Below are 57,546 nucleotides of genomic sequence, written 5' to 3' on the forward strand. Positions count from 1 at the left end.
TCGATTCCAAGATCATGCGCCACTTCTATCGCTGCTCGTCCCGATAACACCAGCGATACGGCGTTGTCCTTGAATTCTTTCGTATACTTTCGTCTTTGACTCATTGTTCTCATTTTATGCATTGTTTAGCACAACATGTCTCCCATTTTTCGGGGCAGGCTCAGTTCGTGGGAAGATCCTGATCGTCCTCAATGCCCCTGAACCAATGCAGGCTTATTATACGGACGTAACGCCTGCGCTGAAAGGCCGGGCCATGTTCGTCAAAGCGGAGCCAGGTAGCCCCGAGGCTGCCGTGGTCGTTTCAAATGATCCGATGGCGGAAAAAACCCAAGACTGGATTCGAAGAGGATATTTGGTTCGCACCCGGGCAGACAACGCGACAAAGGAAGCGGCAGCCAATGACACAAGCAATCGGGATGCAGCTTTTGCTTCAGGCAGCCACATTATAACCACTGACTTCCCGTCACCGACTCCGCACCCTAAGACTGGTTACGTTGTTGCCTTACCCAATGGTAAATCGTGGCGCCCTAATCCGATAACATCCGAGGAAGGCACGAACTAAGACGCGGACTTATCCGAACTTCCAAAGAGATAGTCGACAACCATTGGGTGGATTATCAACCTTAGAAAGGTATTTCCAATTGTAACATTGAGTATTACCACTCATCGCATGAAAACTATTACAATCAAAGTATCGGAGGAGCTCGACGCACGTTTGACCCTACGCGCAAAGCGGAGAGGCGTTTCCAAATCGGAAATAGCCAGAGAGGCGATTCGCCGAGATCTTGAGACGAATGAGTCGGGAGAAGTGAAGGAAGAGCCCTCGGCCTACGATATAATGAAAGGCGGCTGTGGAATTATTGACAGTGGAGTTACTGACCTCGCCACAAACCCTAAGCACATGGAAGGATTTGGTCAGTGAATAAAACCATCATTTTAGACACGGGTCCGCTGGTAGCTTTTCTGGACCGTCGGGAGCAACATCACGCCCAAGTTAATCAATTTTTCAAAGAGCAAACACTCCCTTTTGCAACCTGCGAGCCGGTCATAAAAGAAGCCTGTTTTATCCTTGGGCACATGCCGCAAGCAATACAACAGATTGGCCGCTGGATCAGTGAAGGAGTTATAAAAATAGATTTCAGTTTATCGCATGATAACCAGCAGGTATTTGGCTTGATGAAGAAGTACAGAGACCTTCCCATGTCGCTAGCGGATGCCTGTCTTGTGACTATGTGCAAACTCCAATCAAATTGCAGAATATTTACGCTCGATAGTCATTTCCACATATACAGAACCTCCACTCGAAAGATCATCAAGACAATCGGTCTCGGTTAAAAAATCGTTGGGAATAAGTAAGTTAATAAAATGTGGGTAAATGATACTTGCCGATCCAAGATGATAGACAAAGGTAGCACCACCGAGAGTGTTCCCAAACTCACTCGCCTATCCAACCCATGTCCGACTCAAGCCAAGATTTTGCCCACCTGCATTTGCACACTGACTATAGTTTGCTCGACGGGGCATGCCGTATAGATCGCTTGGCCGCGCGCGCGAAAGAGTTGGGAATGTCTTCGGTGGCAATGACGGACCACGGCAATTTGTTTGGTGCGATCGATTTTTATCGAAAGATGAAGAAGGCCGAAGTGAAACCGATCATCGGTTGCGAGATTTACCTGGTACATGATCACAACATGTTCGAGAAGCCCCGGCGCGAGAGAAAACGAACCGATGATATTGGAGATTTGCCGGAGAATCATCAATTGCAGCCGGAGGATTTTCCGAAGCACCAAATCCACCACAAGACGATTCTGGCAAAAGATTATGAAGGGTATCAGAACCTGTCGAAATTGGTCTCAAAGGCGCATACGGAAGGTCAGTACTACCGACCGCGCATCGACATGGAGCACCTCGCCAAATACAGTAAGGGTCTGATTGGTTTGAGTGGCTGCATCAATGGAGTGGCCTCCCAGCATCTGCTTTATAACAACTACGAAATGGCCCAAAAGGTAACGGCCGACTTCATTGATATTTTCGGGAAGGAGAACTATTTCATAGAAGTCCAAGACCACGGACTCTCTTTCCAGAAGAAAATTATTCCCGGGCTGTTGAAACTGGCCAAAGAGTTTGATCTGAAGGTGGTGGCAGCGAATGACGTCCACTATGTCAATAAGGGCGATTGGGAACCGCATGATGCACTGTTGTGTATTCAGACGGGGAAAAAACTCTCGGACGAACAACGCATGAAGTACCCGTCGCAGGAATTTTTCCTGAAAAGCCGGGAGGAAATGCTAAAGGTCTTTCATGAAATTCCCGAGACTTTGGACAACACCCTGCACGTGGCCGAGATGTGCAATCTTGATATTCCATTTGGAGTAAATCACTACCCGGTATTTGAGAAGCCGCTTGAAGTCTCCTACCACAATGATCCGGACAACTTCGATCGCATCCTGGACATTTATGTCTCGGAAAAAGAGCGGGTTAATAAGCAAAATGGCATCGTTGAGTCAGCGGCCATTGATAAGAAAACGAGGCAGGAGTACCGTAAGAACGGTTTGTTTCTCTTTGATCTTTGCAAACAAGGCCTGAAAGAGCGTTACGCTGTTGATTATGATGAGATCCGGTCATCGGATGAAATAAGGCCATCAACGGCGGACGAAGGGAAAGGAATACCGCCCGAGCCTGGCTCGCCCGGATTCAGAAGATTTCTGTGCTCAAAACTCGAATACGAGCTGTCCATCATCATGGGCACAGGATTCATCGACTACTTTCTCATTGTGTGGGATTTTATCGACTGGGCGCGGAAACAAAAAATTCCCGTGGGGCCAGGGCGTGGCTCGGGAGCCGGAAGTCTGGTTTCCTATGTAATGAAAATCACGGATATAGAACCACTGCGCTTTGGTTTACTCTTCGAACGCATGTTGAATCTTGAGCGTGTTTCACCTCCGGACTTCGACGTGGACTTTTGCATGCGCAGGAGAGACGAAGTTGTCAGCTACGTCAGGGATAAATACGGCGCTGACGCGGTTGCGAATATCATCACTTTCGGAACATTTGGTGCGAAAATGGTAATACGGGATTTGGCGCGTGTGAATGACGTACCATACGCGGAAGCAGATCGAATCGCTAAAATGATTCCTGATGAGTTGAATATTTCACTCACAGACTCGATCGCCAAATCAGGCGAGCTCCAAGCGGAAATCCGGGGGAATCCGATCGCGGGCAAGATTGTTAATCACGGACAAGTGATTGAAGGAATGGTTCGTAATACAGGTAAACACGCTTGCGGAGTCATCATCGGCGATCGCCCGATAAGAGACCTGGTTCCCGTAACGTTACAGGAGGGAGATTTGACAACTCAATTCCCCAAAGGACCGGTGGAAGATCTGGGACTCTTGAAAATGGATTTCCTTGGGTTGAAAACACTGACAGTCATTGCGGATGCACAAGAAAATGTCCAAAAGACACGCAACCTTCCTGACTTCGACGTCGAAAAAGTAACGATTGAAGATGCCAAGACATTTGACCTTCTCAACAGCGGAAAAACAACCGGAGTCTTTCAGCTTGAATCTGGCGGGATGCAATCACTTTGCAGGCAAATTGGCCTAAGCTCGTTTGGGGAGATCATTGCGTTAATTGCGCTCTATCGACCAGGACCGATGCAGTTCATACCTCAATTTATTGAAGGGAAAAAAGACCCATCCACTGTTAAAGTGCCTCATAAGCTCCTGAAGGAGTTGGTGGGAGAAACCTACGGTGTGCTTGTGTATCAGGAGCAGGTGATGGAAGCGGCAAGAATCATTGCCGGCTATACGCTTGGTGACGCGGATATTTTACGCCGGGCCATGGGTAAGAAAATCAAGTCTGTCATGGATGCGCAGAAGGAAATTTTTGTCGAGGGTGCTCGTGTGCACAACGGGATAGTCAAGAAAACCGCGCTCGATATTTTCGGCATTCTGGAAAAATTTGCCCAATACGGATTCAACAAATCCCACTCAGCCGCTTACGCGATGCTGAGTTATCGCACCGCCTATTTGAAAGCCAACTACCCGGTGGAATTCATGGCGGCCATCCTCTCGAATGAATTGGGAAATTCAGACAAGGTGGCCCATTTCGTAAATGAATGCGGGGCCATGAAGATCTCGGTACTAGGGCCCGATGTTAACATTTCGCGCGAAAACTTTACTCCGGTCATTGATCCGGAAACCGGAGAGGCAATTATTCGTTTCGGCATGGCAGCTATCAAAGGCGTCGGTGATGCTGCTTCTCAAAAAATCCTGGAGGAACGAAAAGCCAATGGGCCGTTTATAGATTTTGAAGATTTTATTAGCCGGCTCGATGGGAAGACGGTAAATCGCCGTGTATTGGAGTGCTTAATAAAATCCGGCGGGTTCGACAGCACCGGCGAAAGCCGCCTAAAGCTGTTGGAAGGTCTGGATGCTGCAATCAGCTCGGCCGCTGAACAGCAACGCGATCGGGAACGTGGCCAGGAGTCATTCCTGGATATGCTGGCCGAGCCAGCTCAAAAAAAGAGGCGAACAAAAAACGACGGTGGAAAAAGAAAGCAGAAAGGAGCACAAATGCCGTTGGCGGAAAAGCTCCGGTATGAGAATGAGCTCCTCGGGTTTTATGTGTCGGGGCATCCGATGAATGAATTTAACGGCCTGGCTCAGGCGATAACCAATTTCGATCCGGATAAGGCGGATGAATTGAAGGATCGGAGCCCATTCCGATTTTGTGGCGTCGTCTCAAATGTAACGAAAAAGCTCTCACGCAAAGACAATCGCCCCTGGGCATTTTTCAATATTTCTACCAAAACCCACAGCTTTCAAATGAACATGTATTCGGAATGTTTCGAGGAGTGCGGGCATCAATTGGAAGACGGAAAGAGCTTGATGGTAACGGGAACCGTCATGAATCGTGAAGGCGATGATTTACGGTTCAGCGTGCGGGAGGTTTCACATTTACGAGCGTCTATTCCCGGGATGATAAAGGAGATTCATTGGGTGCTGGATCCCAATAATCAGGCCGAAGAATTCTTAACCCAGCTCCGTGAGGACCTTGATACCAGGCAGGGAGGCTCAACCAGAGTTCAATTAGGAATGATGGTTGAAAAGAATCGGGTGCTGTGGAGCGAGATCGCCCCTTCGCTAACCTGGGATGTCGATCCAGCCACATTTTCCCAGTTGAAAAACCATCCTTCGGTCCTTACGGTGTTTATCCAAACTTCACCCGTTCAGGAGTTTGAACAACTCAAACCCTGGATGAGAAAGAATGGAAATTGAGTATGTCCTTAATTGAAACGATCCGCCATGCATTGAAAACGCGGCGATGGGAATTTGTATTCGAACTGGTATTCATCGCCTGTGTCGGGTTTGCATTCTGGCCGCTCACCCAGTGGTTATTCGACAAAAGTTTTGGGCACGAACAATTCCTGCATTCGTTGTTAGTAATACTGGTAGCCGCTTACTTCATACTCTTTCGTGGCAAAGGCAGAACCAAATGGGTATTAAAAATAGACCTATCAACTATTACGCTTTTTGGAGGTTCGCTAGTACTCCTGTTAGTTGGAAGCGTGGTCCTGCCGCAAATCCTGGTGCCTTTGGCCCTTAGTCTGGCAATGACAGCAGGAGCCAGCTATCTGTTGGGCAAAGTAGCTTTGAAACGAGGCTACCCATTCTTTGTAGTGTTTTACCTCTACATGGTGTTGATCGTCTTTTATCCAGTTCTTGATTTCCCACTACGCGAATACGCAGCCCGTTATTCTGCATGGATATTGGATGTCCTCCATCTTGGTCCCGAAATATTACTTAGAACACAACCCGAGCCGTCATTGATCCTGTTAGTCCAAGGGAGAACCTTTGTGGTAGAACCAGAGTGCAATGGTTTTGGCCTGATAAGTGCGAGTTTGCTATTGAGCATTTTGTTAACGTTTAAATCGCGCGACTTCTGGTGGACAAAATCCCTGGGAATAATAAGCGCTCTTTTTCTCGGAAGCTTGGGAAATCTTTTAAGAATAGTTACGATCATAATATTGGCTCCTTTAGTACCCAACCACTACGATTTCATGCATGAGACAGTCGGTCTCCTGGCCTTTTTCTTTGTCTTGTTGTTGATTGGTTGGCTTCTTTGGAAAAGACCAGCGCTACCAGTTAATGCGTAAAAGCGTGGCAAAGCGCGACTCCGGCTGCATCCGCTTCATCAAAAGCCAACGCATCGCCCAATGCTAAAATTTGTTTCACCGTTTGGGCAACCTGATGCTTACTCGCACGGCCGTAACCAACCACCGCTTGTTTTACCCGAAGTGGTGGATATTCGAAAACGGGTCTTTCCAAAACGGCCGCCGCTGCAATGGCAGCCCCACGAGCGGCACCCAGGATTTGGGCGGTCTGGACATTTTGCACAAAAATGGTCTGCTCAAGAGCAACGAAATCGGCATTAAAGTCCTCAATCAAACTACTCACCGATTTATAAATCTCGGCCAGGCACTCAGCCAAGGTTGCCTTGGCTTTCATGGTGACAGTCAGGCTTTTCAATAAACGATAGTTCCCGGACCTGACTTCAAGAATCGCAAGACCCGTACCGCGTAAACTGGGATCAATCCCCAGAATAACACCTTCCACTTTTTTTCTCCCGACCTGAGCACGTTCAGCACCAGTCGATTGAGGCAGATTTCCTGCGAGCTTCATTGCCCATAATTTCCGGGAAGATGGTTTTGCCATGATAAGTTTTAGAGATGTTCCAACCAGGAAATGAAGAGCCTAGGCGAGCATCCACTGTTTGAATAGTTAAAAAATAAGCCTGAGACTTGCGAGCACGGTTACGACTAATGCGAATATCTCAAACGCTTTTTGAGGAATTCTCATAACAAGATTCCTCCCCACAAAGACGCCTAAAACCACAAATGGAGCTAGTTTTAAATCCAGAATTATTACCTCGTAATTAATCAATCCACTTGACCAAAGAAAGGGGATCTTAAAGAGATTTAAAAACAAGAAAAACCAAGCACCTGTCCCGAGCATTTGAAGTTTTTCTAACTCAACCGCCAGAAAGAATAGCAGCATTATTGGAGCCGCAGCATTGGCTACCGTTGAGGTAAATCCACCTAAAAAACCGACTACGCCTAGTATCGCCCAATGATTGGGGATCGGACTGGGCTGTTTCTCATTTCTTAAATAATATTTCCTCACCAGATGAACAACCATCAAACCAATGAGGCAGATTCCAATCATCCGTCCAACCTGGTCCTCATCTAGAATATCGAGGAGTTGCCATCCCACAAGCACACCGCCAATCGTCCAGGGAATGATGGGAATAAGGTATTTCCATACAGCATACCGACGATAAAGGTAAAACGCACCCCAATCCCCAACAACCAGAAGGAGAAGAATGATTCCAACACTTAACTTGGGTGGAAAGATGATTGCGAAAACCGCAATGGTGATGTTGTTGACACCCATAACCCCGCCTTTGGCAAGCCCCAGAATAATAGCACCCACAATCGCCCAAATAAATATATGCGTATCCAGGGATTCCATAGGTACGATTTAGATTCCTAAATGGTCAAAGGTTGACACGAGAGAACACATCAGGAATGCGGAAAGAATTCTCCATCTGAAACATCAAACAATTGCCAACTGCCCCGAGTATTCATCGAGGGAACTTCTGTTCCACTCCCAATTACCTGGACAAGATTTCCCACCGCTTTCCAAAAGTTTTCTTTCCGGTCCTTATCCAATTCCCCCAAAACATCATCCGCCAACAACACAGGAAGAATTCCACGTGCTTCATGCAAGTACTGGAGCTGGGCAATTTTCAAACTGATTATCATACTTCTTTGCTGACCCTCAGACGCGTAATCCCGGGCTTTTCTTGACTCCAGTCGAATCGTCAGTTCATCGCGATGAGGACCTTGTTGAGTTGATTTTAGAAGGCGATCACGCTGGCGGTTCTTTATAAAAAGATTCAAAAATTGGTCCTCAGTGGCAGCATCCGAATCCGGATGATATAACAGCTCCGGAAACTCTTCATCGGGTGAGACTATTTTGTAAACGCTTTTCAAATGTTGCTCAAGTTTAGGAACTTGGGAGGCACGCAAACCGCGAAGCAAGGTTGCTTTCTCGGCAAGCATCTTTTCAAAGACCTTCATTTCTGAGGGAGAGCCCGGCACCTTTAGTAACGAGTTTCGCTCCTGAAGTAATTTGTGATAGTTACCCAGGACATCGTAATACGCAGGATCGCCAGAAGACAGCACCAAGTCCAACCATTGTCTACGAGTGCCCGGCGAACCACGAAGTAGCTGGATATCTTGAGAACTGAGAACCACGATGGGAAATCTCCCTATAAAGTCACGGAAACGAGTCACTTTTTCTCCATCGACAATTACTTCTTTGCCTTTTCGTTTCAGGGTCACCGAGACCTCCGTTTTTCCAAAACGCTCATCTTCAAGATCGAAAATCAACCTGGACTCGGTATGGCCCTGGAAAAGCAAAGTGCTTAATTCATGGGTACGAAATGATCGAAGCGCTGAAAGAAGCCCGGTTGCCTCGAGAAGATTCGTTTTCCCTTGAGCATTTTTCCCGACAAAAAACTGGGTAAGCCCGGAGAGCGAAATATCAACAAAGGCGATGTTGCGATAGTTTTGTAGCCTAATGCGAGTGATTTGCATAGGAGCTAAATCGAAATAACATCGCTACTACCGGAATTAGCCGGATTCTGCAAAAATCCCCAAACAGCGACAAATGCGTGGGCCAACGCAGTCCAATCAGACTCAGTTGAATTCGTCCAGGAACTTACACGAATCGACCGATGGCCTGAATCGGCCGGGTAACCCAGGGCATTTAACACATCAGACGAATCGGCTTTACCGGTGGCACATGCTGAGCCTGTCGATACCTGAAACCCCAGAACATCGAGCTTCCGAACCCAACGAAGATTCTCATGCATAGGCACAATCAGGAAAGAGGTATTAGGGGCGCGAATCGCATTCTTCCCGATAAAGGAGATGCCAGGAATCTCAACACTCAGTGTTTTTTCAAATTGATCCCTATAGGTTTGTTGAAGCTGCATCATCGGCAACTCGCTTTCTGAAGATTCCAAGGCAGTAACCATGGCCAAAATCGAGGACACATTTTCAGTTCCTCCCCGTTTGCCGGACTCCTGCCCACCTCCAAGTTGAGATGAAAAACCGTGGCACTTATTTGAAAGAGCAAGAAACCCTACTCCTTTGGGGCCACCGAACTTATGAGCACATCCCACAAGGAAATCGCATTGATCAAAGGCCTTGACAGGAAATTTCCCAAACCATTGTGAGGCGTCGCAGTGAAAATAAATACCCTCCCTTTGACAACGCTGCGCAATTTCCTCAATCGGCTGTACTACCCCGGTTTCATTATTTACCGCCATAATGGAAACGGCACCAATATTACACGACTCCAAGAGCTCATCAAAATGTTCGAGGTCAACAACGCCATCCGGATTTGATCGAATAAGGTGAAGGCGATTTCCAAAATGATATCGTGCGGATTGAGCAACCGAAGGGTGCTCGAAAGGTGATAGTAGCATTTGTTGGTCATCCGCCAATGTCTGAAACATGAATTGGATCACCGAGTTGTTTGCTTCGGTTGCCCCACCGGTAAACACTGTATCAGCTGATGTTTTTTTTAGACGGAGAGCCAATGATTCGCGGGCAGCGGCCAAAGCGTTGTGAACACGAGCAGACTGCTGATAAGGACTCGACGGATTCGACCATTGATTATCGAGTGCATTAATCAAAACGTCTCTGGCCGTTACATTTAACGGAGTCGTCGCATTGTTGTCAAAGTAGGCCATGGCCGACTAAGGAATCTTTAACTTCATACCCACATTCAAGGTATTCACGTTGGGCATGATGTCGCGGTTGGCCTCAAAAATCTCATTGTAGCGGTTGGAAGTCCCATAGACTTTCTGACTTATTATAAGCAAATTATCCCCTGCAACAACCGTGTAGGTGCCAGTCACTCCGGAAGGTGCAGATGCTTGAGATCCGTCGAGAAGATTACTACGCGGCAGAGGCTGAACACGACGCTGTTGAGGTAACACAGAAGGCTCTGGTGCCGTGTAGGACGGGGTTCGCGATTGAACTTCTTGTAGACGAATGTTGAGGGAATTCGCTTCTGCCCTGATTCGGGCCAGTTCCTTTTTCAAGGAAAGAATCTCAGCGTCTTTTTGTTCTATGACATTGAGCATATCCATACGCTCAAGCTCAGCATCGAAGAGATTGGCTGGAAAGGTTCGTGCAAATTCTTTTTTGGCGGTGTCGATAAGCTCACGCACCATAGGGGCCTGCCTTGATGTAGGATTGAACTTAAGGTATTCGCGGAAATGATAAATCGCCAGAACAGGATCTTTGGCATGTTCCAAATAAAGCTGTCCAACATTCAGATGGGACTCAGGTGCAACCGTCACGGTATCAATGACCTTAAGGAAAGCAGTAAGCGCCTGGTCGTGTCGACCCTGCCGCAAATAATCCTCTCCATTTCGAAAACTTGCCAAACTTTGTTCAGAAACTTCTTCTCCTTTTGGCGGAATACAACCTGAAAGCCCAAGTAAGCAAGCTACCACGCCCAATACAGGCAGTCGTATTTTAAAAGCTAATTGGATAATAGAGGACATCGTTGAAAGGTATTGATAACCTAAATGAGTGAAATAGTGTGGGGGAAGTTAGAAGTAACTAACAATAGTATTTTCACGTGAATTCTCAATCAATACTTCAAAGGGCCAAGCACTTTATGCAATTAGAGTCTCAGGCTATTCTCGATACCGCGGAAACGCTTGACGACTCCTTCGTTCAGGTTGTTGAGGCCATACAAAAAGTCGTAAACGGAAAACGTAAATTGATTCTTGCCGGCCTGGGGAAAAATGCAGGTATTTGCCAAAAACTGGTGGGGACTTTCAATAGCATTGGAGTAAGTTCTGCATTTCTCGATCCCGTCCAAGCAGCACATGGTGACTTGGGCATGTGCCAGGAAGAGGATTTAGCATTCGTTTTTAGTAATAGCGGTGAGACAAGAGAAGTCCTTGAGTTGATTCCCTTACTTCGGAGGGTCGGTGTTCAAACTGTGGCGATAACCAGTGATAAAGAAAGTCGGCTAGCAAGTAATTGTGATAGGGTGCTGACTTATCTAGCCAAAGAGGAAGCCTGCCCGTTGAATCTTGCACCAACCGCTAGCACAACCGCATCGCTGGCCCTTATCGATGCAGTGGCTATGGTTTTTTTAGACCAACGAGAATTTGACAAAGAAGATTTTGCAAAATTTCATCCCTCCGGATCACTGGGAGCGAGTTTACTATTAAGGGTTAATGAAATCATGCGGAAAGGCGACCGGTTTGCCACCATCCTTGTAGGAGCCACCGTACAGGAAACTATCGTGGAGATGACTCGAGCAAAAGCCGGGTCGATAACAATAATAAATAATGAGGGCTTTTTAAAAGGGATCTTTACGGACGCTGATTTGAGAAGAGCCATTTTGAAGAACTCTGAAGTCTTCACGCGGCCAATCAATGATTTCATGACGACACATCCTATCACTATTCAGACGGGTGCGCTTGTTGCAGATGCCTTAAAAGTTTTTGAGGAAAATCCAATCGATGACCTGTTGGTAGTCAGCGAAGAAGGAAAACCCTTGGGAATGATAGACGGCCAGGATTTACCCAAGCTACGAGTCGTCTAAAGGCTATTCGCCCATGATGGTTACAGTTAGTTTCCGATTGTGAGGCGCTGTTCGATGCTCCCACAAGAACATTCCCTGCCAGGTACCCAGACTAGAGCGGCCATTCGAAAACGGAATATTTTCAGAAGAACGGGTAAGGGCCATTTTGATATGACTGGGCATATCATCGGGGCCTTCGTAGGTATGAGTGTAATGAGGGTCGTTTTCCGGAACTAATCGCTCAAAATAGTTTTCCAAATCTCGTCGTGCGGAAGGATCGGCGTTCTCCATAAGAACAAGACTGCAGCTGGTATGATGACAAAAGACAGAAGCGATTCCTACCTGATAACCAGATGAAGCGATTTTGTCTTGAAGCAGATCACTTATTTCAACGGTACCTTTTCCTCTCGTCTGGATTGAAATAGTGGATTGAAAAACGGCCATTTAACGAAGGCTCAATAAAAAGTGCTAGTAGCCTTAGGAAGGTTTTTCTTCCTCACCAACCGAGTCGCTATTTATTTCCTCTGCAGGATTGGTCATTTTTGCAGGTTCGGGGATTTTTGGTAGATCCTCGGGTCGCTCCGTAACTTTGACGGTGAAATCTTGAAGTACTCCATCTCTAAAAACCTGGACATCCAAAAATTGGCCGGCCCTGGCAAAAAACATGGCGTTGCGCACATCCGATATTGATTGGATTGAAAAATCTCCCATCCGGACCAATACGTCATCTTTTCTCAACCCGGCCTGAGCCGAAGGAGAATTCGACATAACTTCTGTCAGATATATCTGACGGCCATCGCGAATAGTTGATCGAACTCCGAGATCGATACCAACCCAACCGTGAATAAATTTCCCGGCAAAAAGCAGATCGTCGCGGATTCTAAGTACAGATGTCGCTGGTAATACATACCCATAGCCAATTTCAGCAGGAGTAGACCGAACTAAAATACCAAGAAATCGCCCATTCAGATCAAAAAGCGGAGCACCACCCTCTCCGCCTCGAACCGTATGGTTTATTCGAAAATGTGTAGTATCAAATTCCCTATTCGCAAAGCTCGTGTCTGCACCAGCTACCATCGTAAAAAGCGGAGAGGGATCAAAGGTCCAAGGGCAAGATACCATTACGGCCATTGACCCGACCTCTGGAAGTGCCTGGTTTGGCTCTGGAATAAAGTAGGTAAAGTTTTCAGGAAGATTATTGGCTTTTAGAAGAGCGAGATTGTTTGAGGCCTCTACACCTATTAGCTCCGAAGAATAATCAACTCCTTTGAATTTAAACCACGTCCGATCAGAGTTCATAACCACAGAGGCGTTAGCTAAAATGTGCCCCTCCCTGCTTATGAAGAACCCGGTACCGCTGGATTGCCCGATTTGCAGGTCTCCCTTCTCATCGTAGGTCGTATGGGCTGCCATTACACGAAACACGCCGTTCGAATTTTCAGCAAAGATCCCCGTAATACGCCGCTGAAGTGAGCTATACTCGCTATCAGACTGGGCAAACAAAGATCCTGACAATGTGACCAATGAAACTACAAAACTGATTACCCGAACCTTCATGGCACGAGGATGGCTCAAAATCCCACTGCCTGCTGGCGCATTGCCATGCCAAATGTGGGAGAATCGTGAGCAATAGTGTAGGAAACTAATGCAGCGACAAATCGATTATCGGCTGGTATAGTAGATGTTGGAAATTCCCGAGTATAAGACAGCGATTCGGGCTCATCATTGGGAATCAAATCCATCACGAAGATGGCAGATGCCGTGGACGCCGACTGATCGGTAATTGATTCAGCAATTACGGGTATTTCAGATTCTTCAACGGAGTTGTCCGTATAGCTACTCAACTGAGTCCCGATTTCTTCTGCCATGAGGACGGCATCGTAGTATTCGTTCTGACGCGGAGCATTTTCTTGAAAATTGACTATAAGAACAAACAACGCAACAGCTGCACAAGACAGAGGCACCAAAACACTGGAGCGAGCAAAGAATGCAGGTACGAGACGACTCCAGGAAGATTCTTTCTTAATAAGAGTCTGTAATTGACGCTGGCGGAAGTCTTTCTGAAACCCATCCCAAAAATCTTCAGCTGGCTTTTCAGCCCTTTTAAGGTCAAAAAGCTGATCTAAATCTAATTTGTTAGAACTATTCGGCATGAAAGGATATTAATCTAAAAGGTCTTGAAGTTCTGATTGAAGCTGCTTTTTGGCGTAGTGCAGTCGGGAGCGCACAGTGCCTACTGAACAGTTCATAATTTCGGCGATGTCTTGATGCGATAGTTTATCAATTTCAAACAACACAATTACGGTTCTATGCTTAACAGACAACGTTTGCAGCGCTTCGTTCAATTTATGTTGTAATTCTTTTATTAACGTTGGTCTTTCAGCGCTGGTCTTGGTAGCTAGAACCTCAAGAACATCGCTGGACCCAGTTTCTTCGGCTATGTGCTCATAGCTAAGAAATCTGCGGTGACGGTTCTTTTTCAAGTGTGAAAGGCTGGTGTTTACAGCAATTCGATAAAGCCACGTGAAAAATGAGGATTTCCCCTGAAAGCGCCCAATAGATTGAAAGGCCTTAATAAAGGAATCCTGCGAAAGATCATAGGAATCCTCCTTATTGGAGGTGAGGTTATAAATAACCGAGTAGATACGCTCCCGGTATTTAATAACTAACTCGTCGAATGCAGCTACATCCCCACTTTGCACACGCTGAACAACCACCCAGTCAGAGTCTCTCTCGGACAATGCCTTTGAAGTTCCAGCGAATGGATGTGTTATAGCTTTAACGAGATTCACAAAATAGAGAGTTAGGCGAGAATTTCCTAAAATCAACCTAAAACATAGGGGCAGATTTCTCGTTATTATGAATTTTAAATAATATTCTTTCCAAACCCCCGTAGACCCGTTTCGGTCAACCCTTATGGATTCTCCCCTTATACAGCTGTGTTTTTTAGGAATAGTAGCCTATGTCTTTTACCTTTGGCTTTCAGATCTCAAAAAAAACAAGGGCGGGGTTGCAGTGCCGGGTGCCTTGCCGGGAGCAAGCAGCACTTCATTTAAGTGGATTGCGATTGGGGTTATTGGCGCAGTCACTCTTGTGATTGCTGAAACGATCGGAGAGAATGTGCTTGGAGTCAGTTCTGAGCAAACGTCGATGACTCTCCTTCTTGCCCTGGTAACAATAGCCGCAGGATTTGGAGAGGAACTCATATTCCGAGGATATCTGGTTGTTCAAAACAAAGGCAGTTCAACCCTTTGGCTCAGTGTGTTAGCTTTTTCTATTATTTTTGCTCTGATTCACCCTTACCTTTGGAGTTGGGAAGATGGAACCCTTCATATAATTCTAACCAGCAAAGCCATCTTCAGCACAAGCGTAGTCCTCCTAAATTCAATTTGGTTCTACTATCTCAGGTTTTCAGTATTTAACGAAAATAAAAGCTTGTGGCCGTGTATAGCTGCACACGCTTCATCCAACGCGGCAGTTTTCGTTGTCAAGTTGGCCCAAGGACATGTGAGTGGACTTTACTAAAAAAAAGCGAAGGAATACATCCTCCGCTTCTTTTATAAAATCTGCTATGATATTTTTTTAACGAAGCTTCAACATGAAAGGACGGTCATCTGTTTCACCTGATACTTCGGATTGTTCACGCTCTCTTTCGCGGCGGGCCTCAAGGTCTTTAAGGTCGCCAAGTTGGCCTTGAAGTTTCATTTGGTGCTCAATATCAGACACTTGATTCCGATACTGCTCTACTGCCTGTAAGAGTTCACGCTCCCGGCTGCTAAGTTCGTAGCCTGGGATATCTTCAGCGCGAATATCCATATTATGGAGCATACGAGGATCAATAACCTCTTCGTAAGAACTACCATCTGGATTTAGTGTTTTCGCGGTGATAAAGATAATCAAATTACGCTGCGTAAGTGAGTTTGACTCAGACCTGAACAAGCGTCCAAGGCCGGGGATATCTCCAAGTAACGGCACTTTGCTGGTCTCAATCGTGTCGGTGCTTTCGATCAAACCACCAATGGCTAGCGTGTAACCGTCTTTGATGGTGATATGGGTAGATGTTTTCCGAGTTGAAATAATTGGAACTTCAGTTCCGCTGGCTCCACCTAAAGGAACGGTGCCTGCGCGAGCGCTCACTTCAGGTTGAATGTCCAAGTTAATGAAACCTGCACTGTTCACCTGAGGTGTAACATTCAGATTAATACCGATAGACTTGTATTCGATGTCACTGATCTCAAACGTGCCACGTTCTTCATTATAGGTGAATTTTGGAATTGGATAATCTTCACCAATATTGATCGTCGCCTTACTGTTGTTAAGGGTAACCAACGTCGGATTAGAAACGAGTTTTACGTCAGTATCGGTCTTCAATGCACTCAAAACAACCTGGAATTGGTCAGCCGAGTATACCGAAGTTGACATACGATCAAAGGAATTACCTGCAGTCATTCCGCTCAACAAATTATTAGTTGTAAGGCGTTCGCCAATCACTTCATTCGCAATGTTGGTCGATGAAGTGGAACGGTTACTTGTAGGCAACCCAGTAAGATTGTCGACAACTGCTTGATTCAACAAAGAGGTACCATTGGTTGTGGTCCTTTCATCCGTGTTATTAAAACCGTTTGATCCATTGACATTGCTACCATGGTTATTCCCACTCGAATCCGTTTGCGAGAAAGGACCCGCCTGAACACCATAACCACTCAATGAAGCCCAGTTAACTCCAATATTACTGAGATCTCGGTCAGAAGCTTCAATGAACTTGGATTCAATCATAATCTGATCCGTTGGCTTATCAAGGCGATCAATGATCTCTTGAATTTTATCCATACGAGATGGGCGCTCAGTTATAACGAGTGCGTTACTCCGCACATCAACCTGAACACGTCCACCAATCTCCGGACTTACCAAAGGTTCAATAGTCTTATGAATATCTTCAGCCCTTGCAAAATTGATTAAAAAGACCCGAGTATCCGTAGGTTCAAGAGCCAACTCTTCGCGGCTAACGACCTTAATGATATTCGTATCTTTTACATAGGTATATCCGACCGGTGCGAGAACTACTTCAAAGACCTGCTCCCAAGTAACATCACGCAACTTTACGCTGGTCCTACCAACCAATGTGTCAGGAATAACAAGATTGAGCTCATAAAGATCGGCCACATTACGAAGGACAGAACGAATTTCCTCGTCGGGGAAATCGATGGTTATGGTTTCGTCGGATTGCAAAAGCGTTCCGGCTCCACTGCCTTCGTCTCCAAAATCAATCAAGTCAACTACCTGATCGCCAGAGGATCCAGGCTGAGCCAAACCGGAGTTCAGAACTTCGTCTGAATCTGCGACACGATCCTCAGCTTGAATGATGACTTCCTCGGCCCGTTGAATGGGACTTTGCCCGACAGCCAAACTGGAAGGCAGCAAAGGAATTGTGAACAGAAGTATTAGTTTTTTGGTCATAGCAAGATTACTCCATGGAAATCGTCTTCGATTCAGAGTTTAGGTTGAGAGTGAACGAATTATTTTTGATATTGTTTATTTCTATAGCGTAGCGCTTTTGTTCATGTATAAAATTAAAGGACACTCCGTCCTCTACCTTTTTCCCGTTCAGGATAAGGTATTGCTGGCCTCCTTGGTCGATAAAACCGGAAGGTCTTAATTGTTTCGCCGCCAAGGCCAGAATCTCGCTATCTGTAATTTCGTGAACTTCTGCGACCTCCTCTTCCACTGCAACGACCTCTTCTACCGGATCTTCCTTAACTAATAGATGAAAGGGATCATTGAGTGATTCAGGATTGAATTCGCTCGAAGCTGGTGTAGTTCCAAGAAGCTTCCGGGCAGTCTGAAGAACATCGTTCTGCTTTTCCTTGGTAATCACGACCCGAGCTTGCACACTGCAAAGCCCAGAAATGAAAATCATCAATGCGGCTGTTTTGACTATTAAGTTATTTGTCATTCAAGGAAAGTAGTTCTAAATTTAAAGTCAGAGAAATTGTTTTTGTTTCCTCTGTAGCAGGCTTTGAAGAAACTTTAAGACCGTTATATCGATATAGAAGCGGGCTATTCTCAAGTGAGTGGATAAATTTTAAGACATTTTTAAATGTGCCAGAAACCGTGACTGCCATGCTCAACGGCTGATACTCAACCTTAACACCCGTTGGAATGATTGGTTCAGCTATCATTTCTGGTCTTTGAAAGCTCTCCAACGAAACCCCGGATTCACGCTCAAGAGTATAAAACACATCGTGAATATCAGCCAGGTTTTGTGAAATGAACCGGTCATTCATCAAACTGGTGTACTGCTTGATAGTGTCTAGATTCGCAGCTAAGTCAGTGCCGTTTTTCTGATTTGAAATTAATAAATTAACCTCATCTCGCAGTTCATCGTACTGAGTTTTAAGATCAGTTGCGGGACCTGTCCGGATGAAATAGACTCCTATCAGTATTATGGTGGCGATAATTCCAAACAATAGGACACGAAATTCTTTTATTTTTTCAGTTAAATATTCTTTGTTCATTTTTCGTCGCTCCCTTCGGATTGTGTTCCTTCAGACATAGTAATGCTAACTACGAAATTCAGAGTATCCGTAATTTGATCCCTAGCCAGGTTATCGAGAAATGCTTCATTCAAATGAGCAGCCAATAGTTCCTCTTTTCGCAAATCTTCAACGAACTTATTGACATGTGAAACCGCACTCTGGCCTTCCTGGACGACGTACCCAGATATCCGCGACTCCCAAGTATCGACTACATCATCCCCATCAACGCGATTTGACTTTTTGAGGTCCATGGAGGAGATAACCATATCAACTGGAACCTGCACAGCGATCGCTTCCAGGTAGTCACTCAATGGGAAAAGATTGTGGTAATATTTCTCAAGAGATTCCACCTTGGAGGACTCTTTCAAAAAATCGCGGCTTAAGCTTACAAGCTCAGTGTTGGAAGAATCCAAGGCAGCTTGTTCATCTTCGAGTTTTCCTATATCATCACGAATCGAGGACAACGAAAGCTCTTGTTGCACCCACAGTATAGCTACAAATAGAGGAACAACAATTGCCACAACGTTCACAAAGAACCTGGTACGTATGACTTTAATGTCCGGAAGAGCGTCCGGATTCCTGAAGTCTTGATGCCAAGCGGCGACTGCCTTCTGTTTTCTTTTCTTAATGTTAATCTTCATTCGAACCTTCGGAGGAATAAGTGCCTAGAGAAGTAAAAAAACGGAAATCACGGTTACCGTCTACTTGAGATGCGACTTCATCGGAAAGTTGAATGCCTAGATGCTCAAGCCAGGGAACCAGATCGATTTCCAAAGTGCTGACACTGAGGGATTCTAGAAGTATATCTACTATCCAACTGAAGCCTTCAGGTATTATTGGAGTGAAACACAAACCAACGGAGATGCCGGTTTGAACTTCGAAAAACCCGGTAGATGCTTGGAGCTCATGCATCAATTTTCGGAGCAAACGAGCCCCGATATCTTCAAAATCAAGTGTCTCAGAAAATAGTAGCTTCTTTGCCGCTTCTTCATCTTCCAGGCCCAACTCTTTTTGCAGTTTTGGGACCATTGAGTTTATTCCATGATCAACTTTCTTTGAAAGAAGCAGGCCTTTTTGACTAACAATGAAGACATTTGAAAAATCACCTTGAATTTCAACCGAAAGAACAGGAGTGGAAATATTCTTCCACTTGAGATAATCCACAATTCCTCCCAAACACGAAATAGAACCAATCTCAATTGAACGAGGGTATATACCCATCTCGACAAGAGATTCCTGGATTGAATCCAATTCTTTGGTATTACTACCGCAATAAAGTATGTTTTTGCCGAAGTTCGTTTCAAGATCGATCTCCGTACCCATTCCTGGGTGAAGTATACGAACATCTGAAACTTCGGATTCAATTTGAAACTCGGACTTAAGATGATCTGAAAGAAAGTTTGGATCTTTCAGTTTCTTGGGATCAATGGAACTGCGACAAATAAATCGAGATTCAGGATAGACGGTACAATTTCCCTGAACAATGCGACGTTTCCCATTTCCACTCGCCATTCCATCTATAATAGAACGAAACTTTTGTTCTTCAGTGCGGGGAAGCAGAACGAACTCTTGAACCGTTAATGGCGCTTCGAAAGCAGTTGCGGTTGCTCCGTAGTATGAGAACTCGGAGGCTTCGTAGAAAAATCCTTTTCTTTTTGAGGATAGCATGAGGACAACATTAGGGTACTCATCCTGATCCTGACGACCCACTCAAGGTCTCTTTAAAGGTAATTAACACATATTTTTCTCGGAAGGAGTCTTTGAGCGGTGGATCTTTAAGTTTTCAGTAAAATATGAAGGAAGTGAAAATTACAAAACTACGCAGTTTCGTGACAAAAAGAAAAAGCATTTCCCTACTAGGAGGAAAATGCTTTTTCAAAATTCAGTTTTAAAAGGTTAAGAACAGATTCCTAACCCCAAGAACGCTTCTTATGGCGATTTGAGCGTGAACGCTTACGGCGCTTATGCTTAGCGATCTTTTTGCGGCGTTTTTTCTTAAGATTACCCATAGAAATTAAAAATAAGGGCTGGAAAGTGGCTAATTTGAAAAGCCGAGTAAAGGCTATTTTTCAATTAATCCTCACAAAGCAGCCCAGACTTAACAAGTAAGGTTGATAACGGCGGAGGAACCTTAGCCTCCAAGTTGGATATTTCAGGAAAAACCCGGGAAATATTAATCTGTATAAGAGATAGACCAACACCCGAAAATCGTGCCGACGGCTTTTGACTTTGTCTCTTGGTAGGTGGTTCAGGTTGCATTCTTCTTTGACAATATAGGCTTTCTCCGAAGGCCGGAATACCTGCCTCAAAAGCATGGAGACGGATTTGATCCATTCGTGGAAGCGAGGTTGTCGCCTTCCAAAGCGTCAATGAATCGGATTCATTGATTTTGTTAAATCGAGTCGAAGATTTCTTCCCATACTTGTGGGAAATGACGGCTTTGGGTTCAATGGGATCCTGAGCAATTGGAAGGGCACATTCTAAATAGCTTTCATCAGTTCTGGAAGCTGTCACCAAGTAATAAGTGAAGGAAAGCAAGTCCGATCCGAGAGCATTTTTAAGGCAATCTGCAGCAGATTTGTGTTTTGCGAAAAGTATGGGACCCCCAAAATCCGGTTCCGGACTAAAGACAAAATAAGCTCCATCGATATGTAATCGCTCAAGCTCACCCTTTCCCGAAGAGATTTGATGACGAATCGCTGAACTGACATCTCGCCTACCAGGGAACCACGGATGAGCCTTACCCACCAATCCTGGCAATTTGTTTAGGGCAAACAAGTCAGGAGTATTCTCCAAAACAGGTAAACGCACCGGTTTTTCCAGAAGCATACCTTCTGGAAATCCGATAAATGATTGAGATTTAGACATAAAAAAGCCCCGGTAAGCAATTTACCAGGGCTGGAAAAAGAAAGACAGATCTATGCAAAAATATACTTTGAGCAAGTAGACTTAAGCCGGCGCGCAGCATTGACATGAATAATCTTGGTCTTGGCTGCTTTGTCCAAGGCAGATACGAATGCAATTGCAGCTGATTTTGCTAGCTCTTTGTCGTCCGACAGTGCTGCAGCCCTAAACTTTTTATTTAAAGTCTTCAGACGAGTCTTTATACCGCGGTTACGTTCAGTCTGACCGGCGGTCTTACGGATATTTTTTATTGCTGATTTAGTGTTCGCCATAGTCGAAAATTGTGGAACGCATCACGATGAAAGCGGTTCGCCTCATGTCAAGCGGTTAATGGAGTTAGCTTTGGACTTCGTAAGCCGGATTTTGTCGTCCCGAAGGACGGGTATTCATTTATCTAACAGACGAGTCTGTTCTCCGCAAGCGAAGCGCGACATACCCGGGATCATTAAGCGGGCCACTTGATCCCCTATTTTGTCTTGCACCAGAATGGGTTTATCCTGCCACTCCGATTACTCGGAAGTGCGGTAGGCTCTTACCCCACCTTTTCACCCTTACCTCTCGCAAGCGAAAGGCGGTATATTTTCTGTGACACTAGCCGTCACCTCGGTTTGATCCGAAGTGCCCCCGTTTTCACGGGGAATCCTACCCTTTGGTGTCCGGACTTTCCTCTCATATTCAAAAGAACAAAAGCGAATACCTGAAATCCAAAGCTAACTCGCTAAGTAAACAACCCTTCCGCAATTATCGCAAGTCGTCAATTCTTCTCCTTTACGAGATTGCTCGAGTGTTTCGTTTGAAACACGCAAGTGACAACCCCCACAATTTTGGATATTAATCGGCACGACAACCGGGAGCCTTATTCGACTTCCAAGGCGCTCATAAGCTGATAAATATCCAGCAGCGATTGAGGTCTTAGCATCCGCCATTTTCGTAGTCGCCACCGTCAACTGCGCTTGTACCTCGATCTTCTTTGCCTCTAATGTGGAAATTTCATTGCGAATGTTGGTCATCGCTGAGTCAAAAACAGATTCTCGCCTGGAGAATTCATTTGATTCCTCGTCTATCTCTAGCATTAAGCCAATTTCCTCCTCCTCCCAGACCAAGATTTTTTTTTCTGTAAGTTCGATCTCGTGAGTCAGAGCCTGGTACTCTTCATTTTTCTTAACCAATAGTTGCTGGTTCTTGTATTTTAAAATTTTGTCCTGTGCAGATTTCACCTCCAGGTCGAGTTCGTTGCGTTGAACCTCCAAATGCTGGAGCTTAGCTTTCGAATCCTCCAGCGCTTTTGTATCAGCCTCCATTTCCGATTCTAACGTTTGAATTCCAGTTGGGATGGATTCCAGTTGGTCTTGGAGGCGACGGACTACCTGGTCACGATCCTGAAGAATAAGGAGTTTTTCGATCTGCTGATTTATCATAGCCTGTTGTTTGGCTAGATGTAATACATACCATCCGTTTCTTCAGGCAAGAAGGATTCCAAAGAATAACTCATCGTTTTTTTCTTCAAGGATTCCACCACCTCTTTCCAGACCTTCTGAACTCCTGCTCCGGAAGCACCATTGCGACCTAAATTGATACCGAGTAACTCACCGTCAATCACGGTGATTATTTCGTAAAGAGAAATTTCGGAAGGCGCTTTGGCCAAAGAATACCCTCCCTGCTTGCCCCTTCTACTTTTAATAAGTCCGCCATTTCTTAACTCGGTCAGAATCTGAACCAAATAGTTAGCGGGAATCTGTTCCAGAACTGCAAGCTCATCAATATGGGAAAATTTATGGTTTCCATAGGTACGACTAAGCTGCGCCAAAACACGGCAGGCATACTCAACTTTAAGGGACAATTTCACGCCAAAAACAAGAACCGCAGACTACAAGCTTTGTAAACATAAATAAAGACTCGCAAATGCCAAATACCTCAAAAAAATAAGTCGCTTTTATCTTCCTAGATAGCACTCTTATAACTGCGAATGACCGAAGAAAACGAAGCTAATAACAATCCTAACTTAAATCCTGATGAATCCGGCTACAACGCCTCAAAAATCCAAAAATTGGAGGGCCTTGAGGGTGTCCGCAAACGTCCCGATATGTACATCGGCGACACCAATGAACGTGGTCTACACCACTGTGTTTTTGAAATCGTCGATAATTCGATAGACGAGGCTCTGGCAGGTTACTGCTCGCTTGTTTCCGTAATCATCCACCTGGACGGATCTTGCTCGATTGCGGACGATGGTCGGGGTATTCCGGTGGATATCCATCCGAAATACAACATCCCTGCGCTCGAATTGGTGCTAACCAACTTACACGCTGGAGGAAAATTCGGCAAAGGTGCTTATCAAGTGTCAGGTGGCTTACACGGTGTAGGAGCAAAATGTGTGAATGCAGTCTCCGAACAATTTGAAGCTGAGGTTCGCCGCGGAGGGAAGATTCATCACATGCAATTTTCCAGAGGAAAGACGACTCAGGAATTGAAAGTGATTGGAACCACCCAAAAAACGGGAACGAAAATCACTTTTCTCCCCGATCCGGAAATCTTTCTCACGACACGCGATTTCAAATATGAGATTCTTTCGAAGCGTTTACGGGAACTGGCCTTTCTAAACCCTGGCGTTGAAATCTTTCTTGATGACGAACGTGTCAACAAACAGGAAAGCTTTAAGTTCGAAAATGGGATTTCAGAATACGTGGAGTTTTTGAACAAATCAAAAACGCCGATCACTGAACACCCGATAACTTTTTCTGGTAAAGCCATCCCTGAAGGGGAGGACAGCGAGATTATCGTAGATATCAGTCTTCAGTACACCGACAGCTACAGTGATCAGATCTATGCCTACGCAAATTCTATCTACAATATCGAGGGGGGAACTCACCTTTCCGGGTTCAGGACAGCTTTGACCCGTGCTATCAATAGCTACGCCAAAGCGAACGGGCTCGTAAAAGACAAGGATCCATCGATAACTGGAGACGATGCCAGGGAAGGTCTCACCGCTGTCATTTCGGTTAAAGTTCCTGAACCACGCTTTGAAGGACAGACCAAAACCAAGCTCTCCAACGGGGAAGTGGATGGGATCGTCCAGAAGATTACCGGTGAGAATTTGAAAATGGTTTTTGAAACCACTCCGGGTTTAGCCAAAAAGATCATTGATAAATGTACGAACGCAGCCCGCGCTCGTGAAGCCGCCCGTAAAGCCCGTGAAACCGTGCGCAAAAGCGCCCTTATTGGTGGCGGGCTCCCGGGCAAATTGGCTGACTGCTCAGAAAGAGATCCCGCACTCTGCGAACTTTATATAGTAGAGGGTGATTCGGCTGGAGGATCGGCAAAGCAAGGGCGTGACCGCAAATACCAAGCGATTTTACCATTGTTCGGCAAACCGATCAACGTTGAGAAGGCACGCATCGACAAGGCATTGGCCAACAAATCCATCCAATTATTAACCTCAGCCTTGGGAACAGGGATTGGTGACCATGAAGGTGAAGGAGCGTTTGATGCTTCCAAATCAAGATACCACAAAATCATTTTGATGGCTGATGCGGATGTTGACGGCGCTCACATTCAGACTCTCTATCTCACATTCTTCTATCGTTACATGAGAGGCATCATTGACAGTGGATTCCTCTACATCGCTCAACCGCCTTTGTATAAGATCAAGCGTAAGCGCAGGGAGCAGTATATAGAAAACGATATGGAGTTGAACCGCATCCTGCTCGAATTGGGTTCCGAAGACGTGACTCTGGTACGTGCCCGCGACGATCACCAGTTCTCTTCCGCAACGATTGACAAGGTAGTGGAAGCACTTGCGCGCTTGGAAGTGCTGACAGGTGGTGTTTCTCGCTACGGGTGTCCAGTTACAGAATATTTGGATCAGAAAAACGATGAGACTCTTGAGCTGCCGAAATACATAGCTCGAATCAGAACGGGAAACAAAGAGGAGTATGTGTTCCTGATGAACGATGACAACCGCTCCCACTTTTATGTCGAACAAGGCATAACGGAAGAGATTCAGGAAGGAGCAACTGTCCGTGAAGTCGAGCAAGAGGATGGGACGGTAGTTCAACAACGGATCGGCGTTTACGAAATATTCGAGGCCGGGCAGATGAGTAAAATTTTGCGTGAAATCTCGGAAACGGGTTTGACCATCAATCAGTTCACTCCGACTGAAGAACCTAGATACAGGCTGATCGAAAATATGGGAGATGAAAAAAAAGAAAGAGTCGTTGAACTTTTCTCAATTCTCCAGCTCATGGAAAACATCCGAGGGCTCGGACGCCGTGGATTAACGATCCAACGCTATAAGGGTCTTGGAGAAATGAACGCCAAACAACTTTTCGAAACCACCATGGATCCGGCAAAGCGCCGCCTACTCAGGGTGGATATTACAGACGCTGCCAGAGCCGAAGCTACCTTCTCCATGTTGATGGGTGAAGATGTTCCTTCTCGCCGAGCGTTTATCGAAGACAATGCTCTCAATACATCCTACCTCGACGTCTAAGTACGCCGAATTGAATTCATAATTTTTGTTGATGAACTTGGAAAAAGATAGATCCACTCCGACTAGTATTACCGAAATAATGCAGAAGGCTTACATCGATTATTCGATGTCCGTCATCATAGCACGCGCCCTTCCGGACGCGCGCGATGGATTAAAGCCCGTGCAGCGAAGAATCCTCTACGCGATGCTGCGAGAAGGGTTACTTCACAACCGGCCCTTCGACAAATGCGCCGGTGTGGTTGGGGAAGTGCTTAAAAATTACCATCCCCATGGCGATATTTCCGTATACGATACACTCGTTCGTATGGCGCAACATTGGGTGATGCGTTATCCCATGATCATTCCTCAAGGAAACTTTGGTTCCATCGATGGTGATCCTCCGGCGGCATATCGTTACACTGAAGCGAAGCTACACGAGATTGCCGAAGACCTGATGGCTCAGATAGACGAAGATACGGTAGACTTCGTACCCAATTACAAAGAGAGCACAACAGAGCCATCGGTAGTCCCGGCAGCGCTTCCAAATCTCTTGATGAATGGTTCGACCGGAATTGCAGTTGGGATGACAACCAATATCCCGCCGCATAACCTTGCCGAGCTCATCGACGCCACTTGCGCGATTATCGAAAATCCGATGATCTCGATTGATGACCTGATAACCATTATACCTGGTCCTGATTTTCCAACAGGAGGCACCATCGCCGGCCGTGAAGGAATACATAAATACCTAAGAACAGGCCGAGGTATTGTCCGAATCAAAGGAACTGTCACCACGGACGAGCTCAAGAGCGGTAAAGAACAAATTATCATAACAGAGGTTCCTTACACCGTAAACCGTGCCACCTTAGTCACAAAAATTGCTGAACTGATCTCACATAAAGTATTGCATGAGATCAGTGACCTTCGGGACGAGTCTGACGAAAATACACGTGTGGTTATTGAGTTAAAACGTGGAGAATCATCACGCGTAGTCATTAATAAACTCTATAAGCATACGCCGCTGGAGTCTTCTTTCGGTGTTATCCTGCTTGCTCTGGTCAAACGTCGTCCAAAACAAATGAACATCAAGGAAGTCCTTGAAGTTTATATTGAGCATCGGCGCGAAGTCGTAGTCCGAAGAACCCATTTCCGCTTAAGAAAAGCTGAGGCACGGGCCCATCTCCTAGAAGGCTACAAGATTGCCCTGGATAACCTGGATGACTTTGTGAAAATCATCCGCGCTTCCCGAAATAGGGAAGAGGCCAAACAGGCATTGATGGCGAAGTATCCACTCTCCGAACGCCAGACAGATGCGATCCTGGACTTACGTCTTTACCAACTAACCGGGTTGGAACGAGAGAAGATTGAAGAAGAATATCTGAATCTCATGCAGTTGATAGAGGAGCTGAAATATATTCTGGATAACGAAGGGAAACTCCTTTCCGTAATCAAGGAAGAGCTTCTAGCAATGAAGGACAAATACCCTTCTGAACGCCGAACCCAAATCGTGGCAGCAGAAGGTGAGTTCAGGATGGAAGACGTTATTGCCAACGAAGGCTGCGTGATATCCGTTTCTCATCTGGGCTTCATCAAGCGAACCAGCGTCAGCGAATATCGTTCTCAAAAACGCGGAGGTAAAGGAGTCAAAGGTTCAGGATCCTACGAAGAAGATTTTATCGAGCACGTGTTCACTGCCAGCACTCACGACAACATCATGTTCTTCATGAACAATGGCCGTGTGTATGTTGAAAAGGTTTACGAAATCGTTGAAGGAAGCCGTATTTCCAAAGGCCGTTCACTCGTCAATCTACTACAGATGCAAGAAACCGAAAAGATTGCGGCGATGATCTGCGTCCCCGAGTTTTCCGAAGATTTAAACCTGATCAAAGTTACACGTAAGGGGATTGTTAAGAAAACAAATCTTGGAGCTTATTCAAACTACCGTCGAGGAGGCCTAATCGGCATCAACATCGATAAGGGAGATCAACTTAACAACGTGCTCCTTACAGATGGCGAAAACGAAATTCTACTTGTCACACACAATGGTATGTCGATCCGCTTTAATGAAAACGATTTGCGGAACCAAGGTCGAGCCACCAGAGGGGTGAAAGGCATTCGATTGAAAAAGCGGGACTATGTTAAATCGGCTGTGGTCGTTAACAATGAGGCAACCATTTTGATTGTCGGTGAAAACGGACAGGGAAAACGAAGTGACTTTGAAGATTACCGGCTGCAAAACCGTGCAGGAAGTGGCGTAATCGCCATGAAAACAGATGGTGTCGCTGGAGCTCTTTCCGTTAAGGAAGACGACGAGATCATGATTCTAACTTTAAGCGGTCAAGCCATTCGATCTCCGGTCAAGGACGTCCGCGTAATCGGAAGAACTACGCAAGGCGTTCGAATGATGAATCTTGCACAGGATGATAAAATAGTCGCGATTGCTGAGGTCGTTGAAACTGATGACATCGACGAGGAAGAAGAAGAAGATGAAGAAGAAAACGATGCCGAAACCACAGAGGCGATTGAAGACACCAGCTCAGAGTAGTTCCAATTGATTCCCGTCGGTTATTCCACCTTTGCCGGGCTGGCTCCATTTAAGAAGTTGCTCCAGGGTAAGGGCCCTTAGTTCATCGTAAGTATGAAGTTGAAGAATTAAGACGGAAGAGGCCAAAGCATCGTATGGCGCGCAGTGAAAGGAATTTCTGGATTCGGGGCAAAATCGCTGAGCCAGAGCTTCCAGTTTTTCATTAAGGTCAAAGTTCGAGATGAGCTTAGAAAGATTGTAGCTTTCTAGATCTGGGAATAAAGCTCTATACAATGCACAGGTGTCTAGCCAAGGTCCCCAATCTACATCCAGGGTACCTGTAATAAAATTCGGGCATTGAGTAACGAAAGGCCATACAGATTTAATTAATCCATTCTCCACTCCCGCATGATGTGCTGCAAAAGGTCCCTCCAATCGTTTGTCCCTGAATAAATTCCAGGATTCCGAAAAAGGGTCACTCAATTCAACATCCGTTTGACGGATTTGGTGAGTAGCGGCCTCCATTTCTGGAATAGGCCCAATGGCTTGGCAGAGCCTGGTTTCCATTGCCACCACTTCCAAATCAAGAATTGTCACCAACCCATATTCAACAATGCCGCTTCGACGACTTCCTTCAAAATCCAAACAATGGATCGCATGCTTATGCCATGGCCTCGGGGTTTCTAAAATGTCTTCAATCATTCTTTGCTTCCCAAGAAATGAGAAAGAAGACATAAAGCCAACTCAAAGATGAATACCGATTCTTTCCTGCCGTTTCTGTCAGAGCTCCTCATTCAAAGTGGAGAGATCATAAAGCCATACTTTTTCAATCGGAAGTATTCGGTGGACCTCAAGTCGGATAACTCACCAGTTACCAAGGCTGATAAAGAAGCAGAGGAGTGCATAAGAAATCTGATACAAAAAGAATTTCCCCATCACGGAATAATCGGGGAAGAATTTGGCCAAGAAAACGAAGAATCAGAGTATACCTGGGTGATTGATCCAATCGATGGGACCAAGGCCTTCATCACAGGTTCACCGCTTTTTACGACCCTTGTGGGACTCCTTTACAAAGGCGACCCCATTCTAGGCGCCATCCACCAACCCATTCTCGGCCTCAGCTGTATTGGTAATAATACAACGACTTCTCTGAATGGTGACCGCGTACGTTGCAGAACGACCGATAAACTGGAAGAAGCGACGGTGCTGGCCTCGAGTATCAGAACAGCTGACCAATATCAGGATGGTGAAGCCTTTACGAAATTGGTAAAAACAGCCCGACTATTTAGAACCTGGGGAGACGGGTACGGATATCTTTTAGTAGCAACTGGACAGGCTGATGTCATGCTCGATCCCATTATGAATCCTTGGGATGTTTTACCTGTGATACCTGTTATACGCGGATCGGGAGCCCGAATTGGAAATTGGCAAGGGGGAGAAGACCATTGGAACTCTTCGATAGCAGCAACTCCGGCTCTATTCGATTCTGTAGTTAAGAAGCTTAACGGCGCTTAATGATACGCATTTCTTGTTTTACGGCAGCAATGGAATCTGCCTCAAGGACGCCATCGAAAGACATTGAAGGATAAACAATCGATCTTTTTCCAAGAACCGCTCCAGGATTCAATACGGTATTGCAGCCAATCTCTGCTTCATCTCCAACTAAAGCTCCTAGTTTTCTAAGTCCTGAATCAACGTGCCCTGTGTTGAGTTTGATTGGAACGTTGGCTTGGTCCAGCCTCAGGTTTGAACAAATAACTCCAGCGGCAAGGTGAGCTCCGTTTCCAAGAATAGAATCTCCCACATAGTTATAGTGGGGTGCCTGAACATTGTTGAGTAAAAGACAGTTTTTAAATTCAGAACAATTCCCTAAAACGCAATTCTCACCAACAATTACATTACCCCGAATAAATGCACCCGGGCGAATCTCTGTGCCTGCACCGATATACGCAGGACCTTGAATCACTACATTTGGACTGAGAACAACCGATGGATCTATAAAAACAGCTCCTTCTATAACAACACCCGGAGGAATAGAAGCGGGAATCGGAATCTGAGCCACGAAATCCGAGCTTTCCAAGGCAAGCCGAATTTGACCCACCCAAGACCAGGGAGTATCATCCCCTCCAAAGTAGGATTTGAACGGAAAATTGTCGGGGATTGAAAATAACTCCTCAGCTATCATAAGCAGACACAAGCGGTTAACCCTAAAAGGATCAATGGAAATGGTTCGAACCTTAGTCCTACTTTCTCCCACCTAAAAGGTCCGTTTCAACTCTGAAGCTGAAATGGACGAGGCCCACCGGATTAACCGGTAGGCCTCGATGGGTGCAGGGCTCGGATTTGAACCAAGGACCTTCAGGTTATGAGCCTGACGAGCTACCAGACTGCTCCACCCTGCAACAAAGGAAAGAGGACGAATAGTTTTCAGATTCGCAATTGGTTCAAGGCTTTTTTTCAGCCATTTCATATTTTTAATTCCAAGCCCCGCTATATCTGGATTTCAAAGCCAAAATACACCTTGCTTTTCCAAATCAAAATACTACCTTGGCCTACTTTTTCCACTTCTGGAGAAAGACAACATTAACCTTAAAAGCTCAGTAAGGAATCCACTAACATTAGGATTCCTGCAATTATTATGAATATAACTGTTAGAGACCTATTCGATGCCGGCGTCCATTTCGGCCACCAAACAAAACGCTGGAATCCAAAATCCAAACCATTCGTGTTCGATCACCGCCAAGGGATCAGCATAATGGATCTTGGTAAAACCTTCGAACGCCTGGAAGCAGGATCCGCTTTTCTTGAAAATATTGTAGCGAGTGGCGGCAAAGTTTTGTTGGTTGGAACAAAAAAACAGGCCCAGGAAGTTATGCGCGAGGCCGCAGCCGCTTGTGAGATGCCATTTTGCGTGAGTCGCTGGTTAGGTGGAACACTGACAAACTTCCCAACGATTCTGAACAGTATTGCTAAATATAAAAAATATCTGGCAATGGAAGCCGATGGAAGCCTGGACAAGCTACCGAAAAAAGAGGTGGCCGCTATTCATCGCGAAATGAGCCGAATGAACAGAAATTTCGAAGGTTTACTCGAAATGCCTGAATTGCCTGATGCGATGTTCATTATCGACATTAATCGCGAAGACATTGCAGTGGCAGAGGCAAAACGCCTAGGAATCCCTGTGGTAGCTTTGGTTGATACCAATTCGGATCCAACTTTGGTTGACTACCCGATTCCAGGAAATGACGATGCGGTAAAATCTATCCGTATCATTGTCGAGACAGTCCTGGAAGCTCTGCAAAATGGCCTGGCTAAACGTGAATCAAGGAAAACTCCAATGACCTATGTGACCGAAACGGTTATGGAATCATATTCCGACCAAATGGCAGCTGAGGCAGCTGAAAATATGGAAGAGATCACGGTAACCATCGATCCTGAACTCATGGTTGACCAAGATGCCAAAAGAGAAATTGGCTCAGAGTCTTAAAACCAAATTTTAATAGATAATATAATGAGTGTACAAATAACCGCCTCAATGGTAAACGACTTACGCCAGAAAACTGGTGTGGGTTTAATGGACTGCAAAAGAGCTCTTGTTGAAAGCGAAGGAGACCTGGAAAAAGCGATTACAGCTTTGCGAAAGAAGGGTGTTTCGACTGCTGAGAAAAAGGCCGGAAGAGCCGCCAGTGAAGGGCTCATTGAGCAATACATTCACATGGGAGGTAAAGTGGGTGTTTTGATCGAATTGAACTGCGAAACTGATTTCGTGGCGAAAACGGATGATTTCAAAGCTTTGGCGAAAGACATCTGCTTACATGTCGCCGCAGCTAATCCGTCATTCTTAAGGCGCGAACAGGTTTCGGAAGAACTGACTAACCAGGAAAGGGATATCGCTATAGGACAAGCCGAAGGGAAGCCACCTCAAGCAGTAGAAAAGATCGTTGAAGGTAAACTCGATAAATTCTATTCTCAAATCTGTTTGATAGAGCAACCGTTTATCAAGGACCCAGCCAAAACAGTTAAAGAGCTCATCAATGAGAAGATCAGCCAATTAGGTGAAAACATTGTGATCCGTCGTTTTTCACGATATCAGTTGGGGCAATAATAGGTTCCGGCACAATAACATTTGCAAAAAAGCCTGCCTCAATGAGGCAGGCTTTTTGTTGTTTAAAATGTGTCAGGTTTGACTAGCGGCTACCAAGACGCTGATTACGACAGGCCCGTTCGACTCTGTCCAAATAGTCCTCAACAGAAACCGTATATTCTATATCTAAGGCATCCCTCAATAAAGGGACTGCGTCACAATAGAGTTTTTCTGGAACCAGAGTCTGAGCGTATTCAATAAGAGCTCTATATTTGAAATCTTCGAGTTCCATAGCTAGCTCAAAATACTTTCTTGCTTCTTCTATATCTTTTTCAGAAGCACTAAATCTAGCCAAAAGAAGCAAGGTCTGCCCATCATCCGGCTCAAGGGAAAGAATTTCTTCAAGGTAAGCAATTACGACCGTTGATTCAGCTTGTTCAGCGATAGCAATTTGAGCCTCAAGGCGGAGAAGGATGAGATGGTTTTCAGGAAGAAGCGCCTCACCAAAAGTCTTACGAATAACATCGATTAAAACCTTTGAGTTTTTCCAGTAACCTCGACCCGTCATTATATTCGCTGAATTAACTGGAATATCCTGTTTTTGCTCGGGATCTAGTTCGATCGATTCGATGTAGGCACCAGTGGCTAATTCTACTTGATTTTCGTTCAAGTAAATATCACCGAGCCTCCCAAGAGAATCAGAATTCCCCAAGCCCATGCGACGAACAATTTCGTAATTTGCCGCGGCTTTGAGGGTCTGGTTCAATGCAATGAAAGAATTCGCCTGGAGAAGCAGAAAGTCTTTTTCAGCCACTGCATCAGGTGCTCGAGCAACCATTTCTTCAAACAAGGATATTAACTCCAAATGCTTACCTTGAGGAATTAGCGTAGAAGCCAAACCTTTGTACCAGTCGAGCGTTTCAGGATCAGCGACAATTGCTTTTTTATAGGCACTTTCAGACTCTAACATTTTCTCCTGGTTAAGATAAATCATTCCAAGAAGACCAAAAGTACGGGCATCGTCCTCACCTAAGGAAGTAGCAGTTGAAAATGCAACGGATGCACCTTTCCAATTTTGTGTTTGAAGGTGACAATAACCAAGAAGCCTGTGCGCTGATTGGAATGTGGGCCACTTATCCACCGCGCGTTTGAAATAAATGGCAGCGTTTTTAATATCATCTTCTCGGTAATAGTGAAGACCCAGTGTGAAGTCCAAGGCGGAACTCGCTTGTGGAGTTATGACCGAAGCCAGGTAGGCCAACGCTCTTTTGCTACTAGCCTCATCCTGATTCAGGGCAGAATATTGCTCCAGGACTTCCTTCTCATCAGTTTTGATGGTGGGTACTTTGGCTTCTACCGCATTTAGATCCGCATAATAACTATCAAAATAGCCAGGTTTCTTCCAAAACTGCATGTCTAATTCGCCTGAGGCTGGAATGGTTACACCAGCGACAACAAACATAGATGCGAGAATACGCAGATAGAGATTAAAAGATTTCATTTATTTTTTAGCGACGAAGAGTGAAAGATAAAGGCAACCTCACTCGGGTTTTCACTTTCTTGTTGTCCTTTTCACCAGGTTCAAATTTCCACTGACGGACGGCCTTAAGCGCATTTTCATTAAATTCACGATTCGAAGACTTCTCGATGCTAGGACGTTTTACGTTTCCTAATTCATCTACGATAAATACTACGTTTACCGTTCCTTGAACGCGATTGCGTTTCAATTCAGGAGGATAAACGGGAGCAATCCGCACTAAAGGGACCGGTGCTTGGTCCAAGTCGGAAATTTCAAAAATCATATCGTCAAAATTATCGGCGATATCGAATACCTGAACTGAGACTCCGTTCGAAGACATTCCTCCGTCGCCTGCATTCAAGGCCATATTGATCTGATCCAGAGATAATTGCTGATTCTCTTTTTTCATTTCAATTTCTTCGTCCTGCTCCTCCTCTTCTGGTGGATCAGGGATCTCAGGAGGTGGAGGTGGTGGTGGCTGCACTTGAACACTTGAACCCTCGTCATCCTTTAAAGCATCTAATGGATTGGATAATATTTGGGTAAGAGTCAGTGAAACAAATAAAACAACAGTAATGATGATTCCCGATGGCAACGATATCGGTAAGGAACCGCCTTGGTAATTTGAAGAGAATACTTTTTTCATGGCTATTTGGGGTTTTAAATAAGTTACGAAATCCTTCTAACGCATATCCGAAGAAATAAATATATTATTGGCCGAACCCATTTTAGCTTCATCGATAACTCGAATAACAGTTATCGTACTTGCGTTTTTATCTACCTGAAGAATTACAGGCATTGGGTTACGAGTATTTAATCGGCGAACGATGGAACGAATTCCTGTTATTCCGACTTCATTACCTCCATAAACAACTTGGTTGCTTCCAGTGATAGCAATCAAAATGGAATTTTTTTCCAATCGATCGGAAGTAGCAGTTAAAGGCTTTTCAACATCCACGCCGGGTTCCTGTACAAATACAGTGGTTACAATAAAGAAAATCAGGAGAATAAAGACCATGTCGATCATAGGCGAAATGTTGATTTCGCTTAACTCTTCGTTTTCAGCTAGTGATTTGCGGCCGCCCATGGTGCTATACGGTGGAAGAATTAAATGATGTGGTCTCGGTTTTTTGCAGTTTTTGGAGCATATAACTTTCTAAATGCACAAGGAAAGCAGAATATTGATTTCGTTTCTTTTGAATAAGTGAAACGAGAAGATAACCTGGAATGGCAATAACCAGTCCGGTTTGGGTGGTAATAAGTGCTTCTGAAATACCTTCAGCGACCAAATCGATGGTTTTACCTGAACCACTCGCCAACGCTTTAAATGTAGAAAGCATCCCAATGACTGTTCCAAGTAGGCCCATTAGCGGAGAAACCGTAACCAGGATATTAAGAAACATTAGCCGAGCATCTACTATAGGCAGTGAAGCGATAGATATTTCCATGAAGCGATTTCTAACTTCATCAGGATCCCCTCCGCTCTCTTCTTTAATGTAGCTAATTATTTCTCCGACGTGGCCTGTTCCTTGAGAAGGATCGTCTATCCATTTATCATAGGAAGCTTCAGTAACTTTTGTATGATTCCCACGTCGGAAGAACAGAATAAGTTCCATCGCGGTAAAAAAGATTATGAATGCGAGAAATACTAGCGGAATCATCACCCAGCCACCGCTGAGCCAAACCGCTGATACTTTTTCGAAGGTAATATTTATTTGTCCAAAAACAGGCATTATTATTTTGGATTAGTTTTTCTTTGGAAGACCGTTAACGAGACCAAGCGCGGTTCGCTCCATACTCCCAAGAACACTTTTGGTCATTCGGGTAAGCATTGCGTGTGCAATGAGTGTCGGAATTGCGATTATTAATCCGGATTCTGTAGTAATAAGTGCTTCTGAAATACCGGTAGACAATTGTTTGGCATCTCCAGTTCCGAAAATCGTGATCAATTTGAAAGTATTAATCATACCGGTAACAGTTCCCAGCAGACCAAGCAGTGGAGCCGTAGCAGCGGTAACGGCAATAAAAGGCAGAAATCGCTCTAACTTCGGTTGGGTGTTAAGCATTTTCTCATAAAGAATTTCTTCGATCAAATCTTCGGAGTAATCAATATGTTCCATAGCGGCCGTTAACATTTCACCCACCGGTCCTTTAACGCCTCTGGCATATCCTAAAGCATCTTCTTTGCGATCATTGTTGAGGTGGTCCAGAATCACAGCTAAATCTTTGGGATTACCCTTCTTTACAGCAGCAATCTCGATTACCTTGAAAACCGATACAATGAAAGCAGCTGTGGCCAGGACCAGAATCGGCCACATGACCAATCCGCCTTTATTGAAATGCTCAACAAGGGTTTCCTCGAGTTCTAAAATATCATACGCCTGACCTAGTTTTGCATCCAGGAAAAGAGTGCCGGAGCCGGTTGAAGTAACCTCGGCCATTTGGGCCTCAGGCACCACAACTTTATCCGTTAGTTTCTGTCTGGGGCCTGCAGATTGACGATTTAACTCAACCCACCCGGTTCTGCCATTACCAGTAAACATACCAATTGGACCGATTATCGCGTAATCTCCATCGATGATTTCACCACCAGCAATTTCAGATTTTCCTTTGAAGGTATAACCACCAACTGCCTTGAAGATACGGTCAAAAGAGGCATTCAATGCATTCACTTGAAGTTGTAATCTATCCTTCAACGAAGCGTCGTTTGTCTCGACTTTCGACGCTTTAACAACGTCGGTGTAGAGTTGGATTTCACCCACATGAAGCGCCGTGGCTGCAAACTCAGAAATATAATTACCCAGGGCAGTATAGAGATAATCGGTTTGTTTCACCAAAGCTGCTTGCTTCTCTTGAAGTTCAGCCTTTTTACGATTTCCACCAGATGCTCTTTCAACTGCATCATTCCGTTCAGCAGTTAACACGATCTTTGTGTCTTCGAGTTGGTTAATAGATTTCGCCATCGGTATCTTGGCTGCACCAATTTTATTTCTTAGCTCTGTTAACTCAATAAGCGCACGTTCCAGATCGGCTTCAGTTGTTTTGGCGGCGGTGTCATAACGAGTTGTTTGAGCACTCAGCGATAACACAGGAATGAGTAGGCTAAGAATAAAAAGTTTTTTCATAGAAATTTGTTTTTTGAAAATCATTAGATTTACTCTTTCTTGTTTCATTGTTGGATGGCCACAGGCACATTTACGAAAACAGCGGGGAGCCGATTATCGGCGACTAGAACTGCGTTGTGGACCGCTTTAGCAATCTCGGGCATTTCCACCCATTCCCAACCTTTTCCGATTACGGGGTATCCATATCCTGCAGTCGTTTGATTTTCATCCACGAAGTAGGCCTGACCAAATCCAACGTAAATTGTTTTCACTTCTGATATTTCTCCATCCGACTCACGAAGTTCACTGCTCAGAGTAACAATACTATTAAAGTATTCAATATTCTTAAGAATGGAAATTACATTTTGAATTCTATCTTCCACAGAGACGTTTAGGACACGACCTGAACTCGGATCAGGAATTCGACGAAGCTGAGTAGAAACTTTTTGCAGAAACACCGCAGGAAATATAGTAGCTAGTTCTACGATCTTTTTTTCAAAGGTGGGAACCGCAGCTTCGATAACTGCAAGGGCTTCTTCATTAGCCTTAATATCCTCCTGCAGTTCCTTTTGCGTGTTGTCCTGGGTTCCAATGTCCGTGTTCGCCGCAGCTATCGCCTCATCAAGATTTTTTATTTCAATCTTAATAAACTCGATATTGTCGAGAAGGGTCTTTTCTTCAGCCAACCAGGTTGTTTTTTCTTGAGCGATGATTTGCCGCGTCTCGACCCATTTTTGCAGAGTACTGCGAGCATTGGTCAATACTTCGGCTCCTTGGGCGAGGGAGATACTTCCTAAAAAGGCTATCAAAGCGAACAGTGGAATTCTTTTCTTCATGGTCGGTGTCATTTCTGGGAACTGGGAGAAAATGGTATTATTTTTAAAGGTGAATAAATTAAATTAGTTTCGGACAGCACGAACAACGTTTCGGACTCCGTTGAGGTATTCTTCCACATGGTCTTTCGGATTGATATCTTGTGCACGTTCAATAGCCCGAAGTGCATCACGATACTTCTCTTTTGCAACTAAGGCTTTGCCATAGTGAAAAAGGGCTTTGTCTTCAAATCGTCCAATGTTTTGTGCTCGTTCATAGAGAAACTCAGCTTTTTCAAAATTTCCTGCTGTTGAATAATAATCGGCCAACAGAATCAACACGTCACCATCCAATGGGTTTTGGGAAGCCATTTCCTCCAATACGGGAATAATATCGGCGGATGCTTGACCAGATTCTGCCTGGATTTTGGCTTTTAGCTTACGAACCTGAAAAGACAGCTTGCTGTCGAGGCTACCGCCATAAGTTTTGTCAATTTCTGCTAAAACTTCAGAGGCCGCATCGACGAAACCAGCTTCGATAAGGGTAGCCGCAGCTGCAATCGGTTTTTCAACATTCAATCGGCCTTTTTGCTGAATTGCTTCTTTATAAACGCTGAGAGAAGCTTCAATAAATCCATGTTCCACATAAATATCACCCAAGGTAATAAGGTTTTCCGCAGTAATTTTCTTCATCCGACGAAGAACTTCATAGTTGGAAGCTGCAGAAAGCATATCATCCAAACCAATGTAAGCATCTGCTTGGAGTCTCCAATATTCTGCTTGTTCGGGTGCGCCGGTTATTAACCGATCAAATAATCCAGCAGCATCTTGGAACTTCCGCTGGAATAGAATGCTTTTTGCCAATCCATATTCCCAATCTTCGTTTTCTACTTCGTAAATTAAAGCAGACCGGTAAGAGGTTTCAGCAGCTATGAATTGCTCTTTCTCAAAGAATAGATACGCCAAAATTGCGTATATGTTCTTGTCAACTGCGCCAAGTTTTACCGCAGAGGTGAAATGCTCAAGCGTCTTTTCTTTGTTTCCTAATTGGAAATAAAGGAATCCAAGGTTTTCGTGTGCGCGGGCAAAGTCTTTGTGTTTACTAATAGCATCTTCGTAACTCCTGACCGCTTGTTGAAGTTGCCCACCCTGGTAATACATATTAGCCAAGATCATGCTGTAAGTTGCATTTGAATCAGGATTTTTAGTCTTTTCAACCAACATTGCCTGGGCAGCTACTTTGTCAGTCAAAATGACCGGAAGAAACTCTTCCTCCAAAAAAGTCTTATCCTCTGGTCCCAACCTGGGCTCTACGGTTATCCGAGGAGACATGGTTCCGAGAAAGCGGTCTAGGAATTCTGGATCGCTCCAAAAGTTTGCATCGGGAACCTGAGCATAGGAAATGGATGACCCCAAACTGCCTATGGCAAGCAGGAAGATAGTGACTATTTTGGATTTTTTGATTTGGCGTAACATGTGAACTAAGAGTTATCGTCTTAAAGTGAAAGCGACTGATCCCGCACTTGGGACCACTTGTTTAAATTTGTTTGTTTATCGAAATTCATTTTCTTATTTCCAGGCTCAACGAAATGAGCATCTGTAACATAATTTAATCAGGGGCAGAAGTTAGGCTGATTACTTCGGCGCCTCCTAATCGGGCTTCATCCATAACCATTACAACAAGCCCCGCAAGGGCAGCGTCTTGAGCTTCAACCACTACTGGCGCTTCTTTGTTAGCTTGTAAAACTTGACTTACTTTCGGCCGAATAGATCCACGATCAATTTTTTCGCCGTTGTAGAAAATCTGGTTATTCTTATCCACGCTGAGCTTAACTGACTCCTTCTCCTCATCTTGTTCTTCTGGCTCAGCAACCGGGTTGGGTCGATCGACAGCAAAACCCGATTCTTCAACAAAGACAGTTGTCACAATGAAAAATATGAGCAGGATGAAGACCATATCAATCATCGGGGAGATGTTGATTTGGCTGGTGTCGTCTCCACCGGATAATGATTTACGATTTTTCATTCCTATTAAGTAACGATTGAGATGACCAAGTTATTATTTGCGTCCGGGCATTCCGTTTATGAAGCCGATGGAAGTTCGTTCCATACTGCTAACGACACCTTTAGCTTTTCTTGAAAGAAGTGCGTGAAAGATCAAAGCGGGAATAGCCACAATCAAACCAAACTCAGTTGTGATCAAAGCTTCGGAAATACCAGTCGAGAGTGATTTTGCATCACCTGTGCCAAAAATAGTAATCAATTGAAACGTTTTGATCATACCCGTCACTGTTCCAAGTAGTCCAAGTAGTGGCGCAGTTGCGGCTGTTACCGCAATGAAAGGTAGAAAACGTTCCAAACGAGGCTGCGCTTCGATAAGCTTTTGAAAAAGTACTTCTTCAACATGCCCTTTGTCACGGTCGTAGTTTTCAACCGCTGCTTTGAGCAAAGCGCCGACAGGTCCTTTAATCTTTTGGGCATATTGTAGTGCTTCTTCCGGTTTTCCTTGGCTGAGTGCTTCCATAATGAAAGCAAGGTCCTTAGGCCGTGCACGGCGAACGCCTGAGATTTCGATAAATTTAAAAATAGCAATCAAAAGAGCGAGGCCTGCCATACCTAAAATGAAGTACATCGTGCGACCACCTTTCTTAATAACTTCTAACACAGTATCACGAGCGGCGAGGATTTGAATGGCAGCTCCCAAAGTAGAATCTAGAACGATTTGGCCTGATTGAGATTGGGCGTAGCTGGCAATCACAGCGTCAGTTAATTCACCAGTGCTCACAACCGACGGCTGTGATGAACCAAATTCAAGATTAGCAAGTCCGGCCACATTGTCTTCTGGCCGGGTGTAATAGACCACTGGTCCAATCATTGAATAGGTTCCGTCCTTTAGTAACCCGCCCGGAATTACTCCTTTTCCTTTAAATTGATGGCCACCTATAAGATTTTCCATACGCGAAACGGCGGTATCGATAACTTCAAGCTGTGTGGCAAATCGTTCAGCAGCCGACAAGTTAATGTCTTCGGTTGTAAGTTTGGCGTTTTCAACCAGTTTTGAATAAAGTTGCAGCTCGCTAATGTGAAGGCGATTGTCAAAGGCGCGAATGAACTCACCCATAAGGCTGGTGATATAAGCATTGAGATCGTTCAGGGATTTGACCTCGTTTTGCAATGAACTTAAATCACGGTCTGTGTTATCCCTACGGCGGAGAATTCGGTCCAATTCAGATCTCAGACCAAATGCAACGTCTTTCAATTGGCTTTCCTGAGCCTGTAACGGCTGACGTTCTTTGACAGTTTGTTCTTTAAGAGTTTCCAGCTGATTAATGGAAGCTGTAATATCTTCTTTTACAGAAACGGCCACTTGTTCGAAGGTCTGCCCCTGAAGTGCAGTTAATCCAATTAGGAGGAATGAGGCGATGAGTTTTTTCATGCGAGAAAGAGTGAGTAAATTTATCTGATTGGATGTGGACTAATTACCTACAGGGAGAACCACAAACTCTGCCGGAATGTCATTTTGATATACTTTGATAGCTTTTGAGACCGATTCGACCAGAGAATCATCTTTTGTCCAGGTCCATCCGGATTCCGTATTAACTGACCCAACCCCCGCTACGCCTTGTTCCACATTCACGTAGTAAGCGTGAGCCAACCCTATGTAAATAACTTGGACAGTGATATCTATCCCGTTTTCTTTGCGGCCTTCGCTCATTACATGTATGGCACCATTGAAGACCTCAAGTTGGTCGAGCAAAGAAACGATATTGAGCATACGTTCTCCTAAGCTGGCACGAATTCTACTTTCAGGAGTATTTCTGTCGGGAATCCGACCGATCAAACTTTCCAGCTTACTTTTAAGGTCGGCCGGAAGTGCGTTGACTAACTTAAGAATACGCTCTTCTAAACTCCGAATCACTGTCGCGATTACTGCTGAAGCTTCCTTTAATTCCTCAATTTCGCCGTTGAGGCGGATGCGATCCCTTTCAGCTTGGGTTGATTCAGCCTCAGTTGCTTCAATCCTGGTTTCAAGAAGTTCAATCTCAAGATTAAGAAGATCGATTGTATCGAGTAAGGATTGCTTTCCCACACGCCAGAGAGCTTGTTCATCAGCAATTTTTTGGCGAGAATTCACGAGTTCTTGGAACACGTTTCGGGTTTCCTCTAGTTGATTTTGTCCCCAGCTAAACGTTGTAAAGCTGGCTAAGGTAATTGTTGCTATCGCGAGTAATTTCCTGGTCATAAGAAGTGAAAAAAAATCGAAGGTAAGTAAAAACCCATTCGATGTATAGATTTTTTTAAAGAAAAATAATGAACAAATATTGAGCTTAAATTATCCTTAATGTTCAATAAGTAATTATGCAGTTAAATTGGGATAGTGTGCGGGATTTAGCCCGAATCGAGAAATCGATTTTTGTTCAAGTCGGGCTTCTGAATGAAATTGAGGCGTATGGTAAAAAGAGAAAGCTGAGCTTTTAGCAAGGATCATCTTTAACTGACAAAATAAATAATGGTTAACCCCTATATCATGGTGCGGATTAGCGATAAGTTAAGCGGTGTTGAAAATAAATTCCCATTGGTCTTGGAACTTGGTTATGATCCATTACACGATTAACCCTTACAATATCTTAATGAGTTGTCAGGATTTATTATAAGTAATCATTTGTAAGCTCTGGGACTATCCAACCTTCTTATTTTTAATTCAATACATTGCCACCACCTCTAGAAAGACCCATGGAAAACGATATTCAAACTGCCATCATAGTTCCAGCAAGACTTGCCAGCACAAGGTTTCCAAGAAAGTTGCTTCATCCCATTCAAGGAAGAAGCCTAATTATGCACGTCGCAGAACGAATTAGTACTCAGACTCCCGACATCCCACTAATTTTTGCCGTGGATGACCCAGAACTTGAAAAAGAAATTCTAGAAAACGGTTTCAAATGCATAATGACATCTACAACTCATTCTAGCGGAACTGATCGTATTGCTGAAGCGAACCGGGAAATTGGGGCAAAATATGTAGTTAACATCCAAGGAGATGAGCCTCTGGTTACGGCGGATCAGATTCGTAAGCTAATACAAATGGTTGAAAGAGGAGCTTTAATGAGCACCTTGGCGACAGTATTTTTGAATCCCGAGGATTTCGCCGATCCCAATCAAGTGAAGGTAGTGTTAAACCAGAACAGCCAAGCACTCTATTTTTCACGATCTCCCCTCCCCTTTTTTAGAGAAAAAAGCGGGAAGCCAAGTAACAACGACCTGAGTCACCATCTCTGTTATCGCCATTTGGGCATGTACGCTTATGAAGCAGAATTTCTGCAGAAGTTCTCATTAATGCCCAAGGGTCGACTGGAAGAATTAGAAAAGCTGGAACAGCTTCGAGTTTTGGAAAATGGATACTCAATTGAAGTTGATATTACCTCTGACCCATCGATCGGAATCGATACCAGCTCAGATTCAGAGCGGTTCGAAGAATTGCTTTAGCTAAGCTTGGAAACCAGCTGGTAAAAATCATCAAAAAGCGGATCCGAATCATGAGGGCCAGGAGAAGCTTCCGGATGATATTGAACAGAAAAAACGGGAAGATCCTTATGTCGTAAGCCTTCGACCGTTTCGTCGTTCAAATTTATCTCTGTAACAATGGCGCCGCGATTTTCCAAATCTTCCTTAGTGGAAGCAAACCCGTGATTTTGGGAAGTGATTGAGACTTTACCGGTCTCAAGGTTTTTCACCGGTTGATTTCCACCCCGATGCCCGAATTTCAGTTTAAATGTTTCAGCTCCCAAGGCATGGGTAAGCATCTGATGACCCAGGCAAATCCCAAACGTAGGTAATACTTCAATCAACTTTGCAACTGTCTTATGAACGTAGGTCACCGCCGCTGGATCACCCGGACCATTGGATAAAAAAAGTCCGGTGGGGTTACGCTCCAAAACTTCCTCCGCAGAGGTGGATGCTGGAACAACTTCCACTTCAAAACCGTGGTATCTAAGTTTGCGGTAGATATTATACTTCGCGCCCAAATCAAATGCCACTATACGGAACTGGGGTCTTTCCAAAACCGGCGGCTCAAGCAATGTACCCGGGACAGTGAATGGAGTTTTTTCCAATCCTTCTGAATCCCAGAAAAATGCCTCCTTGCAGGTCACCTCTTTTACATAATCCGCGCCAACCAATCCACCCCAGGTTCTGGCCTTTTCAACCGCTTCTTCGTCGGAGATATCTTCAGTCGATATGCACGATTTCAGCGCACCATGTACACGAAGCCGCTTGGTAATGGTTCGCGTGTCTACTCCAGATACTCCCGGAATTCCATTTCGAGCCAAATAAGCGTCCAAACTCTCTTTGCTTTGCCAATTGCTGGTCACGGGACTGAGATCCCTTACAACAAATCCAGCAACTTTTGGTCCCGAGGATTCTTCATCTCCCGGATTGATCCCATAGTTACCTATCTGGGGAGTTGTCATTGTGACGATTTGTCCGTAATAGGATGGATCAGTAAGGATCTCCTGGTAACCAGTCATACTGGTGTTGAACACCCCTTCTCCCAGCACAGTTTTTTGTGCGCCAAATGATATTCCCCGAAAGACGCTGCCGTCTTCGAAAGCTAAAACACCGGTCCTCTTTTTTGACATTAGCGCTCTAGCAAAAGGGCTGATGTAAGGTCTGCAATCAATTTCTCACTAACAGGCTTAGTTTTGTTTAACATTATTTTTTAGAAGGCTTGCCCAGCTATCGAATAAATAGAATATCTCAACATTTATGGCTCAAACACACCAATCTCAACCCTGGTTTAGCGGACAAGGACTTTGGGTAGATACTCCATCCGACCAATGGAATAATTGGAGCTGGCAACTGCGTAATAGGATAACATCAAAGGAACAACTCGAATCCTACATGACCTTGACTGAGGCCGAAGATGAAGGCTGTGAATACGCCAGCAAGAAACTGGCCCTCGCGATAACTCCCTATTTTTTCAATCTCATTGATCGAGAAGACAAAGATTGCCCCATTCGTAAACAGCTCATTCCTCAAAAAAATGAGATGACAGTGGCACCTTGGGAAACCCTCGATCCTCTTGCGGAAGATAGTCACCTGGTGGTTCCCGGTTTGGTGCACCGCTATCCTGATAGGGCATTATTTTTAGTAACTGATCGTTGCGCCGCTTATTGCCGTTACTGCACTCGAAGCAGGTTGGTAAGCAACAGCCAGGGATACGACTTTTATCCACAAATCGAACAAGCATTTGAATACTTAGAAAAAACGCCGCAAATCCGTGATGTGCTTATAAGCGGCGGAGACCCACTTCTTCTATCAGACAAAAAAATCGATTATTTGCTGAGCAGACTCAAAGCGATCAAGCACATAGAATTTGTCAGAATTGGATCCCGAATTCCTGTTTTTCTGCCTCAACGAATAACTCCCGAACTGTGTGAGATATTTTTAAAGCACGAACCCCTTTGGATGAGTATTCACGTAAACCATCCGAGAGAATGCACCGAGGAACTGAAGGAGGCAACTGGAAGGCTGGCTCGTGCAGGCGTCCCGTTAGGCAACCAATCAGTATTACTAAAAGGAGTGAATGATGAGGTGGATATCATGAAAGATCTCGTTCATCGCTTACTGCAAATGAGAGTACGACCGTATTATTTGTACCAACTCGACGCCATCACCGGAAGTAGTCACTTCAAAGTAGATATAAAAAAAGGTATTGAAATTATTCAGGGTCTGCGAGGCCATACAACCGGATACGCGATTCCGCAATACGTCATAGATGCTCCCCAAGGAGGTGGAAAAATTCCAATCAACCCAGATTACGTGGAGTGTATCAACGATGACGAAATCGTTTTGCGAAATTTCGAAGGTAAAATATTCCGATATTCTACAGGTACTCTGCCCCAAAAAGGGCAAAATACATCTTACCCAACGGAATTGTACGCCTAAATTCCAAGGCTGACTTATTGGATTTAGCATACCCGGAGTTTTTCAGATTGAGAGCCCAAGCTCAAATTACCCTATGATAAGGCTATTTTGTGTATTAATTCCCTCAAAGGCTTGTTCACGCTCAATTAAGCCGAACCCATAAATAACGAATTAAACACAAAAATTAAGTGTTTCTATATTTTTTTATTAATGTTTTTACTTGATCTATAATTTTTTCTCTTAATTATGAGTTGTAAATTAAATGATAAACCAAAAAGAATGCTTTATGAAACTGCTCACCTTATTCACCGCACTTCTACTTTGTGCAAATCTTACGCTTTTAAGTAAAATTGCCGAACCAGTTGATCTAAGCACGGTTCACATATTTTCGTCAGCATCATCAAATCGTTCAGAGGAGAGCGAACCTTCAGGCTACCAATTTGCCACACACGCACTTGAATCATCAACCTATGGCGTCATTGGCGCCACCTTCTTAGGGATCATGGTTCTTGTTCGTCGCCGAGATTTAAGCTCCTAGATCATCTCAGCGTCGAATTCATAACAAAAAACGTAGCCACAACTCGGGCTACGTTTTTTTGTGCTCAATTACACAAAGTAGTTCGCTACGAGGAAAGTTAGATAAATCCCAAGAAGAATACCGCCAAACAGACGACTTAGATGCGTCTTACAAACAACGATTCCTACTCGAAAAACAATTAGAAGCCCCAACATGACCGGAAAGTGAATTGTGAAAAAGTCCGGAGGAACTTCCAACCCGCCAGTTGTAACTGCCGCTGCTGCCCCGGCTACAAAAAGGACATTTAAGATATCGGCCCCAATAATGTTACCGATAGCCAACTCCCCCTGCCCCTTTTTAATGGAGCTCATAACAGTAACCAATTCAGGAAGCGATGTCCCAAAGGCGACTAAAGACGCTGCAATAACACTCTCGGGAACATTCAACCGATAAGCGAGCTCCTCAGCGCAAACAATCAATACTTTGGAGGAGAGAATGACAGCTCCTATAGCCGCTCCCATAATGATCAGATCCTTGCTTATGGTCTGCCAAGTTAAAACGTTATCAGCCCCGTTAGACTCCCGATTCTCGGCCTTCATTGCAGCAAGATAGCTCCAGAAAAAGTATGCTACCAACAACATCAGAAAAATAAATCCACCGATTCGAGGTAACTGTCCTCCGGTATCGAAGATCCGATTAATATGCGAAAACGGTAAGCAAAACAGTATTAAAAGAATTCCAGACCCCAACTGAATCCAACCTTGTCGATTTACAACCCGTCGGTCCAACGGAAGTGGCTTAAGCAAAGCTCCTAATCCCAATATCAAGCCAGTATCGCAAATGATAGATCCGACAGCATTCCCCAAAGCAAGACCTGCATTACCCTCAATAGCAGCTAAAACAGAAACGGAGGCCTCGGGCAGTGTGGTTCCCAAACTAACAATGGTTGCTCCAATGAGAGCCTTTGGAATTCCAGCGGTATGAGAGATCTCCACCGCCTTATCGACAAGTGAGTCAGCACCTTTGGCTAGGATGAAAAGCATCACTGCTAAAATGCCCAACAGGATCAGCGTAGATCGCTCGGCAACAAACTCGTGGAGAAAAGATTCCATGTGCATAAAAAAAACTCTACCTAGGGGCAGAGAATTGAAACTCTCTTTCTTGGAAATTCTCCATTAAATTAAATGGAGCGGGCGATGAGATTCGAACTCACGACCCCAACCTTGGCAAGGTTGTGCTCTACCAACTGAGCTACGCCCGCAAAAAAGAAGTTGCCGAGTAAGCGAAAATTAAAAATCCAAGTCAAACTCTAAAAGAACCTGTTTTTGTATGTTTTGTGGGACATCGATCAAGCCGGCAATACGAAGGGAATTGACCCGATTTTTCTCGAAGAAATCCCGAACAAACGCTCGAACACCTGGATCACTTGAATCCCGAACAACCAGGTATAACGTGGTCTTCAAAGAATAGTCTCCGAAAAACAAATTTTCACCCGATGGAGGAAACCCGACATTTTGATTATCTTCAATTAAAGACAAAGCACGCAGACCTCTACCGGGTTCGGGAAGACGCGACATAACAACAAGATTTGAGGCTCCTGCAAGATAAGGATTATCAAGCTGATCACCTAACGAAGAAAAGTTTTGTGGATTTTCGTTTTCGAAAAATCGATTCAATAAGATGGGATAAGAGGGATCGGTTCCGCGAATGTCGAAGGATACAAAAATCAATCGATTGGCCCATTTCGGATGTTCGGGAAGTAGCGATCCCCATTCCGATTTCAATCCATCTTTGGTCCTTTGGAGAATATCGGAGAGTTTGGATGTGGGTACTTCATTCAGAGGGTTTTCTTCCTGAACAGCAAAATAAACTCCCCAGAATCCAAGAGGGATTGTTGTCAATCCTTCCATTGCCGGATAACCTTCAGCTGTTTGCAGAACGAAGGCTACGTCGGCAAAATTTTCTTGAAGTTTGATGAGTCCGATTAAACTGCCAGTCATATGGTAGTGGAAGGAATGGGTCCCCATTTTCTCTTCTGAGTTTGGAGCTTCCCCCATCGCATTGCCCGCGAAGTTACTACCAACAATCCTCACAGGATTTGCATTTAAGGAAATCACACCCAGACACCCTGTCAGGAAAACAGACCTGAGTATGTATTTGAAGAAACAATTCATAAGACGATCAGGATCCTGCTTTCCCCGTGGTATCCAACTCCGGCCATTGAACAAGTTTTCGATGGAGTGTTCTGCGAGAGATCCCCATCAATGCAGCAGCCTTTGTTCGGTTACCTTTAACTTGAGTCAGTGCTTTGCGCAAAAGATGTTTTTCATTCTCCTCAACCGAAAGGTTCGATTGAACACCTTCAGTATGCACCATGACTGGAGCGCCTTCCCTGAACCTGTTGTCGAGATCGTATTCGGTAATGATTCCTCCTCGGTGTAAAACTACGGTATTCTCAGCAAAATTTCTCAGCTCCCGAATATTTCCAGGCCATTTGTACTCCTGCAAAACGTGAACCGCACTGGTGTCAAGTTGAGGTAATGGAACTCCATTTTCTTTCGCATAAAATTTGAGGAAATGATTTAGCAACAAGGGAATATCATCTTTTCTTTCACGCAAGGGCGGTAAGAAAATGGGCACTACGTTTAACCGGTAGTACAAATCTTCCCGAAACTCTCCTTTCTCAACCATATCCTTAAGATTTTGATTCGTCGCACAAACGAGACGGGTATCAACAGAAATAGGCTTGATGCTGCCGACACGCTCAAACGTTTTTGTTTCAAGAAAACGAAGAAGCTTAATCTGGATAGAGGCATCAATCTCTCCAATCTCATCTAAAAATAAGGTGCCGTCGTTGGAGGCTTCGAAACGCCCAATGCGTTTTTCAACGGCTCCGGTAAATGCACCCTTTTCATGGCCAAACAATTCGCTTTCGAGGAGATTGGATGAGAGCGCTGCACAATTCACCGCAATAAACGGCTTTCTGGAACGATCACTATTTTGATGAATGGCCTGAGCAATTAACTCTTTCCCAGTTCCTGTTTCACCTTCCAACAAAACAGTTGCCCTGGAAGGTGCTACCAACTTTACCCGATCAATAACCGCAGCCAGGGCAGCTGAATTTCCAACCAGCCCCTTGAAACTGAACTTCGTGTCCAAACGCTGATGAAGCTCGTGGTTTTCGGTTTCAATTTTCCGTGAGTTTAGCGCCCGTTTTATCAAAATTTCGAGCCGCTCCAAGTTCACCGGTTTTGTAAGAAAATCAAAGGCGCCGCGCCTCATTGCCTCAACGGCTGTCTCGACATTCCCATAGGCCGTCATCATAATGCATACGGGCTTTTTCGGTAATGTAAGCGCGTAATCAATAACCTTAAGGCCGGATTTCCCCGACATTCGTAAGTCAGTGAGTACGACATCGAATGGTTCACTGTCCATGAGATTAAATGCCTGATCCGCATCACTCGCCAAGTATACATCGTAGGTATCCTCCAGAGCGAATTGCAGGCCTTCCCGCGTGTGTTTTTCATCATCTACTATGAGAATGGAAGCAGGCATAAGTAATAATTCTACGTGCGGATTGAACCGTTTATTCGGATTGAGGCAAAAGCCGAATCCGTCGATGTTTTTTAGGAAACTTTAGAGAAATTACCGTGCCCATGCCAGGTTTGCTGTCAATGCCTACTTGGCCACCGTGATCCCGTAAAATACGGTTCACAATCATCAGACCTAACCCGCTTCCCGAATCCTTGGTTGAATAGTATGGCTGGAACACGCTGGCTAAATCTTCCTTCTCAATGCCTTCACCTGAATCTGCAATAATAACATAAAAATAATCATCATCCGAGCGAGTTTGAATCTGCAATGTCCCGCCCTCTTTCATCGCTTCTCTCGCATTCTTGATGATATTAAAAAACACCTGCTTCATTTGGTTCATGTCCCCAGCGATCACCGGTGCTTCATCTCCGATTTCCATTTCAACGGTCACCTTCGAATTGAGCAGTTCCTGCTCCTGTACTTGAAGAACGGATTCCAGAACCTCTGTCAGGTTTGTGTCCTGGAAATCCGGCGGGGAAGGACGAATTGCCTCAAGGAAATGGGTAATAATTCCATCCTGGCGCTCAACTTCTCCGATGCAAATTTTGAGAGACCGCTCCAGTTTTGCTCGAACTTTCTCATCCCGGATCTGATCCAGTTGCCGCTCCATGAGTTGCAAATGGATGGTTAAAGAATTTAGAGGATTTCCCAACTCGTGGGCTACGCCCGCAGCTAAAAGAAAGATAGAGGATATTTTTTCGGATTCGATCTTTTCCTCCGTCGACATGACATCCTTTGTTATATCCGAGAGGATGACAACAAAGTGTGGATCCATATCCTGAAATCCTTCAAAAGGGACCATGTAGGCTCGAACAAATCGATGATCAGGATAAGTCATTTCAATTTCACGAGTCACCGAAGCAAGGTCTGCAAAGATCGGCTCTTCTCCATCCATGTTGATAACTGGAGCCAAATCCGGAATCCATTTCCACAAAATCGCTGACCCAATATTTGATTCCTTAAGTCCAACAATTTTCATGCCCTCTTTGTTCGTATATTCAATGATGCCTTCCCGGGAAACTACTAATATTCCCTCTCGAACCGTATTAAATATGCCTTCAAACAAGGCTCGCTCCTGAGCAAGTCGATTGATCAGGTTTTGTAAGTTGGTCTCATCCAGATGGTCCAACTGACCTAAAACACGATCAAGGGGAGAGTGGCGTTTTTCTTTCATAAGAGAAATTAGAAGTCTAGGTCATAATCCAATAGCAAACATTAGATTAAGCAGTCAAATAAACGCCTGTCTTATTGAGGTTGCCAAGTCTTTTAGGGACTAACACTGTGCCCCAAATGACCGAACACCATAGTCCCAAATCTCAACAAAAAAGGGAAAATCTGTTACTGAGCCTGGCATTCAACATTGCGATTCCGTTGTTTGTCCTCACCAAATTAAGCAGCCCCGATCGGTTGGGCCCAGTTATTGCGCTCATAGTTGGACTTTCATTCCCGCTTTGTTACGGAATCTGGGATCTTCTTAATAGGAAACAGATAAATTTCGTATCTGTACTTGGGATAATAAGCGTTGGGCTGAGCGGCACATTTGGATTGATTGAAGTAGATCCTTTTTGGCTGGCAGTTAAGGAAGCCTCCATACCTTTGGTTATTGGAACCATGGTTTTGTTAACTTTCAAAACCAAACGCCCCTTGATTAAAACATTTCTATATAATCCCCAAATCCTGAATGTTGAATTGATTGATAGAAAACTGGATGAAACAAACACCCGACCCTCTTTCAACAGGATTTTTGCTTACTGCAATTGGTTACTGGTTCTTTCCTTTGGAATAAGTGGAATCCTGAATTACTTTCTCGCAAGAATCATCGTAACCACCCACCCAGCGAGTGACCTGGCAGCCTTCAATGCAGAACTAGGTAAAATGAGTGCGTTAAGTTGGCCGGTTATCGCGGTCCCGAGTACGGTGATAATGATGTTGGCACTTTGGAAACTCATATCTGGACTTACCAAACTCACTGGTCTGAAGTTCGAGGAAATGATGCACGAGCCTCCGAAAAAGGTGCCAAAAAAACCGAAAGAGTAGTCTCGGTCTTTACTGCTTTCAGCGTTCGTCTATGGGGACGAAATGCTGGTCTACTTTTCCGGTGTAGATCTGACGTGGACGATGTATCCGTTTTGATCCAAGAGCTATTTCACGCCAGTTCGCAATCCAACCAGGCATACGGCCAATGGCGAACATCACCGTGAACATTTCAATCGGAATGCCGATACTCTTGAGAATAATACCGCTGTAAAAATCCACATTGGGATAGAGTTTCCGTTGAACGAAGTACTCATCTTCGAGTGCGGCTTTTGCCAGATTGCGAGCGATATCGAGCAGAGGGTCCGGCTCGCCCAAGCTACTCAATAAATCCTCAGCAGCTTTACCCAGAATCTTAGCTCGTGGATCAAAGTTTTTATAAACCCTGTGACCAAATCCCATTAACCGCGCTTTGCCTGTTTTGGCGGCTTCGATAAACTTGCTTCCATCATCCCCGGATTCATGAATCGTCTGCAGCATTTTAATTACTGCTGTGTTTGCGCCACCATGAAGCGGTCCCCAGAGCGCAGATACGCCCGCTGAAACAGAAGCAAACATATTGGCTCCGCCACTGGCGACCATGCGCACGGTCGAGGTTGAACAGTTTTGTTCATGATCGGCGTGCAACAGAAAAAACAGGTCTAGCGCCTTGGAGATTTCCGGAGAGGTTTGGTACTCAGAATCTTCCCGGGTAAACATCATATGCAGAAAGTCTTCCACGTAATCGGCCTTGAGCCGTGGGTCAACGAAAGGGAGCTTAGCTCCCATGCGGTACGTCATGGCGGCAATCGTTCGCACTTTGGAAATCAAAAACGCGGCTGACTGGTCAAAATGTTCAAGATCCCGGGCCCGATCATTTGAGGTCATCTTCGGATAATAACAGCCAATGGCATTTAGCATTCCACTTAACACAGCCATGGGGTGTGCATCCGAGGGAAATCCGGAAAAATGATGCCTGAAACTTTCAGGGAGCGCTGCGTTATTACTTACGTTTCCTGCGAACACGCCATATTCTTCTTTGGTCGGCAAGTGCCCATAAATAACCAGATGAGCGACACTTAAGAAAGAGGAATGCTCAGCCAGTTCTTCAATAGGAATACCTCGGTAGCGTAATATGCCGGCCTCACCATTTACAAAGGTGATGTCGCTGAGACAGGATCCCGTGTTACCATATCCATCGTCAAACGTTATGTAACCGGTATTCGATCGTAATTTTCGTACGTCTACCGCTTTTTCTCCTTCCGTCCCGGAAATGACGGGATATTCGTAGTCCTTACCGTCAACGGTAATTGTCGCTGTTTCTGACATTTGTTAAGGCTGATAAAAATGATTCCTAAAAAGAAAAGAAGATACTCAACACAGATTAAGTATTTTCAACTAATTTCAGAAAATTTCCGTATAACTGCAGCCCTTTTGCCTGACTTTTTTCTGGGTGGAATTGAGTAGCCACACAATTCCCGACTTTTATCCCACTCGCGAAGCTGCTGCCGTACTCGGTTTGGAAGAAAGCTGAACCCACTTCTTCGGGTGAAACGAAGTAACTGTGAACGAAATAAAACTGATCTTCTTCAGATTTAAGCCCAGCAACAATTGGATCATTGCTATCCTTAAAAGAGACCGTGTTCCATCCCATGTGGGGAACTTTATATTCTTTAGGAAGTTGGAACCGTTTAACCAGACCGGGGAAAACACCCAATCCGTCAACTGACCCTTCTTCAGAAAAATCATAAAGTGCTTGAAACCCCAGACAGACACCGAAAAACGGGCGGTCTTCTGCGATCCAACCTTTAACGGTATCCACCAACTGGCATGCTCGAAGCCCTGCGATACAATCGCCGAGCGCCCCAACGCCAGGTAAGACCAAGCCCGCCGCATCTTTGATTTCTTCAGGCGAAGTTACCAAGCTAACGTCTGCGCCACACACTTCAAATGCTTTGGAAACGCTACGGAGGTTTCCCATGCCGTAGTCGATTACTGCCAATTTAGGTTTCACTAATTTCGCCTCAAGTCAGTTTTTCTTTAGTCGAGGGTAACTTTCCTTCAGTCCTGGGATCAACAGAGGTTGCCACATCCAAAGCGCGGGCGAAGCATTTAAATAAAGCTTCCACGATGTGGTGAGGTTCATCTCCATACTCAACCTTCAAGTGAATGTTCGCACTCAAACTATTAACTACTGCTTGGAAAAACTCCCGAATAAGCACGATGTTGAAATCACGGATGTAATTCGTGGGGGATTGGACATCGTATTTCAGAAATGGCCTATTACTCAAATCCATCGTAACACGTGCGATTGATTCATCCATGGGTAGAATGAAAAATCCGTAGCGTCGAATTCCGAGCTTCTCGCCAAGTGCTTGCTTGATGGCGTCACCCAACACAATACCAACATCCTCAACGGTGTGGTGATAATCAACCTCGATATCCCCAACAGCCTTGAGATCGAGATCAAATAAACCATGTTTTGCAAACAGACATAGCATGTGGTCGAAGAACGGGATACCCGTATCCACTTGATACTCGCCGGTTCCATCGAGGTTTATCGTCAATGCGATATCGGTCTCCGCAGTTTTTCGGGAGATAGAAACTATGCGTTTTTCTGCCATTGGTCCATCGATTCATTTAAGGTTAACATTTCAGACTCAGAACCTACACTGATTCTAAGAAAAGATTCAGTAAGCACATCATTGCCAAAATACCGCACTAGAATTTTTCGCCCGAGCAGAAAGTCAAACAGGGATTTAGCGACTTCAGGGCCTTTTTCACCTCGAAAGTTACTTGGTTCAGTAAAGATATAGTTGGCTTGAGAGGGATAGGTTTTCCAACCGTTCCGGTCCCACAGGTTGACGTAAAAATCCCGAGTACGCTTTATTTTCTCAATAACTTCCTCGTAATAATCGGTGTCGGAGAGCGCTGCGATACCTGCGGCCTGGGAAAGAAGATTCACATTATAACTATCCCGAACTTTGTCGAGCAGTTCAACAATCTCGGGATTTCCCAACAGACATCCAATACGCACGCCGGCCAAACCGTGAGATTTTGAAAAGGTCCGAGTCACACAAAGAGATGGGAACTCTTCGATCAGGGAGATCGCGTCTTCTTCTGCAAATGCAGCATATGCCTCATCGATAACCAGAATCCCTGGAAAAGACTCTGCCAATCTGCGAATCGTCTCGGAAGGAATGCCAACCCCGGTTGGAGCATTCGGAGAAGTCAGAAAGAAAATATTTGCACCACAGGTCGCGACAGCCTCCACCGGAATACTCATTGAGGAATCATAACGAACCGGCACCGCTTTTGCATTCTGAATTGAAAGTAACACGGGATATAAGGAATAGCTCGGGACCATGTAGCCGCCATTTCTTTCCCCGCCGCAAAACACACGCATTAAAAGATTCAATATTTCATCAGACCCATTTCCTACAAATGCCCAATCTGAATTTGGTAATCCGAAATGCCGCGCCAGATTTTCGCGTAAATTGGCACTGATTGGACTTGGATACTTCCTCATGGAATCCCCGGACACTTCAGCAATCGCAGCTTCAACGCGTGGACTCGGTGGATAAGGATTCTCATTGGTATTCAGTTTTATCCAATCCGTATCCTGTGGTTGTTTACCAGGTACATAGGATTCCATAGCTTGGACATGCTCAAGCGCCCGGTCTGATATTGACGGATTCGGTTTCATGAAAACGAATGGTTAAACTCGCTACTTTGCCCGAATAGATACTGATCTTCCGTGAGCGTCGAGATTTTCTAACCGCGCGAAAACCTCTATGGTTTCCGCAGCATTCTGGAGATGGGCTTGCTCATACCGCACAATGCTGCTTCTTCGAAAAAAATCTCCAATGGTTAATCCACTCAGGAAACGTCCCACTCTTCCAGTTGGGAGCTCATGACTCGGACCAGCCGTAAAGTCTCCCAAAGCAGTGGCGGAATAACGGCCCTGCAAAATAGCACCAGCTGTCGTAATGGCGTTTGAAAGATAGGAAATCTTATTCGGTTCCACTTGTAATTCCATATGCTCAGGTGCGATGAAATTGGCCACGTCAATGGCCGCATCAAGATCTGGCACGGGAATAATAGCATAGTTTTTTTTCAGCACCTTTGAAATCGAATCTTTGTGACCAAGACTTGGCAATTGTTCCTTGAGACACCCATTCACTGCCTCGATCAGTTTCTCAGAAGTTGAAACAAGGTAAACACGCTCCTTTCCGGAACCATGTTCAGCCTGGGCCAATAAATCGGCAGCAACAAATCGCGGTTCAGCAGTCGAATCTGCAATCACCATCAACTCGCTTGGTCCTGGAAGGAGATCGATACCGACTCTCCCAAACAACTGACGCTTTGCTTCATTCACATAGGCATTTCCTGGCCCATAGATTTTATCCACAGGTGAAACGGATTTGGTACCGTAGGCCATGGCAGCAACAGCTTGGGCACCACCAATTTTATAGACCTCCTTTATTTCGCACATGGACAGAACGCCCGCCATGGCAGGTGCGATTTCCCCTTCCACATTGGGCGGAGTGCACACGCAAATTTCAGGTACCTTGGCTATCCTGGCCAATGTGGTAGTCATTACTACCGTTGAAACCAAAGGAACCGTACCACCGGGAACATAAATCCCGACGCGCCTAATAGGATAGTAACGCTCACCAACAGTTGCCCCATGTAGATTCTTTTTGGACCAGTTCTTGGGTAGAGATTCATGGTTAAAGAGCTGAACATTCTTAATCGATTCTCGAATAGCCTTTCGATCCTTAGCCGAAAGACTCTTTTCACCCGCTTTCAATTCGGCTTCACTTACTCGAAGGGATTTGGAATTCAGTTTGGCACCATCCAGCCTTTCGGTGATTTCGAAAAGCGCCGAGTCCCCTGATGTTTCAATAGCCTTGAGAATGTCCGATACGATAATCTCAACCTGCGAAGAGCCCGCAGCATCTTCAGCAAAGGATTTCAAACGCTTGTAGAAACCAGCTGCCCCATATTTGAAAGTCGGCATTTACTTTTTTCTTATCCCAGGAAGAGCAGGCTGAGCGAAAAGCGAATCATCAAAGACAGGATTCACCTCCACGGAATCGAAACTTATGCGGTGGACCTCTTTACCATCAATCAAAGAAATTAAAGTCTTGGGAAATTTGATGCCACTCACCTTTATTTCACCACTTTCCTGAATTTGTTCGCCAGTTTCAATTTCAGTAAGAATTAACTGGCCGGTCGAAGCTTTGAAATTACGAATATAATACATCGATCCGTAGACAACTTTCACTCGCTCCACCAACTCACCGGAAATAGTCTCCCGCCCCAGGTATTCAAGTTTGCGTTGGTAATTTGAATCGCTGGAAAAGAACTTAAGATTTTCAAAGGTATTTGCCCGAACCCGTTTTAACTGGTCGGGATTAGAGGGGATTAAGTTATATTCTTCAGGATTATCTGAACGATAGACTTTCTTCCATGCCTCATAGTCGTTTAATCCAAACTCTTGAACAACGCCGTTACCAGAAAGGATCTGTAGCTGTTGATATGGGGTCCTTAAATGTATTTCTATTCCACCTTCCTCACCGTTGGCGGTTGTTATGGTTCCAATAAATCTCAGAGACTTCACATTATTGAGAACAGATTCCTCACCAACGTAGCTTCTGGCTTTTGCCAGGATTGCGAGAATTTCAGGGTCGGGGGTGCCCATAAGATTCTGGAAGCTGAAGAGTAAGGATGCAAGCATGGCCGCCAAAACCTTTAAAAACCGACTTTCCGGAACAGGTGTCTTTTTCAATAAAAAATACATACGGGAATAAGATTAATAGAACGCTATAGGACTCTATTCCTCCTCCAATGTTCAA

At 44.8% G+C, this 57,546-nt stretch carries 59 protein-coding genes, 2 tRNA genes and 1 other RNA gene; 16 read left to right on the forward strand and 46 right to left on the reverse strand.

Annotated elements, in window-relative coordinates; translation table 11 throughout:
• The coding region (locus O3C43_00005; GenBank protein MDA1064863.1) for a transposase at nt 1-104 on the reverse strand (104 nt) is incomplete at its 3' end.
• 17 nt (nt 105-121) lie between these two features.
• Here O3C43_00005 and O3C43_00010 point away from each other — a divergent pair.
• From O3C43_00010 to O3C43_00030, 5 genes are all read left to right on the forward strand, one after another.
• Nucleotides 122-562 (forward strand): Ca2+-dependent phosphoinositide-specific phospholipase C, encoded by a 441-nt coding sequence (locus O3C43_00010; GenBank protein MDA1064864.1) that lies wholly within the window; start codon nt 122-124, stop codon nt 560-562.
• A 108-nt stretch (nt 563-670) separates the two neighbouring features.
• Nucleotides 671-922, forward strand: a complete 252-nt coding sequence (locus tag O3C43_00015; protein MDA1064865.1) for a ribbon-helix-helix domain-containing protein — start codon at nt 671-673, stop codon at nt 920-922.
• Nucleotides 919-1,335, forward strand: coding sequence for a PIN domain-containing protein (locus O3C43_00020; GenBank protein ID MDA1064866.1), 417 nt, complete (start codon nt 919-921; stop codon nt 1,333-1,335). The genes O3C43_00015 and O3C43_00020 overlap by 4 nt, the downstream gene beginning before the upstream one ends.
• Before the next feature lie 119 nt (nt 1,336-1,454).
• Nucleotides 1,455-5,282, forward strand: coding sequence for a DNA polymerase III subunit alpha (dnaE, locus tag O3C43_00025; GenBank protein MDA1064867.1), 3,828 nt, complete (start codon nt 1,455-1,457; stop codon nt 5,280-5,282).
• Between the two features lie 2 nt (nt 5,283-5,284).
• Complete coding sequence (locus tag O3C43_00030; protein MDA1064868.1) at nt 5,285-6,160, forward strand: archaeosortase/exosortase family protein; 876 nt, start codon at nt 5,285-5,287, stop codon at nt 6,158-6,160.
• Here O3C43_00030 and ruvC read toward each other — a convergent pair.
• The 5 genes from ruvC to O3C43_00055 all read right to left on the reverse strand — a co-directional run bounded on the left by ruvC (nt 6,150) and on the right by O3C43_00055 (nt 10,650).
• Nucleotides 6,150-6,719, reverse strand: coding sequence for a crossover junction endodeoxyribonuclease RuvC (gene ruvC / locus O3C43_00035; protein MDA1064869.1), 570 nt, complete (start codon nt 6,717-6,719; stop codon nt 6,150-6,152). The two genes, O3C43_00030 and ruvC, sit on opposite strands and share 11 nt — an antisense overlap.
• A 66-nt stretch (nt 6,720-6,785) precedes the next feature.
• Complete coding sequence (locus tag O3C43_00040; protein MDA1064870.1) at nt 6,786-7,535, reverse strand: sulfite exporter TauE/SafE family protein; 750 nt, start codon at nt 7,533-7,535, stop codon at nt 6,786-6,788.
• A 50-nt stretch (nt 7,536-7,585) separates the two neighbouring features.
• Complete coding sequence (recF, locus tag O3C43_00045) at nt 7,586-8,665, reverse strand: DNA replication and repair protein RecF (protein MDA1064871.1); 1,080 nt, start codon at nt 8,663-8,665, stop codon at nt 7,586-7,588.
• 5 nt (nt 8,666-8,670) lie between these two features.
• Nucleotides 8,671-9,828, reverse strand: a complete 1,158-nt coding sequence (locus O3C43_00050; protein ID MDA1064872.1) for an aminotransferase class V-fold PLP-dependent enzyme — start codon at nt 9,826-9,828, stop codon at nt 8,671-8,673.
• Between the two features lie 6 nt (nt 9,829-9,834).
• The gene (locus O3C43_00055; protein ID MDA1064873.1) at nt 9,835-10,650 is read right to left on the reverse strand and encodes a LysM peptidoglycan-binding domain-containing protein; all 816 of its coding nucleotides are present in this window, start codon (nt 10,648-10,650) and stop codon (nt 9,835-9,837) included.
• A 116-nt stretch (nt 10,651-10,766) separates the two neighbouring features.
• Here O3C43_00055 and O3C43_00060 point away from each other — a divergent pair, with 116 nt between their 5' ends.
• Nucleotides 10,767-11,708 carry a KpsF/GutQ family sugar-phosphate isomerase gene (locus tag O3C43_00060; protein MDA1064874.1) on the forward strand — a complete coding sequence of 314 codons (942 nt, stop codon included), beginning with the start codon at nt 10,767-10,769 and terminating at the stop codon, nt 11,706-11,708.
• A 3-nt stretch (nt 11,709-11,711) separates the two neighbouring features.
• Here the strand turns inward: O3C43_00060 and O3C43_00065 are convergent, their stop codons facing one another.
• From O3C43_00065 to O3C43_00080, 4 genes are read right to left on the reverse strand one after another with little or no spacing between them, the layout of a single operon-like run.
• Nucleotides 11,712-12,131 (reverse strand): secondary thiamine-phosphate synthase enzyme YjbQ, encoded by a 420-nt coding sequence (locus O3C43_00065; GenBank protein MDA1064875.1) that lies wholly within the window; start codon nt 12,129-12,131, stop codon nt 11,712-11,714.
• Nucleotides 12,132-12,164: 33 nt separating this feature from the next.
• Nucleotides 12,165-13,262 carry a PDZ domain-containing protein gene (locus O3C43_00070; protein MDA1064876.1) on the reverse strand — a complete coding sequence of 366 codons (1,098 nt, stop codon included), beginning with the start codon at nt 13,260-13,262 and terminating at the stop codon, nt 12,165-12,167.
• Nucleotides 13,259-13,840 carry a hypothetical protein gene (locus tag O3C43_00075; protein MDA1064877.1) on the reverse strand — a complete coding sequence of 194 codons (582 nt, stop codon included), beginning with the start codon at nt 13,838-13,840 and terminating at the stop codon, nt 13,259-13,261. Before O3C43_00075 ends, O3C43_00070 begins: the two co-directional genes overlap by 4 nt.
• A gap of 9 nt (nt 13,841-13,849) precedes the next feature.
• Nucleotides 13,850-14,479 (reverse strand): sigma-70 family RNA polymerase sigma factor, encoded by a 630-nt coding sequence (locus tag O3C43_00080; GenBank protein ID MDA1064878.1) that lies wholly within the window; start codon nt 14,477-14,479, stop codon nt 13,850-13,852.
• A 124-nt stretch (nt 14,480-14,603) separates the two neighbouring features.
• Here O3C43_00080 and O3C43_00085 point away from each other — a divergent pair, with 124 nt between their 5' ends.
• On the forward strand, nt 14,604-15,212 hold the full coding sequence (locus tag O3C43_00085) for a CPBP family intramembrane metalloprotease (GenBank protein ID MDA1064879.1): 609 nt from the start codon (nt 14,604-14,606) through the stop codon (nt 15,210-15,212).
• A 57-nt stretch (nt 15,213-15,269) separates the two neighbouring features.
• On the opposite strand, the gene O3C43_00090 is transcribed toward O3C43_00085, so the two are convergent.
• From O3C43_00090 to O3C43_00140, 11 genes are all read right to left on the reverse strand, one after another.
• Nucleotides 15,270-17,144 (reverse strand): hypothetical protein, encoded by a 1,875-nt coding sequence (locus O3C43_00090; GenBank protein MDA1064880.1) that lies wholly within the window; start codon nt 17,142-17,144, stop codon nt 15,270-15,272.
• A 7-nt stretch (nt 17,145-17,151) separates the two neighbouring features.
• Nucleotides 17,152-17,640, reverse strand: a complete 489-nt coding sequence (locus O3C43_00095) for a hypothetical protein (protein ID MDA1064881.1) — start codon at nt 17,638-17,640, stop codon at nt 17,152-17,154.
• On the reverse strand, nt 17,630-18,202 hold the full coding sequence (locus O3C43_00100) for a hypothetical protein (GenBank protein MDA1064882.1): 573 nt from the start codon (nt 18,200-18,202) through the stop codon (nt 17,630-17,632). Before O3C43_00100 ends, O3C43_00095 begins: the two co-directional genes overlap by 11 nt.
• On the reverse strand, nt 18,199-18,864 hold the full coding sequence (locus tag O3C43_00105; GenBank protein ID MDA1064883.1) for a hypothetical protein: 666 nt from the start codon (nt 18,862-18,864) through the stop codon (nt 18,199-18,201). Before O3C43_00105 ends, O3C43_00100 begins: the two co-directional genes overlap by 4 nt.
• Entirely contained in the window at nt 18,854-19,891 is a 1,038-nt protein-coding gene (locus O3C43_00110; protein ID MDA1064884.1) for a hypothetical protein, read from the reverse strand. Before O3C43_00110 ends, O3C43_00105 begins: the two co-directional genes overlap by 11 nt.
• 242 nt (nt 19,892-20,133) lie before the next feature.
• Nucleotides 20,134-20,232 (reverse strand): AURKAIP1/COX24 domain-containing protein, encoded by a 99-nt coding sequence (locus tag O3C43_00115; GenBank protein ID MDA1064885.1) that lies wholly within the window; start codon nt 20,230-20,232, stop codon nt 20,134-20,136.
• A gap of 64 nt (nt 20,233-20,296) precedes the next feature.
• A complete protein-coding gene (locus O3C43_00120; protein MDA1064886.1) occupies nt 20,297-21,091 on the reverse strand; it encodes a hypothetical protein in 795 nt (264 codons plus the stop codon).
• A gap of 50 nt (nt 21,092-21,141) precedes the next feature.
• A complete protein-coding gene (gene rpsT / locus O3C43_00125; protein MDA1064887.1) occupies nt 21,142-21,399 on the reverse strand; it encodes a 30S ribosomal protein S20 in 258 nt (85 codons plus the stop codon).
• 65 nt (nt 21,400-21,464) lie between these two features.
• Nucleotides 21,465-21,836, reverse strand: an RNA gene (gene rnpB / locus O3C43_00130) — RNase P RNA component class A.
• Nucleotide 21,837: 1 nt separating this feature from the next.
• The gene (locus O3C43_00135; GenBank protein ID MDA1064888.1) at nt 21,838-22,545 is read right to left on the reverse strand and encodes a C4-type zinc ribbon domain-containing protein; all 708 of its coding nucleotides are present in this window, start codon (nt 22,543-22,545) and stop codon (nt 21,838-21,840) included.
• 14 nt (nt 22,546-22,559) lie between these two features.
• Nucleotides 22,560-22,973 (reverse strand): Rrf2 family transcriptional regulator, encoded by a 414-nt coding sequence (locus O3C43_00140; GenBank protein ID MDA1064889.1) that lies wholly within the window; start codon nt 22,971-22,973, stop codon nt 22,560-22,562.
• A 120-nt stretch (nt 22,974-23,093) separates the two neighbouring features.
• Here O3C43_00140 and gyrB point away from each other — a divergent pair, with 120 nt between their 5' ends.
• The gene (gene gyrB / locus O3C43_00145; GenBank protein MDA1064890.1) at nt 23,094-25,616 is read left to right on the forward strand and encodes a DNA topoisomerase (ATP-hydrolyzing) subunit B; all 2,523 of its coding nucleotides are present in this window, start codon (nt 23,094-23,096) and stop codon (nt 25,614-25,616) included.
• A 31-nt stretch (nt 25,617-25,647) separates the two neighbouring features.
• The gene (gyrA, locus tag O3C43_00150; GenBank protein MDA1064891.1) at nt 25,648-28,140 is read left to right on the forward strand and encodes a DNA gyrase subunit A; all 2,493 of its coding nucleotides are present in this window, start codon (nt 25,648-25,650) and stop codon (nt 28,138-28,140) included.
• On the opposite strand, the gene O3C43_00155 is transcribed toward gyrA, so the two are convergent.
• The gene (locus tag O3C43_00155) at nt 28,132-28,854 is read right to left on the reverse strand and encodes a 3'-5' exonuclease (protein ID MDA1064892.1); all 723 of its coding nucleotides are present in this window, start codon (nt 28,852-28,854) and stop codon (nt 28,132-28,134) included. The genes gyrA and O3C43_00155 overlap by 9 nt on opposite strands.
• A 15-nt stretch (nt 28,855-28,869) precedes the next feature.
• Here O3C43_00155 and O3C43_00160 point away from each other — a divergent pair, with 15 nt between their 5' ends.
• Complete coding sequence (locus tag O3C43_00160) at nt 28,870-29,634, forward strand: inositol monophosphatase family protein (GenBank protein MDA1064893.1); 765 nt, start codon at nt 28,870-28,872, stop codon at nt 29,632-29,634.
• On the opposite strand, the gene O3C43_00165 is transcribed toward O3C43_00160, so the two are convergent.
• Nucleotides 29,621-30,304, reverse strand: coding sequence for a UDP-N-acetylglucosamine diphosphorylase (locus O3C43_00165; protein MDA1064894.1), 684 nt, complete (start codon nt 30,302-30,304; stop codon nt 29,621-29,623). The genes O3C43_00160 and O3C43_00165 overlap by 14 nt on opposite strands.
• Nucleotides 30,305-30,444: 140 nt before the next feature.
• Nucleotides 30,445-30,521 (reverse strand) — tRNA-Met (locus O3C43_00170).
• Between the two features lie 236 nt (nt 30,522-30,757).
• Here O3C43_00170 and rpsB point away from each other — a divergent pair.
• Together rpsB and tsf are read left to right on the forward strand one after the other, a co-directional pair.
• The gene (gene rpsB / locus O3C43_00175) at nt 30,758-31,606 is read left to right on the forward strand and encodes a 30S ribosomal protein S2 (protein MDA1064895.1); all 849 of its coding nucleotides are present in this window, start codon (nt 30,758-30,760) and stop codon (nt 31,604-31,606) included.
• Nucleotides 31,607-31,630: 24 nt separating this feature from the next.
• On the forward strand, nt 31,631-32,224 hold the full coding sequence (gene tsf, locus O3C43_00180; protein MDA1064896.1) for a translation elongation factor Ts: 594 nt from the start codon (nt 31,631-31,633) through the stop codon (nt 32,222-32,224).
• Between the two features lie 82 nt (nt 32,225-32,306).
• Here tsf and O3C43_00185 read toward each other — a convergent pair whose 3' ends face one another.
• The 10 genes from O3C43_00185 to O3C43_00230 form a co-directional block, all read right to left on the reverse strand.
• Nucleotides 32,307-33,704 (reverse strand): tetratricopeptide repeat protein, encoded by a 1,398-nt coding sequence (locus O3C43_00185; protein MDA1064897.1) that lies wholly within the window; start codon nt 33,702-33,704, stop codon nt 32,307-32,309.
• Between the two features lie 7 nt (nt 33,705-33,711).
• Nucleotides 33,712-34,368, reverse strand: coding sequence for an energy transducer TonB (locus tag O3C43_00190; protein MDA1064898.1), 657 nt, complete (start codon nt 34,366-34,368; stop codon nt 33,712-33,714).
• A 36-nt stretch (nt 34,369-34,404) separates the two neighbouring features.
• Nucleotides 34,405-34,809 carry a biopolymer transporter ExbD gene (locus O3C43_00195; GenBank protein MDA1064899.1) on the reverse strand — a complete coding sequence of 135 codons (405 nt, stop codon included), beginning with the start codon at nt 34,807-34,809 and terminating at the stop codon, nt 34,405-34,407.
• Nucleotides 34,810-34,813: 4 nt separating this feature from the next.
• Nucleotides 34,814-35,455 carry a MotA/TolQ/ExbB proton channel family protein gene (locus O3C43_00200; protein MDA1064900.1) on the reverse strand — a complete coding sequence of 214 codons (642 nt, stop codon included), beginning with the start codon at nt 35,453-35,455 and terminating at the stop codon, nt 34,814-34,816.
• 12 nt (nt 35,456-35,467) lie between these two features.
• The gene (locus O3C43_00205) at nt 35,468-36,847 is read right to left on the reverse strand and encodes a MotA/TolQ/ExbB proton channel family protein (protein ID MDA1064901.1); all 1,380 of its coding nucleotides are present in this window, start codon (nt 36,845-36,847) and stop codon (nt 35,468-35,470) included.
• A gap of 44 nt (nt 36,848-36,891) precedes the next feature.
• The gene (locus O3C43_00210) at nt 36,892-37,662 is read right to left on the reverse strand and encodes a DUF3450 family protein (GenBank protein ID MDA1064902.1); all 771 of its coding nucleotides are present in this window, start codon (nt 37,660-37,662) and stop codon (nt 36,892-36,894) included.
• 63 nt (nt 37,663-37,725) lie between these two features.
• Nucleotides 37,726-38,916 carry a tetratricopeptide repeat protein gene (locus O3C43_00215; GenBank protein ID MDA1064903.1) on the reverse strand — a complete coding sequence of 397 codons (1,191 nt, stop codon included), beginning with the start codon at nt 38,914-38,916 and terminating at the stop codon, nt 37,726-37,728.
• Between the two features lie 331 nt (nt 38,917-39,247).
• Nucleotides 39,248-39,664 carry a biopolymer transporter ExbD gene (locus O3C43_00220; GenBank protein ID MDA1064904.1) on the reverse strand — a complete coding sequence of 139 codons (417 nt, stop codon included), beginning with the start codon at nt 39,662-39,664 and terminating at the stop codon, nt 39,248-39,250.
• Between the two features lie 33 nt (nt 39,665-39,697).
• Nucleotides 39,698-41,074 carry a MotA/TolQ/ExbB proton channel family protein gene (locus O3C43_00225; GenBank protein MDA1064905.1) on the reverse strand — a complete coding sequence of 459 codons (1,377 nt, stop codon included), beginning with the start codon at nt 41,072-41,074 and terminating at the stop codon, nt 39,698-39,700.
• A gap of 39 nt (nt 41,075-41,113) precedes the next feature.
• A complete protein-coding gene (locus O3C43_00230) occupies nt 41,114-41,881 on the reverse strand; it encodes a DUF3450 family protein (protein ID MDA1064906.1) in 768 nt (255 codons plus the stop codon).
• 491 nt (nt 41,882-42,372) lie between these two features.
• On the opposite strand from O3C43_00230, the gene kdsB reads away from it, so the two are divergent.
• Complete coding sequence (gene kdsB / locus O3C43_00235; protein ID MDA1064907.1) at nt 42,373-43,122, forward strand: 3-deoxy-manno-octulosonate cytidylyltransferase; 750 nt, start codon at nt 42,373-42,375, stop codon at nt 43,120-43,122.
• On the opposite strand, the gene carA is transcribed toward kdsB, so the two are convergent.
• A complete protein-coding gene (gene carA / locus O3C43_00240; GenBank protein ID MDA1064908.1) occupies nt 43,119-44,273 on the reverse strand; it encodes a glutamine-hydrolyzing carbamoyl-phosphate synthase small subunit in 1,155 nt (384 codons plus the stop codon). The two genes, kdsB and carA, sit on opposite strands and share 4 nt — an antisense overlap.
• A gap of 127 nt (nt 44,274-44,400) precedes the next feature.
• Between carA and O3C43_00245 the strand changes: the two genes are divergently transcribed.
• Both O3C43_00245 and O3C43_00250 read left to right on the forward strand, forming a co-directional pair.
• Nucleotides 44,401-45,582 (forward strand): KamA family radical SAM protein, encoded by a 1,182-nt coding sequence (locus O3C43_00245; GenBank protein ID MDA1064909.1) that lies wholly within the window; start codon nt 44,401-44,403, stop codon nt 45,580-45,582.
• A 241-nt stretch (nt 45,583-45,823) separates the two neighbouring features.
• Nucleotides 45,824-46,099 carry a hypothetical protein gene (locus O3C43_00250; protein ID MDA1064910.1) on the forward strand — a complete coding sequence of 92 codons (276 nt, stop codon included), beginning with the start codon at nt 45,824-45,826 and terminating at the stop codon, nt 46,097-46,099.
• A gap of 68 nt (nt 46,100-46,167) precedes the next feature.
• Here O3C43_00250 and O3C43_00255 read toward each other — a convergent pair whose 3' ends face one another.
• The 5 genes from O3C43_00255 to O3C43_00275 form a co-directional block, all read right to left on the reverse strand.
• Complete coding sequence (locus O3C43_00255; protein MDA1064911.1) at nt 46,168-47,190, reverse strand: calcium/sodium antiporter; 1,023 nt, start codon at nt 47,188-47,190, stop codon at nt 46,168-46,170.
• A gap of 73 nt (nt 47,191-47,263) precedes the next feature.
• A tRNA-Gly gene (locus O3C43_00260) sits at nt 47,264-47,339 on the reverse strand.
• A gap of 28 nt (nt 47,340-47,367) precedes the next feature.
• Entirely contained in the window at nt 47,368-48,252 is an 885-nt protein-coding gene (locus O3C43_00265) for a hypothetical protein (GenBank protein MDA1064912.1), read from the reverse strand.
• Nucleotides 48,253-48,259: 7 nt separating this feature from the next.
• On the reverse strand, nt 48,260-49,633 hold the full coding sequence (locus tag O3C43_00270; GenBank protein MDA1064913.1) for a sigma-54 dependent transcriptional regulator: 1,374 nt from the start codon (nt 49,631-49,633) through the stop codon (nt 48,260-48,262).
• A gap of 31 nt (nt 49,634-49,664) precedes the next feature.
• Nucleotides 49,665-50,846, reverse strand: coding sequence for an ATP-binding protein (locus O3C43_00275; protein ID MDA1064914.1), 1,182 nt, complete (start codon nt 50,844-50,846; stop codon nt 49,665-49,667).
• A gap of 116 nt (nt 50,847-50,962) precedes the next feature.
• On the opposite strand from O3C43_00275, the gene O3C43_00280 reads away from it, so the two are divergent.
• On the forward strand, nt 50,963-51,709 hold the full coding sequence (locus O3C43_00280) for an MFS transporter (GenBank protein MDA1064915.1): 747 nt from the start codon (nt 50,963-50,965) through the stop codon (nt 51,707-51,709).
• 18 nt (nt 51,710-51,727) lie between these two features.
• On the opposite strand, the gene O3C43_00285 is transcribed toward O3C43_00280, so the two are convergent.
• The 6 genes from O3C43_00285 to O3C43_00310 are packed head-to-tail and all read right to left on the reverse strand — an operon-like array spanning nt 51,728 to nt 57,479.
• A complete protein-coding gene (locus O3C43_00285) occupies nt 51,728-53,014 on the reverse strand; it encodes a citrate synthase (GenBank protein MDA1064916.1) in 1,287 nt (428 codons plus the stop codon).
• Nucleotides 53,015-53,069: 55 nt separating this feature from the next.
• Nucleotides 53,070-53,699: an imidazole glycerol phosphate synthase subunit HisH gene (gene hisH / locus O3C43_00290; GenBank protein MDA1064917.1), complete on the reverse strand. Its 630-nt coding sequence runs from the start codon at nt 53,697-53,699 to the stop codon at nt 53,070-53,072.
• A gap of 10 nt (nt 53,700-53,709) precedes the next feature.
• Nucleotides 53,710-54,309, reverse strand: coding sequence for an imidazoleglycerol-phosphate dehydratase HisB (gene hisB / locus O3C43_00295; protein ID MDA1064918.1), 600 nt, complete (start codon nt 54,307-54,309; stop codon nt 53,710-53,712).
• Nucleotides 54,291-55,391 (reverse strand): histidinol-phosphate transaminase, encoded by a 1,101-nt coding sequence (gene hisC / locus O3C43_00300; GenBank protein MDA1064919.1) that lies wholly within the window; start codon nt 55,389-55,391, stop codon nt 54,291-54,293. The genes hisB and hisC overlap by 19 nt, the downstream gene beginning before the upstream one ends.
• Before the next feature lie 21 nt (nt 55,392-55,412).
• The gene (gene hisD, locus O3C43_00305; GenBank protein MDA1064920.1) at nt 55,413-56,708 is read right to left on the reverse strand and encodes a histidinol dehydrogenase; all 1,296 of its coding nucleotides are present in this window, start codon (nt 56,706-56,708) and stop codon (nt 55,413-55,415) included.
• A complete protein-coding gene (locus tag O3C43_00310; protein ID MDA1064921.1) occupies nt 56,709-57,479 on the reverse strand; it encodes a hypothetical protein in 771 nt (256 codons plus the stop codon).
• Between the last annotated feature and the right edge of the window lie 67 nt (nt 57,480-57,546).

The sequence above is a fragment of the Verrucomicrobiota bacterium genome, assembly GCA_027622555.1.
In the GTDB taxonomy this organism is placed as follows: Bacteria; Verrucomicrobiota; Verrucomicrobiia; order Opitutales; family UBA2995; genus UBA2995.

Bases quoted from the DNA above. Each gene is read 5' to 3' on its own strand.
- O3C43_00050 (MDA1064872.1), bottom strand. From the start codon at position 9,828: ATGGCCTACTTTGACAACAATGCGACGACTCCGTTAAATGTAACGGCC.
- rpsB (MDA1064895.1), top strand. From the start codon at position 30,758: ATGAATATAACTGTTAGAGACCTATTCGATGCCGGCGTCCATTTCGGC.
- gyrA (MDA1064891.1), top strand. From the start codon at position 25,648: ATGAACTTGGAAAAAGATAGATCCACTCCGACTAGTATTACCGAAATA.
- O3C43_00225 (MDA1064905.1), bottom strand. From the start codon at position 41,074: ATGAAAAAACTCATCGCCTCATTCCTCCTAATTGGATTAACTGCACTT.
- recF (MDA1064871.1), bottom strand. From the start codon at position 8,665: ATGCAAATCACTCGCATTAGGCTACAAAACTATCGCAACATCGCCTTT.
- O3C43_00250 (MDA1064910.1), top strand. From the start codon at position 45,824: ATGATAAACCAAAAAGAATGCTTTATGAAACTGCTCACCTTATTCACC.
- O3C43_00205 (MDA1064901.1), bottom strand. From the start codon at position 36,847: ATGAAAAAACTTTTTATTCTTAGCCTACTCATTCCTGTGTTATCGCTG.
- O3C43_00105 (MDA1064883.1), bottom strand. From the start codon at position 18,864: ATGAAGATTAACATTAAGAAAAGAAAACAGAAGGCAGTCGCCGCTTGG.
- O3C43_00075 (MDA1064877.1), bottom strand. From the start codon at position 13,840: ATGCCGAATAGTTCTAACAAATTAGATTTAGATCAGCTTTTTGACCTT.
- O3C43_00275 (MDA1064914.1), bottom strand. From the start codon at position 50,846: ATGAAAGAAAAACGCCACTCTCCCCTTGATCGTGTTTTAGGTCAGTTG.
- O3C43_00245 (MDA1064909.1), top strand. From the start codon at position 44,401: ATGGCTCAAACACACCAATCTCAACCCTGGTTTAGCGGACAAGGACTT.
- O3C43_00085 (MDA1064879.1), top strand. From the start codon at position 14,604: ATGGATTCTCCCCTTATACAGCTGTGTTTTTTAGGAATAGTAGCCTAT.
- O3C43_00135 (MDA1064888.1), bottom strand. From the start codon at position 22,545: ATGATAAATCAGCAGATCGAAAAACTCCTTATTCTTCAGGATCGTGAC.
- O3C43_00220 (MDA1064904.1), bottom strand. From the start codon at position 39,664: ATGAAAAATCGTAAATCATTATCCGGTGGAGACGACACCAGCCAAATC.
- rpsT (MDA1064887.1), bottom strand. From the start codon at position 21,399: ATGGCGAACACTAAATCAGCAATAAAAAATATCCGTAAGACCGCCGGT.
- gyrB (MDA1064890.1), top strand. From the start codon at position 23,094: ATGACCGAAGAAAACGAAGCTAATAACAATCCTAACTTAAATCCTGAT.
- O3C43_00015 (MDA1064865.1), top strand. From the start codon at position 671: ATGAAAACTATTACAATCAAAGTATCGGAGGAGCTCGACGCACGTTTG.
- O3C43_00060 (MDA1064874.1), top strand. From the start codon at position 10,767: ATGCAATTAGAGTCTCAGGCTATTCTCGATACCGCGGAAACGCTTGAC.
- O3C43_00030 (MDA1064868.1), top strand. From the start codon at position 5,285: ATGTCCTTAATTGAAACGATCCGCCATGCATTGAAAACGCGGCGATGG.
- O3C43_00055 (MDA1064873.1), bottom strand. From the start codon at position 10,650: ATGTCCTCTATTATCCAATTAGCTTTTAAAATACGACTGCCTGTATTG.
- O3C43_00190 (MDA1064898.1), bottom strand. From the start codon at position 34,368: ATGAAAAAAGTATTCTCTTCAAATTACCAAGGCGGTTCCTTACCGATA.
- O3C43_00095 (MDA1064881.1), bottom strand. From the start codon at position 17,640: ATGACAAATAACTTAATAGTCAAAACAGCCGCATTGATGATTTTCATT.
- O3C43_00255 (MDA1064911.1), bottom strand. From the start codon at position 47,190: ATGGAATCTTTTCTCCACGAGTTTGTTGCCGAGCGATCTACGCTGATC.
- O3C43_00195 (MDA1064899.1), bottom strand. From the start codon at position 34,809: ATGGGCGGCCGCAAATCACTAGCTGAAAACGAAGAGTTAAGCGAAATC.
- O3C43_00100 (MDA1064882.1), bottom strand. From the start codon at position 18,202: ATGAACAAAGAATATTTAACTGAAAAAATAAAAGAATTTCGTGTCCTA.
- O3C43_00265 (MDA1064912.1), bottom strand. From the start codon at position 48,252: ATGAATTGTTTCTTCAAATACATACTCAGGTCTGTTTTCCTGACAGGG.
- O3C43_00160 (MDA1064893.1), top strand. From the start codon at position 28,870: ATGAATACCGATTCTTTCCTGCCGTTTCTGTCAGAGCTCCTCATTCAA.
- O3C43_00110 (MDA1064884.1), bottom strand. From the start codon at position 19,891: ATGCTATCCTCAAAAAGAAAAGGATTTTTCTACGAAGCCTCCGAGTTC.
- O3C43_00185 (MDA1064897.1), bottom strand. From the start codon at position 33,704: ATGAAATCTTTTAATCTCTATCTGCGTATTCTCGCATCTATGTTTGTT.
- kdsB (MDA1064907.1), top strand. From the start codon at position 42,373: ATGGAAAACGATATTCAAACTGCCATCATAGTTCCAGCAAGACTTGCC.
- O3C43_00230 (MDA1064906.1), bottom strand. From the start codon at position 41,881: ATGACCAGGAAATTACTCGCGATAGCAACAATTACCTTAGCCAGCTTT.
- hisC (MDA1064919.1), bottom strand. From the start codon at position 55,391: ATGAAACCGAATCCGTCAATATCAGACCGGGCGCTTGAGCATGTCCAA.
- O3C43_00165 (MDA1064894.1), bottom strand. From the start codon at position 30,304: ATGATAGCTGAGGAGTTATTTTCAATCCCCGACAATTTTCCGTTCAAA.
- O3C43_00040 (MDA1064870.1), bottom strand. From the start codon at position 7,535: ATGGAATCCCTGGATACGCATATATTTATTTGGGCGATTGTGGGTGCT.
- O3C43_00090 (MDA1064880.1), bottom strand. From the start codon at position 17,144: ATGACCAAAAAACTAATACTTCTGTTCACAATTCCTTTGCTGCCTTCC.
- O3C43_00285 (MDA1064916.1), bottom strand. From the start codon at position 53,014: ATGTCAGAAACAGCGACAATTACCGTTGACGGTAAGGACTACGAATAT.
- O3C43_00115 (MDA1064885.1), bottom strand. From the start codon at position 20,232: ATGGGTAATCTTAAGAAAAAACGCCGCAAAAAGATCGCTAAGCATAAG.
- tsf (MDA1064896.1), top strand. From the start codon at position 31,631: ATGAGTGTACAAATAACCGCCTCAATGGTAAACGACTTACGCCAGAAA.
- O3C43_00270 (MDA1064913.1), bottom strand. From the start codon at position 49,633: ATGCCTGCTTCCATTCTCATAGTAGATGATGAAAAACACACGCGGGAA.
- dnaE (MDA1064867.1), top strand. From the start codon at position 1,455: ATGTCCGACTCAAGCCAAGATTTTGCCCACCTGCATTTGCACACTGAC.
- hisD (MDA1064920.1), bottom strand. From the start codon at position 56,708: ATGCCGACTTTCAAATATGGGGCAGCTGGTTTCTACAAGCGTTTGAAA.
- O3C43_00210 (MDA1064902.1), bottom strand. From the start codon at position 37,662: ATGAAGAAAAGAATTCCACTGTTCGCTTTGATAGCCTTTTTAGGAAGT.
- hisB (MDA1064918.1), bottom strand. From the start codon at position 54,309: ATGGCAGAAAAACGCATAGTTTCTATCTCCCGAAAAACTGCGGAGACC.
- carA (MDA1064908.1), bottom strand. From the start codon at position 44,273: ATGTCAAAAAAGAGGACCGGTGTTTTAGCTTTCGAAGACGGCAGCGTC.
- O3C43_00200 (MDA1064900.1), bottom strand. From the start codon at position 35,455: ATGCCTGTTTTTGGACAAATAAATATTACCTTCGAAAAAGTATCAGCG.
- O3C43_00280 (MDA1064915.1), top strand. From the start codon at position 50,963: ATGACCGAACACCATAGTCCCAAATCTCAACAAAAAAGGGAAAATCTG.
- O3C43_00155 (MDA1064892.1), bottom strand. From the start codon at position 28,854: ATGTCTTCTTTCTCATTTCTTGGGAAGCAAAGAATGATTGAAGACATT.
- ruvC (MDA1064869.1), bottom strand. From the start codon at position 6,719: ATGGCAAAACCATCTTCCCGGAAATTATGGGCAATGAAGCTCGCAGGA.
- O3C43_00120 (MDA1064886.1), bottom strand. From the start codon at position 21,091: ATGTCTAAATCTCAATCATTTATCGGATTTCCAGAAGGTATGCTTCTG.
- O3C43_00065 (MDA1064875.1), bottom strand. From the start codon at position 12,131: ATGGCCGTTTTTCAATCCACTATTTCAATCCAGACGAGAGGAAAAGGT.